Consider the following 57,671-nt stretch of genomic DNA (forward strand, 5'->3'; position numbering starts at 1 on the left):
GAGCCATGATCAAACTCTTCAATTTAAAGTTTGATTTGCTGCAACAAGTGCAGCGATGCTCATCTGTAAAACGTCATAATGAATTTCATTATGTGTTCACTCGTGAGACTTGATATTTTTTACGTCCGGAGACGTTGATATCAATCCTGCGAGTGCCCACACAGATTGTCTGATAAATTGTTAAAGAGCGGTGCAATCAGCGCCTTAAGCTGCTGTTGCGAGGTGGCGTATATTACGCTTTCCTCTTTCAGAGTCAAACACTTTTTTCAGCGTTTTTCTCCGGCGGGATGAATTTCTTCACTCCCTGCTGAGCCGCCTGCGTTGCCGCTTTGCCGTCTCAGTGGTGGCGCATTATAGGGAGTTATTCGGGGCTGACAAGGGTTTATTGCAAAAAATTGACTGGGCGCTACTTTTTTAACCGAACAGGCTAAAAACAGACATTTCTCGATCAATAATCAGTCAAAAGCGCCCGTTTGGCGGCACAAATCAGCGTCACGCGTATAAGCACCAATGCTATTCTGTTAGTCCAACGCCGTTTTCTTTGTTGCAGACTGAACAATTATTAAAGAAGGACTTTCAATGATTCGCTCCGCGCGCAGTATGGCCGGCTTGCCCTGGATCGCCGCAATGGCGTTTTTCATGCAAGCCCTCGATGCCACCATCCTCAATACTGCGCTTCCTGCTATCGCCACCAGTCTCGACCGATCCCCTCTTGCCATGCAATCTGCTGTGATCAGCTATACGCTCACTGTCGCCATGCTGATCCCGGTCAGCGGCTGGCTGGCCGATCGCTTCGGCACGCGCAAGGTCTTTATCGTGGCCGTTTCACTGTTTACGTTAGGGTCTTTAGCATGTGCACTCTCGGGCTCGCTGAGCATGCTGGTTATCTCACGCATTATCCAGGGTGTTGGTGGCGCGATGATGATGCCGGTCGCGCGCCTGGCATTGTTGCGTGCTTATCCACGCAGTGAATTGCTGCCGGTACTTAACTTTGTGACCATGCCGGGATTAGTCGGACCGATTCTGGGGCCGATGCTCGGTGGCTTGCTGGTCACCTACGCCAGCTGGCACTGGATATTCCTGATCAACATTCCCATCGGCATCGCGGGCATCTTCTATGCACGTAAATATATGCCGGATTTCACCACGCCTAAGCGCCGCTTTGATTTTGGCGGCTTCATTCTGTTTGGCTTAGGTCTGGTGCTGATATCCGTCGGTATCGAACTTTTCGGAGAGCGTATCGTGTCGCCGTGGCAGGCGGTGCTGGTGCTGTTAGCCGGTGTCGCGCTATTGCTTCTATATATAGTGCATGCACGCCGCCATCCTGCACCGCTGATCAATTTACCTATGTTTAAGACCCGAACCTTCTCGGTTGGCATCATTGGTAATATCGCGGCACGTCTGGGCACGGGTTGTATTCCCTTCCTGATGCCATTGATGTTACAGGTGGGCTTTGGTTATCCCGCACTGATAGCGGGTTGCATGATGGGGCCAACAGCGATTGGCTCGCTGCTGGCCAAATCCACCGTGACACAAGTGCTACGTCGCTTCGGCTATCGTAAAACGCTGGTCGGTATCACCATCATCATCGGCATTCTTGTCGCCAGCTTCTCACTGCAAACACCGGGTGAAAGTGTATTAATGCTGTTAGCCGCGCTGTTTGTATTAGGTATGGCGATGTCGACACAATTCACCGCGATGAACACCATCACACTGGCCGATTTGAATGATGAGAATGCCAGCGGTGGTAACAGCGTGCTGGCAGTAACGCAGCAGGTATCGATCAGCTTTGGCGTGGCCGTCAGTGCGGCGGTACTGCGTTTCTATCAGGATTTCGAGAGCACAACTGTGCAGCAATTCCACGCCACCTTCCTGACGATGGGCGTGATCACCGTGCTGTCCGCGTTTGCTTTCCTGATGCTGCGTCCCGGCGATGGCCGCAATCTGATCGCTAATCGCGAGAAAAAGAAGAAAACCGCTTAAACCGAACCGCGTTCCACCAGCTCCGGCGTCAATACCAGCGTTTGCTGGCTGGCGTCGGGATCGCTCATACGATGAATCAGCGTATCAATCGCCAGTTCGCCCAGTTCATCCTTGGGCTGATGGATGGTACTAAGCGGTGGTGTGAGATAACGTGCCAGTTCGATATTGTCATAACCCATCACCGCGATATCTTGCGGCACGCGTAATCCCGCCTGGAATAGCGCGTGATATACGCCCACTGCCATCGCATCGTTACTGGTGAAAACCGCTTCGGGTAGCAACTCAAGGGTCAGTAGCTGGTTCATCGCATTAAACCCACCCTGAAATTCGAAATCACCGTCGACCACATAGCCGGGCAACACCGGTAATCCACTGTTGGTCATCGCTTTATGGAAACCTTCCAGACGCAAACGCGCCGGGGTTTTATCCTGAGGGCCGGCAATACAGGCAATACGCGTGTATCCGCGATCGATCAGATGCTGTGTTGCCAGTTCACCGCCCAGCAGCGCATTATCCTGAATGATGTCGCCACGCCCTTCAAACGGCGCCCAGTCCATCATCACCATGGGTACGGACGGATAACGATTGAGGATCTCCGCAGAGGGAAGGTGCGTCTCGGTGCACATCATTAATAAGCCATCGACACGCTTTTGCATCAGCGTTTCGAGGCTGCGATTCATGCGCTCTTCATCGCCTTCGGTATTGCACAGAATCAGGCTGTAGCCGCGCTCGTAGCAGCTATTTTCTACGCCGCGTACCACTTCTGAATAAAACGGGTTACTGCTGGCCGTCAGTAACATGCCAATAGTGCGGGTTTGGTTGATTTTCAGGCTGCGTGCCAGCGCGGAGGGCGCGTAATTCAGCTCACGGATTGCCTGATCCACTTTTTCCCGCACCTGTTCGCTCACAAAACGATTGTTATTGATGACGTGGGAAACAGTGGAAGTGGAGACGCCCGCCAGGCGGGCGACATCTTTCATGGTCGCCAAAGGCTTAACCCTGTTGCTGCAGGAAGTTATCGATCTCAGTGCGCCACGGCACTGAGGGCTGCGCACCCGGACGCGTCACCGCAATTGCGGCGGCGGCATGGGCAAAACGCACGGCATCATGCATTGCAACACCTTCCAGACGCGCGGTAATAAAAGCACCGTTAAAAGTATCGCCCGCTGCGATGGTGTCGATAGCCTGCACGGTGAAGCCCGGAATACGCACGCCTGTGCCCTGCTCGCTCAACCACACACCACGACGACCTAAGGTAATCAAAACGGTAGAGATGCCTTTATCATGCAACGCCTGCGCCGCATGTGCTGCATCTTCATCACTTTTCACCGCGATGCCGGTCAGAATTTCGGCTTCGGTTTCGTTCGGTGTGATGATATCGATTAAGGCCAGCAGCTCATCAGACAAATGTGTGGCAGGCGCTGGATTCAGAATCACTTGCGTGGCATTGGCACGCGCAATCTTCGCTGCCGCCAACACGCTTTCCAGCGGCGATTCCAACTGCATCAGCAAGGCCTCAGCATCAGCAATCACTTGCTGATGGCGATCGACACAGGCTGGCGTCAGCGCCGCGTTAGCACCGGAATAGATGCCGATATTATTTTCACCTTCGCCATTCACGAAGATCATCGCCACGCCGGTGGCTTCGTCTGCCACGATTTCTACCGGAGCAGTATCAATACGGTCCTGCTGCAGCTGCTGGCGGATACGTTCGCCAATGTCATCTGCACCTACACAGGCAATAAAAGCGATATCCGCGCCAGCACGACCGGCCGCCACGGCCTGGTTAGCCCCTTTGCCACCAAAGGCAATCTGATACTGTTTGCCGATCACCGTTTCGCCCGGACGCGGAAAATGGGTGAGGTTCAGAATGTGGTCGGCATTGATGCTGCCAAGTACCGCCAGTTTTGCGCTTGTGTTCATAGGGAGTGATCCAGAAAGTTGCGCCACCAGGACGGTGGCGCGTTGCCATGCTTTTCTTTGTTTTTTATTTGGTGACCAGCTTCAGGTCAACTGGATTAACCGACTGTACTTTTTCGCCTTTCAGCACTTTATCTGCAGTGTCCACACCAATCACGCCAATTTTATCAGGCATCTGCGCCACTGTGGCGGTCAGTTTACCGGCTTCTACCGCTTTCACACCGTCAGCGGTACCGTCAAAGCCCACCACCAGTACATCGGTTTTACCGGCAGTCTGCAGCGCACGCAGTGCACCCAGCGCCATTTCGTCGTTCTGAGCAAATACAGCCTGTACATCCGGATGCGCCTGCAGCAGGTTCTGCATCACGTTCAGACCTTTAGTACGGTCGAAATCTGCTGGCTGGCTCGCCAGGATATTAAATTTGTGCGCATCAGCAGCCTGCTTGAAGCCTTCGCCACGCTCGCGCGCTGCGGAAGTCCCGGCAATACCCTGCAGCTCGATGATTTTTGCGCCATCGCCCAGTTTCTTCGCGATGAAGTCACCGGCCATTTTGCCGCCGAAGCGGTTGTCAGAAGCCACGTGGCTCACCACGGTGCCTTGTGCCGCCACGCGGTCCAGGGTGATCACCGGAATGTTGGCCTGGTTGGCCATCTTCACGGCGTTACCCACGGCATCAGAATCCGTTGGGTTAATCAGCATCAGCTTGGTGCCACGCACAGTCAGATCCTGTACGTTCGCCAGCTCTTTCGCCGGGTTATTCTGCGAATCCAGCACCACCAGGTTATAACCCAGTTTGTCGGCTTCTTTCTGTGCGCCATCTTTCAGAGACACAAAGAACGGATTATTCAGCGTTGATACAACCAGCGCAATGGTGTCCTTAGCCATCGCGCCAGCACTGAGGGTGGCGCCAAGGATGACGGCCAATGCAGTTAACTTTTTCATTTATAGAGTCCTGTGTGAAGGTCAGAGTTATTTGCTGCTTTTGTTATCCACCAGCACCGCCAGCAGAATGACAACGGCTTTAACAATCATTTGGTAGTAAGAAGATACGCCCATCAGATTCAGGCCGTTGTTCAGGAAACCCAGGATCAGCGCGCCAATCAGCGTGCCCATAATGCGACCTTTACCGCCCGCCAGGCTGGTTCCGCCTAAGACCACCGCCGCGATGGCATCCAGTTCATAACCGGTACCTGCCGTCGGTTGCGCAGAGGAAAGCCGCGCGACTTCGATGGTGCCCGCCAGCGCCGCCAACAGACCACACAGCGAATAGACGATGATTTTGACGCGGTTAACATTGATGCCTGACAGACGTGTCGCCGCTTCATTGCCGCCTAACGCATAGATGTAACGACCGAGGCGCGTGTGATGCAGCATGTACCACGCCAGCGCGAACACCACTGCCATCAGCCACACCGGCGTTGGGATACCCAGCGGACGGCCAATACCGAACCAGCCGAACAGATCGGCGTTATCACTGAAACCGGTGTTGATCGGGCTACCGTTGGTGTACACCATGGTGACGCCGCGCAGCAGCAGCATCATCACCAGCGTGGCGATAAACGCCTGTACCTTGCCGCGCGCCACAATCACGCCGGTAATACCACCAATCGCCGCACCCAGCGCCAGCGAAGCCGCTACTGCCACCAGCGCATTCACTTCCAAACCGACAATTGAGGCGGCGACTGCACCGGTGAGCGCCAGCAGCGATCCCACCGACAGATCAATACCCGAAGTCAGAATCACCAGCGTCATGCCGACGGCCATAATGGCGTTAACCGAGGTCTGCTGCAGGATGTTGAACATGTTGGCAACGGTGAAGAAGTTCGGGCTTTGGCTCGCCACCACGGCAATCAGCACGATCAGCGCAATCAGCGATTTCTGCTCCAGCAGCCAGGCTTTGCTAAACCAGCGACGGCTGGCGGGTAAGGTTTGGGTGCTCATACAACTAACTCCTCGCTGTGTTGCTTACCGACTGCCGCCGCCATCAGGGATTCCTGGGTAGCCTGCTCACGGGAAAATTCGCCACTCAGATGGCCTTCATGCATCACCAGGATGCGATCGCTCATGCCCAGCACTTCCGGCATTTCCGATGACACCAAAATGATGCTTAGCCCTTCGGCTTTAAACTGGTTAATTAACTGATAAATCTCTTTTTTCGCACCCACGTCCACGCCACGCGTCGGCTCATCCAGAATCAGTACGTTCGGGCGCGTCATTAATCCGCGCGCAATCGCCACTTTCTGCTGATTACCCCCCGACAGCAGGCCAATCGGCTGCTCCATTGACGGGGTTTTAACGTTGAACAAACGGATGAAGTCGCCTACTGCCAGTTGTTCTTCACTGTGTTTCAGATTACCGGTGGCATGGCTGAAATAGCGCAGCGCGGTCAATGACATGTTCTCTTTCACCGACATGCCGAGCACCAGGCCATCGCGCTTGCGGTCTTCTGAGATGTAGACGATGCCGTTGGCCAGGCCGTCCTGGGGTGATCGGGTAATAATTTCGCGACCGTTGAGCGTAACGGTGCCGTTGCTGCGAGGCAGTGCGCCGTACAGCACTTTCATCAGTTCCGTCCGTCCCGCGCCCATTAAACCGGAAATGCCAAGGATTTCCCCTTTGCGCAGGTTAAAACTGACGTTATCCACGCCCGGCCCGCTGAGATTTTTAACAGTTAAACGAATATCGCCCGGTGCCTGATCAATATGCGGATATTGATCTTCCAGCTTACGGCCCACCATCATCTCGATCAGACTCTCTTCGCTGAGATCGCTCACCGCGCGCTCGGCAATAAATTGCCCGTCACGAAACACGGTGACATCATCGCAAATCTCGAAGATCTCTTTCATACGGTGCGAGATATAAACAATGCCGCAGCCCTGCGCTTTCAGTTCATTGATGACGCGGAACAGCGACAGGGTTTCGGTATCGGTCAGCGCATCGGTCGGTTCATCCATAATGATGACCTTCGACTCGAAGCTAAGTACTTTGGCGATCTCAACCATCTGCTGATCGCCAATCGATAAATCGCCCACCAGCTTATGGCTGTTGAAGCGCAGGTTCAGACGATGTAATAAGGCATCCGCCTCGGCGTACATCCGGTTCCATTCGATGCGGCCAAAGCGGTTAACAAATTCGCGACCGAGGAAAATATTCTCTGCAACGGTCAATTGCGGAATCAGGTTGAGTTCCTGATGAATAATGCCAATGCCCGCTTCCTGCGACGCTTTCGGTCCAGAAAAAGCCACATCCTTGCCCAGCCACTGCAGAGAGCCCGCATCCATGCTGTAAATGCCGGTCAGCACTTTCATCATGGTGGATTTCCCCGCGCCGTTTTCACCCACCAGCGCCATCACGCGCCCCGGATAAACAGCCAGCGAAGCGCCATTCAGCGCTTTCACGCCGGGAAACGACTTTTCAATCCCTTTGAGTTGCAATAACGGTTGCATAACGACCTCAGAAGGTTACGCCAGCGCTCAGGATGACATTCGCATACGGAGAACACTCTCCGCTGCGAATGACGGCCTGACTACGCTGCGTTTCTTGTTTGAACTGTTCATGGCTGGTGTAACGGATGGTGATGACATTCCCCTGGTGCCGTTGCAAGGCATCGAGCACGGCGAGCAGTGCGCTGTGGAGTTGCGGATTGTGTTGCTTGATCTCCTCCGCCATCAGGGCGCTTTCGACTTGCATCTCCTGAGTGACAACATCAACCACCTGTAAAAATTCGGGCGTTCCCGGCGTCAACGCCAGGTCGATTCGCTGTGGTCCGGCCGGAATCGGCAAGCCCGCATCCGCAATCGTCAGCGTATCGGTGTGCCCCAGGCGGGCAATCACATGAGAGAGTTCAGCGTTTAACAAGCGACCTTTTTTCATTTCTTCCACTCCACAGCGAAACGTTTCGCTGAGCGGGAGTGTATTAAATGTGCGCGGCAACTCAATGACGTCATCACGGAAATGTGATCGTCATCGAAACGTTTCGCTTGTGCCGGGAATAATTTGAGTTTGGTGGGGGATGCGAGCCGCCTGAGCGGCTCTGAAGGGTGTTATGGCAGCTTGCGGACCTGCTTAACGTCCAGTTCAATGGAATTAAAGTCCTTATCCAGCTCGCCGGTCAGTTCAACCTGATCCTTCGGAGTGATGGTCTGTCCGTGCCAACGCTTATGGTCGATTTCCACTTTCATGTTGCCGCTACCGTCACGGAACAGATAATCCTCATCGCCGATTTGCTTATCCAGATAACCGCGCACGGTGATCCAGCTGTCATCTTTCATCTCTTCAGCCTGCTTCACTGTTACGACGCTGGTGTTATCGGCCTGGAAGCCGCCGGCGTGAACCTGAGCCTTTGGCGCACTGGGATCAACAAAGCCACCCTGCTGCGCGGCCAGAACCGGCGTCGATGCCAACATCACAATCGCAATTAACGCTGCACTCTTTTTCATTTTTCACCTCTGTTCCATGAATGTGTGGGATACGGAAGCCATTACAGCATAGGGTTCTTAACAGGATCTTAAGGGTAAAAAAAACACGAAAAATAGCCAAAATGCAGCGATTGACGCTGTACAAGCCGGTTTTGGCTTCGTATAACGACTCCTGCACTAAAGGAGAAACGCATGCGCATATTATTGATTGAGGACGACAAGCTTATTGGCGATGGCTTGAAAGTGGGGCTAACGAAACTCGGTTTCAGCGTTGACTGGTTCGTCTCAGGCGAAGCGGGATTCCAGGCCCTGCCAGCCGCGCCATGGGATGCCGTGGTACTGGATCTTTCGCTACCCGAGCGCGATGGACTGGAGATCCTGCGTCAATGGCGTGAGCAAGGCGCAGATGTGCCTGTATTGATCCTCACCGCACGCGATGCGCTCGATCAGCGCATACAAGGATTACAGTCAGGCGCTGACGACTATTTGTGTAAGCCCTTCGCGCTCGCTGAAGTCGCCGCGCGTTTACAGGCGCTGATTCGCCGCCGTCATGGACAACTACAGCCCGAGTTGAAACACGGCAAGGTGGTGATGTCGCCCAGCAGCCACAGCGTCTGGATTGACGGCGAAACCATCAGCCTGAAGAGCCGTGAACTGGCGCTGCTGGAGCTGTTTATGCGCAATCCAGGTCGCGTGCTAACCCGCAGCCAGCTGGAGGAAAAACTCTATAGCTGGGATGACGATGTCTCCAGCAACGCAGTAGAAGTGCATATTCATCATCTGCGCAAAAAGCTCGGCACAGCGTTTATTCGTACCGTTCACGGCGTGGGTTATACACTCGGTGCGGCAGAATGAGTCTATTTCTACGACTCGCCATCGGCTTTGTGCTGCTGATTACGCTGTGCGGTGGGATGGCCAGTTACAGCGCCTGGCATCAGACCCGCGACACCGTTAATGAGCTATTCGATACCCAGCAAATGCTGTTTGCCAAACGCCTGCTGTCACTCGATCCCACCAGCTTGCACGCCGCCTCACTGCCAAAAACCAAATCCATTTTGCGCCATCACCGCGGCGATCAGGATGATGATGCACTGGCGTTTGCCATTTTCCGTGCGGACGGCCAGCCGTTGCTTAACGATGGCGAGAACGGGCGCGATATGCAGTTTGATGATAAGCGTGACGGTTTTCGCGAAGGTCGTCTGCGCGGCGACGATGAGAGTTGGCGGCTGCTTTGGCTGACTTCTGCTGATAAACAATATCGCGTGGTAGTGGGCCAGGAGTGGGAATACCGCGACGATATGACGCGCGATCTGGCACTGGCGAGTTTGATGCCGTGGCTTTACGCCATGCCTTTTATGCTGCTGATGCTGCTGGCATTGGTGTGGTTCGAATTGCGCCCGCTAAAGCGCCTGACGGCATCACTCCAGTTGCGAGCACCCGATGACGCCACACCGCTCGACGAAGCACGCTTGCCCAAAGAGGTGCAGCCGTTGGTGGCGGCATTAAACGGGCTGTTTCACCGTATGGCGCAACTCGTGCAGCGCGAGCGCCGTTTTACCTCCGATGCGGCGCACGAACTGCGCAGTCCGTTAGCTGCACTGCGCGTGCAGAGTGAGGTGATTCAGCTGGCGGATGATGACGAAGCAATGCGCAAACGGGCATTGCAGCAGCTTGATAGCGGCATCCAGCGCGCCACACGGCTGGTGGATCAACTCTTGACGCTATCAAGAGTGGAAGCGGACGATCTGCGCAGCGAATTTCAGCCGGTGCCACTGGCACCGCTGCTGCAAAAGCTTCTGATAGAACATTTTCCACAGGCCGAGGCGCAGCAGATGGATCTGCAATTGCATGCACAGGCCGAACCAGTGATGAACGGTCATCCTCTGCTGTTGAATTTGCTGATGCGTAACCTGCTGGATAACGCGCTGCGCTATGCGCCGCCGGGCAGCCAGATTCAGTTCACGTTAAACGCGCGGGCGATAATTATTGAAGATAACGGGTCAGGCGTTAGCGATGAGCAGCTTGCGCGCCTTGGTGAGCGTTTCTGGCGACCGCCGGGGCAAACGCAAACGGGCAGCGGTTTAGGAATATCGATTGTGAAAAACATTGCGCAACTGCACGGTATTCGCATCACATTCAGCCATGTGCAGCCTCAAGGCTTGCGCGTCACCTTGAGCTGGTGACGCGCTTAATCCTTAAATCTCGACCTGCGTGCCCAGCTCGATCACGCGATTAGGCGGGATTTCAAACTGATCCGGCGCACGCAGCGCATTGCGTTGCAGCGCAAGGAACAGTTTGCCGCGCAGACGCAGATACCACGGGCGATCGCCGATAATCAGCGATTCATGGGACATGAAGAATGAGGTTTCCATCATGCGGCAGTTGAGACCTTCCAGCCCGCAGCGGTGGAAAATTTCTTCCACGTTCGGGGTCTCACGCCAGCCGTAGCTCGCCACCACGCGCCAGAAGGTGGGCGATAACTGTTCGATGGTAACGCGACGCACGTTATGCACGTAAGGCGCATCCTCAGTACGTAGCGTCAGCAGTACCACACGCTCATGCAGCACTTTGTTGTGCTTGAGATTATGCAGCATGGCAAAAGGGATCACATTCAGGGCACGCGACATATAGACTGCGGTGCCCGGCACGCGTACCGGCGGAGATTTCTCCAGCGAAGCGATCATCGCTTCAAGCGAATTGCCGTGCTCATGCATACGACGCAACAGGCGGAAGCGCTCGCTTTTCCAGGTGGTCATCACGATAAACATCATCAGTGCCAGGGTCAGCGGCAGCCAACCGCCGGAGAACACTTTGACCAGGTTTGCCGAGAACAAGGACACGTCAATACACAGCATGCCAATCAGAATCAGCACCACCAGATAACGGTTCCAGTGCCAGTTCTGAATTGCCACCGTGGAGCAGAGAATCGCAGTCAGCACCATGGTGCCGGTGACTGCGATGCCGTAAGCCGCCGCCAGGTTGCTGGAGTGTTCAAAGCCGACAATCACGATCACCACGGAGAAGTAGAGCAGCCAGTTGATCACCGGAATGTAAATCTGACCCGACTCTTCTTCCGAGGTGTGCACGATACGCATCGGCGGGAGATAGCCTAAACGTACCGCCTGACGTGTTAAGGAGAACACACCAGAGATCACCGCCTGCGAGGCGATAACCGTGGCCAGCGTCGCCAGAATCAGCATGGGAATCAGCATCCAGTCTGGCGCCAGCAGGAAGAAGGGGTTTTTGATCGCTTCGGGATGTTTAAGTAGCAGCGCGCCCTGACCAAAGTAGTTCAGCACCAGCGAGGGCAGCACCACGATAAACCAGGCAAGACGAATCGGGAATTTGCCGAAGTGACCCATATCCGCATACAGCGCTTCCACACCGGTAATGGCCAATACCACCGCGCCGAGCGCAAAGAACGACACCGTTTTGTACTGGATAAAGAAGTGCATCGCCCAATACGGGTTCATGGCATGCAGCACATCAGGGTTACTGATGATGCTACGCGCGCCCAGCACGGCCAGAATGATAAACCACACCAGCATCACCGGCGCAAACAGCTTACCCACGATGCCGGTACCGTGCTTCTGAATCACAAACAGCAGCGTCAGCACTGCAATCGCAAGCGGAACGATATATGCATCCAGACTCGGTGCCGCAATCTCCAGCCCTTCAATCGCCGACAACACCGAGACGGCGGGCGTGATCACCACTTCACCATAGAAGAAGCTGCCACCAATCAGCCCCATGATGACAAGAATCGCCGTTGCACGTGCGCCGGTATTGCGCCCGGCCAGTGACATCAAGGTCAGGATCCCACCTTCACCGGCGTTATCGGCACGCATCACGTAACTGATGTACTTCAGTGACACCACTAAAATCAGCAACCAGAAGATCAGCGAGAGAAAGCCAAATACCGCTTCGCGTTCTACGCCAAAGCCGAACTGACCGGAGAGACATTCACGCAAAGTATAGAGCGGGCTGGTACCGATATCGCCATACACCACGCCAATCGCGGCGAGTGTGACTGCGCCAAGGGACTGCTTCTTATCCGAGCTCATAAGTTGTCTTTTGTTGGAGCCGATGAGGCACTTGCCTACCGCTCAGGCCATCAAAAAGCGCACAGTATGCACATATTCCCAAAAAAACCTACTCTTACAACATGTCATCATGACGTCAGCGAGGCGGTTTTTCGCCGAAATTAGGCGCCAAAAACCGTCTGAAGCAGCGAGTTCTCCCGCCTCAACCTTCTGAAACAAAAAAGCTGACGGCTATCAACGCAATCAAGCATGATAACCAGTAGAGTATTGCGCTCGCCAGAATATGACGGCTCCAGGATCAGAAGGACAATGATGTGATTATGGCTCAACCCCATCTTTTGGCAGAAAGAATTTCTCGCCTGAGTAACGCCCTGGAGAAAGGGCTGTATGAACGGCATCATGCGATCCGCCTGTGCTTATTAGCTGCACTCAGTGGCGAGAGCGTATTTTTGCTGGGGCCGCCCGGCATTGCCAAGAGCTTGATTGCTCGCCGCCTGAAATACGCCTTCCAACACGCCCGCGCCTTTGAATACCTGATGACCCGTTTTTCTACCCCTGAAGAAGTGTTTGGCCCGCTGTCGATTCAGGCGTTAAAAGATGAAGGTCGTTATCAGCGATTAACCAAAGGCTATCTGCCGGATGCCGAAATCGTCTTCCTTGATGAAATCTGGAAAGCCGGTCCGGCGATATTGAACACCTTACTCACCGCCATCAACGAACGCCGCTTTCGCAATGGCGACAGCGAAGAAAAGATTCCGATGCGCCTGCTGGTGACCGCTTCCAACGAATTGCCGGAGGCCGATAGCGGGCTGGAAGCCTTGTATGATCGCATGTTGATTCGCCTATGGCTGGATAACGTGCATGAGAAACAGAACTTCCGCAGCATGCTCACCCACCAGCAGGACGAAAATGATAATCCGGTGACGGAAGCGCTGCGCATCAGTGATGAAGAGTATAACCAGTGGCAGAAAGGCATCAGCCAGGTCTCCTTACCTGATCATGTGTTTGAGCTGATTTACCAACTGCGTCAGCAACTGGAGAATTTGCCCAGCGCACCTTACATTTCCGATCGCCGCTGGAAAAAAGCGATTCATCTGCTGCAGGCCAGTGCGTTTTACAGTGGCCGCGTGACCATTGCGCCGATCGATCTGATTCTGCTCAAGGATTGCCTGTGGCATGACGTCGCATCGATGCAGCTATTGGATCGCGAAATTGATGCTTTGATGACCCAGCACGCCTGGCAACAGCAGGCGTTGCTGCACAAACTGCAGCAGATCAAAGCACGTCGTCTCGCCTTGCAACAGCAGCAAAGCGTGGCACAAGCGCTGACGCTGGAGAAACACAGCGGTATGTTTAGCCGCAAACCCCATTACGAATTGCCTGCTGCCATCAGCGATGAACAACTGACGCTCATGCTGCAGCAGCCGTTAACGCTGCACGACATGCAAGTGACGCATGTGCTGATTGCCCGTGAAGCCTTAACCCAGTGGCTGATTAAAGGCGGTGAAATTCGCGGCAAACTGAATGGCATTGGTTTTGGCCAGACGCTGGATCTGCTGGTGGATGCGCATCACTGCCTGACGCTACGCGATGTCAGCCTGCAATCCACACGCTTAACGTTGCCCGGAGCCAGCAACAGTAGCGACATGCCGCAGGAAATCCAGGATGAATACGAAGCGCTGGATACCCAGCTCCGCGCACAGCGCACGCTGTTTAGCCAGCACCAGCGCTGCTTGTTTATCAGCGATGACTGGCTGGCACGTATTGAAACCAGCCTGCAGGATGTGGCAGAACAGCTGAAACAGGCGCGTAAATGATCTCACTGGAGACGCTGAGCACGCTGTTATCGATTGGCGAAACGGAGTTAATCGAAGAGTTGATTCTGGCCCTGCTTGCGTCGCCACAGCTGGCGCTGTTCTTTGAAAAATTTCCGCGCATGAAACAAGCCTTAATGCGCGATTTACCCCGCTGGCGCACTGAAATCGCGGAACAGATGAAAACCACGCCGGTGCCGGAAGCGCTGGCGCAGGAGTTTCAGCTGTTTCAGCAAATGCAATTGATCAGCACGCAGGATTTCAGCCACCAGCTTCCCCACATTATGTCGCAGCTAAAAAACCTGCCGTCGCCATTTCTCGAAGAAGCCAGCAAACTGCTGCTGCACAACGAAGCTGAACAACTGAGCAATGCTCAGCACACGCTGTTTTTGCAACGCTGGCGACTCAGCCTGACGCTGCAAACGCTCACGCTCAACGAAACCCTTCTTGAGGAGCAGCGCGAACGTCTGATGGCCGAGCTGCAGCAACGGATGGCAATCAGTGGCCAGCTGGCGCCAATCCTTACCGACGATGATGAAGCCGCAGCCGGACGTTTGTGGGATATGAGCAAAGCGTCACTTCAGCACGGTGATTATGAGCTGATTGTGCAATATGGTGATTTCCTCGCACAGCAGCCGGAATTAATGAAACTGGCGCAGCAGTTGGGCCGCAGCCGCGAAGCCAAATCGGTGCCGTCGCAGGATGCACCGCTGGAAGAATTTCACCAACTGGTGCGCGAGCCCGATCATGTGCCGGAAGAGGTCAGCGGCATTCATCAGAGCGACGATGTGTTGCGCTTGCTGCCGCCCGAACTGGCTGCCTTGAGTATTAGCGAGCTGGAGCTGGAATTTTATCGTCGCCTGGTGGAAAAACGCCTGCTGACTTACCAGTTACAAGGTGATGCCTGGCACGAGAAAGTCACACTGCGCCCGGTCAGCCACCAGCAACATGAAGCGCAGCCGCGCGGCCCTTTTATTGTTTGTGTCGATACATCAGGCTCGATGGGCGGATTTAACGAGCGCTGCGCCAAAGCCTTCTGCCTTGCGCTGTTAAAGGTGGCATTAGCCGATAAGCGCCGCTGCTACATCATGCTGTTCGCTCACGAAGTGATTGGCTACGAACTTACTGCCGATAGCGGCATTGAGCAGGCTATCCGTTTTCTTAGCCAACGTTTTCGTGGTGGCACCGATCTGGCGGCTTGCCTTGCTGCGGTGGTTAAACGTATGGAGGGCAGCGTCTGGGATGAGGCCGATGCGGTGATCGTGTCGGATTTTATCGCCCAGCGTTTACCGGATGACACCATCAACGCGATCAAGCAACGCCAGCGCCAGCATCAACAACGTTTCCACGCGGTGGCGATGTCGCTTCACGGTAAACCGGGCATTCTGCGTATCTTCGATCATATCTGGCGCTTCGATACCGGACTGAAAAGCCGCCTGCTGCGCCGCTGGAAACGCTAATTCATCTGGCAGAAATGCTTATTTGCTATAGTGAATAGTTCGCACACTGAGCATCTGGAGCATCTTGTGAACACCGCCCAACTTCCTGCACCGACCCGCACTTTGCAGCTCTCCGGCCAAAACGCCGAACAAAAACGGAGCGAGCTGCTGGCGTATTTCACCCAAACCTGGGAGCTGTACGAAAGCCTGTTTGATTGCCTTGCCGACGAACGCGCGTATTTCAACAAAGCGATCTCATTACGCCATCCGTTGATCTTCTACTTTGGCCACACCGCTACGTTCTATATGAATAAGCTGATGGCTGGTCGCTATCTGGACAACCGCGTAGACGATCGCATCGAAGCCATGATGGCAATCGGCGTGGACGAGATGAGCTGGGACGATCTCAACGACAGCCATTACGCCTGGCCGACGGTCAAAGAGGTGCGTGACTACCGTGGAAAAGTCAAAAACCTGGTGAGCGAGTTTATTCGCACCATGCCGCTGGAACTGCCGATCACCTGGGAAAGCCCGGCTTGGGTGGTATTGATGGGCATTGAACATGAGCGTATCCACCTGGAAACCTCCAGCGTGCTGATCCGCCAGCTACCGATAGAATGGGTAAAACCGCAGGCGCATTGGCCGGTTTGTCCGCAGGCGCGCCACGATCGCGCATCGGTTCCGGATAACTCGCTGATTGCGATGCCTGGCGGTCGCGTGCAACAAGGCAAAACGGATGACACTTACGGCTGGGATAACGAATACGGCAATCAGGTAACTGAACTCAAACCATTTAAGGCCAGTAAAATGCTGGTCAGCAACGCCGAGTTTTATCGCTTTATCGCCGCTAACGGCTATCAGGATCAGCGCTGGTGGGATGAGGAAGGCTGGGGCTGGCGTGAATTCTCTGGCGCGCAAATGCCCACATTCTGGGTCGGCGAGATTACGCAACCCGATCAACTGAAACTGCGCTTAATGACTGAAGAAGTCGCTCTGCCGTGGGACTGGCCAGCGGAAGTGAATCAGCTTGAAGCCGCCGCGTTTTGTCGCTGGCTGGCGGAAGAGACGGGTAAATCTATTCAACTCCCTTGTGAAGCCGAATGGATGCAGCTACGCGAACAGGTGAGCGGCGATCAGCCCGACTGGATCGAGGCGCCCGGCAATATCAATCTGGCCTATTGGGCTTCATCCAATCCTGTGGATCGCTTTGCGCAGGGCGAGTTTTTCGACATTGTTGGCAACGTCTGGCAGTGGACCACAACGCCAACTAACGGTTTCGAAGGTTTCAAAGTTCATCCGCTGTATGACGATTTCTCGACGCCGACCTTCGACGGCAAACACGCGCTGATCAAAGGTGGCAGTTGGATTTCCACCGGCAACGAGGCGTTAAAATCGGCTCGTTATGCCTTCCGTCGTCATTTCTTCCAGCACGCCGGTTTCCGCTATGTGGTCTCCTCACATAAAGAGACCATGGCACTCAATCCGTATGAAACGGACAGCATGGTGTCACAGTATCTCGATTTCCAGTACGGACCGGGCTACTACAACGTGCCGAATTACGCCGTGGCGCTGGTGGAAAAACTGCTGCCACACTGCAAACAACGTGGTGCGGCACTGGATCTCGGCTGCGCGACCGGCCGTGCCAGTTTTGAACTGGCACGCCATTTCGCGACGGTCACAGGCATGGATTATTCCGCGCGCTTTATTGATGTGGCGCTGCAGCTGACCTCCGGTGAGGACTTCCGCTATGTGGTGCCGGAAGAGGGCGAGCTGGTGGAATATCGCCAGGTGCGCCTGAAGGACTTCAATGTTAGTGACGAGCAAGCGGCACGCATTCAGTTTGTGCAGGGCGACGCCTGTAATCTTAAACCGCAGCCGGATCGTTACGATCTGGTATTGGCTTCAAACCTGATCGATCGTCTGCGTCAGCCAAAACGTTTCCTGCAGGACGTCATCCCGATGATCCGCTCTGGCGGGCTTTTGGTGCTTTCGTCGCCTTATACCTGGCTGGAGGAATTCACGCCGAAGGAGAACTGGCTGGGCGGCGTGCGTGAGAACGGTGAAGCTTTGACGACCTATCAGGCATTGCAGCGTTTGCTGCGTGATGCCTTTGAAGAAGTGGTGCCGCCGCAGGATGTGCCGTTTGTGATCCGCGAGACGGCGCGCAAGTATCAACATACCGAAGCGCAGCTCACAATCTGGCGTAAGCGATAAAAAAAGCGTGCAGACTGCGGCTACCACGCGGTCTGCACCTTGCCTGCACTGCTAATTTGCTGCACATTCTCCACTGTTCATAGAAGAAGAACTTAATGAGGATGGATGATGGCAGAACAACTGCAACTGGATAACCTTGATCGCGGCATTCTCAATGCGCTGTTGGAAAACGCGCGCACCGCATATGCCGAGCTGGCCAAACAGTTCAATGTCAGCCCCGGCACCATTCACGTACGCGTAGAAAAAATGCGCCAGGCAGGCATTATCCTGGGCACTCGTGTTGAAATCGATCCTCGTCAGTTAGGTTTTGATGTCTGCTGCTTTATCGGCATCATTCTGAAAAGCGCCCGCGATTATCCCGCAGCACTCAGCAAGCTGGAGGCGCTGGATGAAGTGGTAGAAGCCTGGTACACCACCGGCCACTACAGCATCTTTATTAAAGTGATGTGCCGATCCATCGATGCACTTCAGCAGGTGTTGATCAACAAGATCCAGACCATAGACGAAATCCAGTCCACCGAAACCCTGATCTCGTTGCAAAACCCGATCATGCGTACCATCAAGCCGTAATTCCCTCTCTTTCCTGTGCACAACCTTTTCCAAGGCGGATCACTTGTGTGATGCGCCTTGTCGGCTGATGCTTTCTATTATTAACCCTGTTTTCCACAGGTGGATCACGGCTTGATCACAGCGTACAATGCTCGCCTTTAGTGCGGGAGAAGATCATGGCCGATATTACCTTAATCAGTGGCAGTACCCTTGGCAGCGCCGAATACGTCGCCGAACATCTGGAAGCAAAACTGCAGGAAGCGGGCTTTTCAACCGAGGTGCTGCACGGGCCAGAGCTGGACGAGCTGCCACAGGAAGGGATCTGGCTGATTGTGACTTCCACGCACGGTGCGGGCGAACTGCCAGACAATCTGCTTCCTTTATATGAAGCCTTGCAGGAGACGCAGCCGGACCTTTCCGCGGTACGTTATGGCGCAGTGGGTATCGGCAACCATGAATATGACCTTTTCTGCGGTGCCATTAAACTGCTGGAAGATCAGCTCAACCAGTTAGGCGCCAAACGCATTGGCGATCGCCTGGAGATCGACGTTCTCGAACATGAGATTCCTGAGGATCCGGCTGAAGTGTGGGTTGAGACCTGGAAAACGCAGATTTAAGACGATCTTTGCCGGTTGGGGATCGGGAAAAGTGAACGATCCCCAGTTTATTTCGCTGTTTTATTGTTTTTTTTATGCCATTGTCTGTGGATAACACAGCATTAATCTTGCGTATAACCGGTAGTTATCCCAATAACAACCCGTGATGCTTTTTTCGGCTGTGTATAAGTCGCCATTTAGATCCCAGCTTATACGGATCAGGATCACCGACCATTCACAGCAAGCGATCCTCTCTAATCCTCTGTTAATGCTTTGCTTTTCGGGGTTATCAACAGACCCTGACGATCCTAATAAGAGATCTAACAGAGAGATCATATAAAAGAATAAAGATCCTTTCTTTTAAACCGCAGGATCCCGCGGCTTTCGCAGTCGACAGAATTTCAGTAGAATCCACCGCCCAGGGCAACGATCCCTGTCCGAACATTAACGAGGACCCACTTCATGTTTTATCCAGATCCTTTTGACGTCATCGTAATCGGTGGTGGTCATGCGGGCACAGAAGCCGCGATGGCAGCTGCCCGAATGGGTCAGCAAACGCTGTTACTCACCCATAACATTGATACGCTTGGACAAATGTCCTGCAACCCGGCGATTGGTGGCATTGGGAAAGGACACCTGGTGAAGGAAGTGGATGCCTTAGGCGGTTTGATGGCAACGGCAATTGACCAGGCCGGCATTCAGTTTAGGATACTAAACGCAAGCAAAGGCCCTGCTGTGCGGGCAACGCGTGCGCAAGCCGACCGCGTCCTGTATCGCCAGGCGGTACGCACTGCGTTGGAAAACCAGCCGAACCTGATGATCTTCCAGCAGGCCGTTGACGATCTGATTGTGGAGAACGATCGCGTCGTCGGTGCTGTCACGCAGATGGGCCTGAAATTCCGTGCCAAAAGTGTGGTGCTGACAGTCGGGACATTCCTCGACGGCAAAATTCATATTGGTCTGGATAACTACAGCGGTGGCCGTGCTGGCGATCCGCCATCCATTCCACTGGCGAAACGCCTGCGTGCTTTGCCGCTGCGTGTAAATCGTCTGAAAACCGGTACGCCGCCGCGTATTGATGCACGCACCATCGATTTTTCGGTGCTGACACCGCAGCATGGCGATACGCCAATGCCGGTGTTCTCGTTTATGGGCAATGTTTCTCAGCACCCGCAACAAGTACCGTGCTGGATCACTTACACCAACGAACAAACACACGATGTGATCCGCAATAACCTCGATCGCAGCCCGATGTATGCCGGGATCATCGAAGGGATCGGACCACGTTACTGCCCATCGATCGAAGACAAAGTGATGCGCTTTGCCGATCGTAATGCGCATCAGATCTTCCTTGAACCGGAAGGGCTGACCAGCAACGAGATCTACCCTAACGGTATCTCCACCAGCTTGCCGTTTGACGTGCAGATGCAGATCGTCCGTTCGATGAAAGGTCTGGAGAACGCAAAGATTGTGCGCCCAGGTTATGCCATCGAGTACGATTTCTTCGATCCGCGCGATCTGAAGCCGACGCTGGAAAGCAAATTTATCCACGGGCTGTTCTTTGCCGGTCAGATTAACGGCACCACCGGTTATGAAGAAGCCGCGGCGCAGGGCTTGCTGGCCGGTTTGAACGCTGCACGTGCCTCAGCAGACAAAGAGGGCTGGGCGCCGCGCCGCGACCAGGCTTATCTCGGTGTGCTGGTTGACGATCTCTGCACCCTCGGCACCAAAGAACCGTACCGTATGTTTACCTCGCGCGCGGAATATCGTTTGATGCTGCGCGAAGACAACGCCGATCTGCGTTTGACAGAAAAAGGTCGCGAGTTGGGTCTGGTCGATGATGCGCGTTGGGCGCGTTATAACCAGAAGCTGGAAGCGATTGAGCAGGAGCGCCAGCGCCTGCGCGATCTGTGGGTACATCCGAAATCAGACAATGTGGGCGAAGTGAATAGCGTCATCAGTGCGCCACTAACGAAAGAAGCCAGCGGTGAAGATCTGTTGCGTCGCCCGGAAATGACCTACGAGCTGCTGATGACGTTACCGAGTTATGGACCGGCATTATCTGACGAGCAATCTGCAGAGCAGGTTGAGATTCAGGTGAAGTATGAAGGGTACATTGCACGCCAGCAGGAAGAAATTGACCGCCAGCAACGCAACGAAAACACCTTGCTGCCTGGCGATCTCGACTATCGTCAGGTTAATGGCTTGTCGAATGAAGTGATCGCCAAACTCAACGATCACAAACCTACCTCCATTGGGCAGGCCTCGCGTATTTCAGGCATTACACCAGCAGCGATCTCCATTTTGCTGATTTACCTGAAAAAACAGGGCCTGCTGCGTAAAAGTGCCTGATCGACCCTGGGGCGAGGTCACTCGCCCCCGTTTATGGAACGTTCCTTGTGATTAACAAACTCTCCCAGCTGCTCGATGCGGCAAATATTTCACTTACCGATCAACAAAAACAGCAGCTCGTCGGCTATGTAGAATTGCTGCATAAGTGGAACAAGGCGTACAACCTGACATCGGTGCGCGATCCGCAGCAGATGCTGGTGCGCCATATTCTCGACAGCGTGGTCGTCGAACCGCATTTACAAGGCGAGCGCTTTATTGATGTGGGCACCGGGCCGGGTCTGCCAGGGATTCCGTTAGCCATTGTCCGTCCGCAGGCGCATTTTACGCTGCTGGATAGCCTGGGAAAACGCATCCGTTTCCTGCGTCAGGTACAACATGAGTTAGGGCTCACTAACATCACCCCGGTACAAAGTCGTGTGGAAGAGTTCCCCGCAGAACCACCGTTTGATGGCGTTATCAGCCGTGCCTTTGCTTCGCTGGAAGACATGCTGAACTGGTGCCATCATTTACCGGGCACCTCAGGCCGCTTCTACGCATTGAAGGGGGTGCGTCCGGATGATGAAATTTCAGCCTTGCCTGCGGGCTTTGTGGTGGAGAAGGTTGAATCACTGCATGTGCCAGAACTGGATGGTGAACGTCATTTAGTGGTGCTGTCTCGCCAATAGCCATAAAGAAGGTGCGGATTTAACACCAGCCGCACCTTTAGTCAGTGAAAACGTCCTGAATAAAAAAACAGCAGTTGAACACTTTTAGTCAAAAGCTTTTATTCGGCAGGGCAGGGTGAGACGGTTAACAAGCGCCACGGAAATTATCCGAAAAGCTCTGTTACATTTAACGAACATTTCACATTTCATTATCAGTTAGATCACTTTATTGGCTGTATTTACCTGCGCAAATAGTCACGTCAGAAAATATAACTCTGCAATAAATCGGCGTGCGTAATATCAGTTTTACGTTTTTATTGCGATGTACGATGTCAATAGAGTGTTTTTATCGAAAATCATGACCTGATACCGGATGGATAATTCTATCGTTATGATAAAAAACAGCTTTCATCACTTTTGAAATCTTAAAATTCATGCTTAAAACAAATTCATTCGCCAGCCTATTGCCTATAATGTGATCTGAAGCACGCTTTAAAAGCAAGCCAACAAGGCAATTTCAGCGATTTAGCTGAGTCATAGTGGAAGGTGATGTTTTGAAAAATAGCCCTCCAGAAAGAAATTTAAATAATTGTTCACCTTTTCGCTACTTACCGATTGAAATCGCAGGTGGCGCCCGTATAATTTGCACGGCTTTTGCTGCTTGACTCAAATGAGTAAAGGCAGTCTTATACGACACGCGACATACCCCGTTCGGGGCAGGAGAGTTCAACGCCATGTCAGTGTCTCTTTACAGTGTGAAATTAGCCCGGACCGTGCTGGTGATCCAGCTGGTGACGTTTGTCATCATCGGTGCACTCTTTACTCTGAAAGATGTTATCTGGGGCGCCTCCGCCATCGCGGGTGGAGCGGCAGCCTGGCTGCCGAATGTGTTGTTTATGTTTTTAGCCTGGCGCCTGCAGGATCAAACGCCTGCCAAAGGTCGTGTGGCCTGGAGCTTCGCCCTCGGTGAAGTGTTGAAGGTCTTCACGACAGTCATTCTTCTCATGGTGGCGTTAGGTGTGTTTGGAGCGGTCTTCTGGCCTCTCGCAATCACTTGGTTATCGGTGCTGGTGGTGCAGATCGTCGCGCCGGCTGTAATTAACAACAAAGGGTAAGAGGCATCATGGCTGCTGGAGAAATCTCTACTCCGCAAGAATACATAGGTCACCACCTGAATAACCTTCAGCTGGACCTGCGTACTTTCGAGTTGGTGAATCCGCACGACGCTCCTGCGACGTTCTGGGTATTAAATATCGATTCCATGTTTTTCTCTGTGGTACTGGGACTGCTTTTCCTGGTGTTGTTCCGTAAAGTGGCAAAAAGCGCCACCAGCGGTGTGCCAGGGAAACTTCAAGCGGCTATCGAACTGGTTGTCGGTTTCGTTGATAACAACGTTCGCGACATGTACCACGGTAAAAGCAAACTTATCGCCCCGCTGGCGCTGACAATTTTTGTCTTGGTCTTCCTGATGAACTTCATGGATCTGCTGCCTATCGATTTGCTGCCGTTTATCGGTGAGCACTATCTTGGCCTGCCAGCGCTGCGCGTTGTGCCGTCTGCAGATGTGAACATCACGCTGTCTATGGCGTTGGGCGTCTTTATTTTGATTCTGTTCTACAGCATCAAAATGAAAGGCATTGGCGGCTTCACCAAAGAACTGACGCTGCAGCCTTTTAATCACCCGATCTTCATCCCAATCAACCTGATTCTTGAAGGTGTTAGCCTGCTGTCTAAACCGGTTTCACTCGGTCTGCGACTGTTCGGCAACATGTATGCGGGTGAACTGATCTTTATCCTGATTGCCGGCTTGCTGCCGTGGTGGTCGCAGTGGGTGTTGAATGTGCCATGGGCCATTTTCCACATCCTGATCATTTCGCTGCAGGCTTTCATTTTCATGGTCCTCACGATCGTCTATCTGTCGATGGCATCTGAAGAACATTGATTTTTTTATCTCAACACTAAGCTTTTAACTGAAACAAACTGGAGACTGTCATGGAAAACCTGAATATGGATCTGCTGTACATGGCTGCCGCTGTGATGATGGGCCTGGCGGCAATCGGTGCTGCGATCGGTATCGGCATCCTCGGAGGCAAATTCCTGGAAGGCGCTGCGCGTCAACCGGATCTGATTCCTCTGCTGCGTACGCAGTTCTTTGTTGTAATGGGTCTGGTGGATGCAATCCCAATGATCGCTGTAGGTCTGGGTCTCTACGTGATGTTTGCGGTCGCCTAAACCTGGTAGCCTTGTTCACTCATGGCACCCGGTGTGATGAGGAACGGATTCTGCCGTTTATCGCTGATAGCGGCAGAGCAAGTTAACTTAATAAGAGGCATTGTGCTGTGAACATTAATGCAACAATCCTCGGCCAGGCCATCGCGTTCATTCTGTTTGTCGCGTTCTGCATGAAGTACGTATGGCCGCCGATCATGGCTGCCATCGAGAAGCGTCAGAAAGAAATTGCTGATGGCCTTGCTTCTGCTGAGCGCGCGAAGAAAGATTTAGATCTCGCGCAGGCCAATGCGACCGACCAGCTGAAAAAAGCGAAAGAAGACGCTCAGGTCATTATCGAGCAGGCGAACAAACGCCGTGCACAGATTCTGGACGAAGCGAAAACCGAAGCTGAGACTGAACGTAACCGCATCGTGGCACAAGCGCAGGCAGAAATCGAAGCCGAGCGTTCACGTGCCCGTGAAGAGCTGCGTAAGCAAGTCGCGTTGCTGGCATTAGCTGGCGCCGAGAAAATCATCGAACGTTCCGTGGATGAAGCTGCTAACAGCGACATCGTTGATAAACTGGTCGCTGAACTGTAAGGAGGGAGGGGCTGATGTCTGATCTGATTACTGTAGCTCGCCCCTACGCCAAAGCAGCTTTTGACTTTGCTGTTGAGCATCAAAGTATCGATCGTTGGCAGACCATGCTGGCGTTTGCCGCTGAAGTGGCTCGCAACGAACAGATGGCAGATCTTCTTTCCGGTGCGCTCGCGCCGGAAGCTTTGTCTGCTTCTTTCAACGCGGTATGTGGCGATCAACTTGATGAACCCGCTCAGAACCTGATTAAGGTAATGGCGGAAAACGGACGTTTGACAGCACTTCCAGCGGTACTGGAACAGTACATCCAACTGCGTGACGCTTATGAAGCGACCGCCGAAGTGGATGTGATTTCTGCCAGTACCCTGAGTGACAGCCAGCTGAGTAAAATCAGCGCCGCGATGGAAAAACGTCTGTCACGCAAAGTTAAGCTGAATTGCAAAATTGACAAGTCTGTAATGGCAGGTGTGGTTATCCGTGCGGGTGACCTGGTCATTGATGGTAGCGTACGCGGCCGTCTTGATCGTCTGGCAGACGTCTTGCAGTCTTAAGGGGACTGGAGCATATGCAACTGAATTCCACCGAAATCAGCGAACTGATCAAGCAGCGCATTGCTCAGTTCAATGTGGTGAGCGAAGCTCACAACGAAGGTACTATTGTTTCTGTAAGTGACGGTATCATCCGCGTACACGGCCTGGCCGATGTGATGCAGGGTGAGATGATTGCCCTGCCGGGCAACCGTTACGCTATCGCACTGAACCTCGAGCGTGACTCGGTTGGTGCAGTAGTGATGGGCCCGTACGCTGACCTCGCCGAAGGCATGAAGGTTAAATGTACTGGCCGTATTCTTGAAGTTCCAGTTGGCCGTGGCCTGCTGGGCCGTGTGGTGAACACCCTGGGTGCACCGATCGACGGTAAAGGCGCAATCGACAACGACGGCTTCTCGCCGGTTGAAGTGATTGCACCGGGCGTTATCGACCGTCAGTCAGTAGACCAGCCTGTTCAGACCGGTTACAAATCTGTCGATGCGATGATTCCAATCGGCCGTGGCCAGCGTGAGCTGATCATCGGTGACCGTCAGACCGGTAAAACCGCAATGGCAATCGACGCCATCATCAACCAGCGCGATTCAGGCATCAAGTGTGTCTACGTTGCGATTGGCCAGAAAGCGTCAACCATTTCTAACGTGGTACGTAAGCTGGAAGAACACGGCGCGTTGGCTAACACCATCGTCGTTGTGGCTTCTGCTTCTGAATCCGCTGCACTGCAATACCTGGCGCCATACGCCGGTTGCGCGATGGGTGAGTACTTCCGTGACCGCGGTGAAGATGCCCTGATCGTATACGATGACCTGTCTAAGCAGGCTGTTGCTTACCGTCAGATTTCTCTGCTGCTGCGCCGTCCACCAGGTCGTGAAGCATTCCCAGGCGACGTGTTCTATCTCCACTCTCGTCTGCTGGAGCGTGCATCACGCGTAAGCGCTGACTACGTTGAGCGTTTCACTAACGGTGCTGTGAAAGGCCAGACCGGTTCTCTGACCGCGCTGCCAATCATCGAAACTCAGGCGGGTGACGTTTCTGCGTTCGTTCCGACCAACGTAATCTCGATTACTGATGGTCAGATCTTCCTGGAATCGAACCTGTTCAACTCCGGTATTCGTCCAGCCGTTAACCCGGGTATCTCTGTATCCCGTGTTGGTGGTGCTGCACAGACCAAGATCATCAAGAAACTGTCCGGTGGTATCCGTACCGCTCTGGCACAGTATCGTGAACTGGCTGCGTTCTCTCAGTTCGCATCCGATCTGGACGATGCAACGCGTAAACAGCTGAGCCACGGTCAGAAAGTGACCGAGCTGCTGAAACAGAAACAGTATGCGCCGATGTCTGTCGCGCAACAGGGTCTGGTGCTGTTTGCTGCTGAGCGCGGCTTCCTGAACGACGTTGAACTGGCGAAAATCGGCAGCTTCGAAGCCGCTCTGCTGGCGTTCGCAGACCGCGATCACGCTGAGCTGATGGCTGAAATCAACCAAGCGGGCAACTTTAATAACGAAATCGAAGAGAAGCTGAAAGGCCTCCTCGAAACGTTTAAAGCAACCCAGTCCTGGTAATGTCTGGCGGCTTGTCTGAAAAGGCAGGCCGCAAGGCTTTGAGGAGAAGCTAATGGCCGGTGCAAAAGAAATACGTACCAAGATTGGAAGCGTAAAAAATACGCAGAAGATCACCAAAGCGATGGAAATGGTCGCCGCCTCCAAAATGCGTAAAACGCAGGAACGCATGGCGGCCAGCCGTCCGTATGCAGATACCATGCGCAAAGTGATTGGTCACCTTGCTCTCGGTAATCTGGAATACAAGCACCCTTACCTGGATGAGCGTGACGTTAAGCGCGTCGGCTACCTGGTCGTTTCGACTGACCGCGGGCTTTGTGGTGGTTTGAACATTAACCTGTTCAAAAAATTGCTGGCAGATATGAAGGGCTGGGCTGATAAAGGTGTACAGAGCGATCTGGCCGTTATCGGTTCTAAAGGCAATTCATTCTTCGGCTCTGTCGGTGGCAACATCGTGGCACAGGTCACTGGTATGGGCGACAAGCCTGCACTGTCTGATCTTATCGGCCCAGTAAAAGTGATGTTGCAGGCCTATGATGAAGGCCGCATCGACAAGCTGTATATCGTCAGCAACAAGTTTAATAACACCATGTCTCAGACTCCGACCATTACCCAACTGCTGCCGTTACCGCCAGCGGAAGGTGAAGAAGAGATGAAGGCGAAGACCTGGGATTACCTGTACGAACCCGATCCGAAAGCGCTGCTGGATACCCTGCTGCGCCGTTATGTCGAATCGCAGGTTTATCAGGGTGTGGTGGAAAACCTGGCCAGTGAGCAGGCTGCACGTATGGTGGCAATGAAAGCTGCAACCGATAACGGCGGAAACCTGATCAAAGAGCTGCAGTTGGTTTACAACAAAGCTCGTCAGGCCAGCATCACCCAGGAACTTACCGAGATCGTCTCGGGAGCCTCCGCGGTTTAACCAGGCATATATCCTGTCGCGCGAGCGCGGCCGGATATTCTCGTATTAGGTAGAGGATTCAAGATGGCAGCTGGAAAGATTGTCCAGATTATCGGCGCCGTAGTTGACGTCGAATTCCCTCAGGACGCGGTACCGCAGGTATATAGCGCGCTTGAGGTTCAAAATGGTGACGCTCGTCTGGTGCTGGAAGTTCAGCAGCAGCTGGGTGGTGGCGTGGTGCGTACCATCGCCATGGGTACTTCTGACGGCCTGAAGCGCGGTCTGCAAGTTACCGACCTGAAAAAACCGATCCAGGTACCGGTTGGTAAAGCAACCCTCGGCCGTATCATGAACGTATTGGGCGAACCAATCGACATGAAAGGCGACCTGCAGAATGACGACGGCACCACTGTAGAGGTTTCCTCTATTCACCGTGCTGCGCCTTCTTATGAAGATCAGTCTAACTCGCAAGAGCTGCTGGAAACCGGCATCAAGGTTATCGACCTGATGTGTCCGTTCGCTAAGGGCGGTAAAGTCGGTCTGTTCGGTGGTGCGGGTGTAGGTAAAACCGTAAACATGATGGAGCTGATCCGTAACATCGCGGCTGAGCACTCAGGTTACTCGGTATTTGCTGGTGTGGGTGAACGTACTCGTGAGGGTAACGACTTCTACCACGAAATGACTGACTCCAACGTTATCGATAAAGTAGCGCTGGTGTATGGCCAGATGAACGAGCCGCCGGGTAACCGTCTGCGCGTAGCACTGACCGGTCTGACCATGGCGGAGAAATTCCGTGATGAAGGCCGTGACGTTCTGCTGTTCATCGACAACATCTACCGTTACACCCTGGCCGGTACTGAAGTATCAGCACTGCTGGGTCGTATGCCATCTGCGGTAGGCTACCAGCCAACGCTGGCAGAAGAGATGGGTGTGTTGCAGGAGCGTATTACCTCCACCAAGACCGGTTCAATCACCTCTGTTCAGGCCGTTTACGTTCCTGCGGATGACTTGACTGACCCGTCACCAGCAACCACCTTTGCTCACTTAGACTCAACCGTTACGCTGAGCCGTCAGATCGCCTCTCTGGGTATCTACCCAGCCGTTGACCCGCTGGATTCAACCAGCCGTCAGCTGGATCCACTGATCGTGGGTCAGGAGCACTACGACGTTGCGCGTGGCGTGCAGTCTCTGCTGCAGCGTTACCAGGAACTGAAAGACATCATCGCCATCCTGGGTATGGACGAGCTGTCTGAAGAAGACAAACTGTTGGTGGCACGTGCGCGTAAGATTCAGCGCTTCCTGTCTCAGCCGTTCTTCGTTGCTGAAGTCTTCACCGGTTCTCCAGGTAAGTACGTGACCCTGAAAGACACGATTCGTGGCTTCAAAGGCATCATGGAAGGCGAATTCGACCACCTGCCAGAGCAGGCGTTCTACATGGTCGGCGCTATCGAAGAAGCTGTAGAAAAAGCGAAGAAACTGTAATAACGGTTTCCCAGGAGGAATAGTATGGCTATGACTTATCATCTGGACGTTGTCAGCGCGGAGCAACAAATGTTCTCCGGTCTGGTTGAGCGCATCCAGGTGTCAGGTAGCGAAGGTGAGCTGGGTATTTACCCAGGCCACGCCCCGCTGCTGACAGCCATCAAGCCTGGTATGATTCGCATCGTGAAACAGCACGGCGAAGAGGAGTATATCTACCTCTCTGGCGGCGTGCTGGAAGTACAGCCGGGCAGCACGACCGTTCTGGCCGACACCGCGATTCGCGGTGAAGACCTCGACGAAGCGCGCGCGCTGGAAGCGAAACGTAAAGCAGAAGAGCACATGAACAGCAGCCACGGTGATGTGGACTATGCTCAGGCCTCTGCGGAACTGGCGAAAGCTATCGCGAAACTGCGTGTAATCGAGCTGACCAAGAAAGCGATGTAATCAGGCTTTATGCGTCACGAAATGCCAGCCCATTGGGTTGGCATTTTTTTTTGCGCGCGATAAATAATCCTGCTTTGGGGGAGGACGATGTTGTCTTGCTCTGCCCGATTCTATCGGCAAAATGCATCGCGTGATGCCCAGGCCGGCACTGGTTTTATCTCCAATCAGCCTTTCATCTTTATCCGCTAATTTCGGTCCGAGAAAAATGTAGTAATCTCAGAGGTAAACCTTACACTTTCGAAAGTTAAATTGAGTCTGGATAGTTATGTCTACAAGCGCGATGAGTGTGGTGATCCTGGCCGCTGGCAAAGGCACCCGAATGTATTCCGATCTGCCAAAAGTTCTGCATAGCCTGGCAGGAAAACCGATGGTTCAGCATGTGATCGATGCCGCGACCGGTCTGGGTGCCCAGCAGGTGCATCTGGTGTACGGTCACGGCGGCGATTTACTGCAAGAGAAACTGGCCCACAACACCCTGAACTGGGTATTGCAGGCTGAACAGCTGGGTACCGGCCATGCGATGCAGCAGGCGGCACCTTTCTTTGCTGATAACGAAGACATCCTGATGCTGTACGGCGACGTACCGCTGATCTCGCAAGCCACTTTACAGCGTTTGCGTGAAGCGAAACCTGAAGGTGGAATCGGTTTGCTCACCGTGGTGTTAGACAACCCTACCGGCTATGGTCGCATCGTGCGTGAAAACGGCACGGTGACCGGCATCATTGAGCAGAAAGATGCCTCAGCAGAACAGCTTAAGATTCAGGAAATTAACACCGGCATCCTGATTGCAAACGGCGGCGACCTCAAACGCTGGCTGGCGCAGCTCAACAATAACAATGCTCAAGGCGAGTTTTATATCACCGATATCATCGCCATGGCGCATCACGAAGGTCGCGTGATCAACGCGGTACATCCTGCGCGTATCAGTGAGACCGATGGTGTGAATAACCGCCTGCAACTGGCCACGCTGGAGCGTGCCTATCAGAGCGAGCAGGCAGAACAATTGCTGCTGGCGGGCGTCATGCTGCGCGATCCTGCGCGTTTCGACCTGCGCGGTTCGCTGCAACATGGGCGTGATGTCGAGATCGATACCAACGTTATCATTGAAGGCACCGTGACATTGGGCGACCGCGTCAAAATTGGCGCTGGGTGCATCATCAAAAACAGCGTGATTGGTGATGATTGTGAAATCAGCCCTTATTCAGTCCTCGAAGATGCCACCTTAGCCGCTGCCTGCACCGTTGGGCCATTCGCGCGTCTGCGTCCTGGCAGCGAGTTGGCGGAAGAGGCACATGTCGGCAATTTCGTTGAGATGAAAAAGGCCATCTTGGGCAAAGGTTCCAAAGCGGGTCATCTTTCCTATCTTGGCGACGCAGAAATTGGCGCGGGCGTAAACATCGGGGCTGGCACCATTACCTGTAACTACGATGGCGCGAATAAATCGAAAACCATTATCGGCGACAACGTGTTTGTCGGCTCCGATACCCAGTTGGTGGCCCCGGTCACCGTCGCGGCTGGCGCGACCATCGCGGCAGGTACCACGGTAATGAAAGATGTCACCGCCGCCGATTTGGTCTACAACCGCAAAGAACAGAATCAGAAGTCTGGCTGGCAGCGGCCGGTTAAGAAAAATAAATTTTAAGGGTCGGCAAAGATCGGCCCATGAAAAAAACTACCCGAAATCATTCGAGTTTCTGAAAGGCGGCAAGCGCGAGTCCTCAGGAGCTGACTGAAGTCAGTGACTGAGGTGAATGCGCGTAGCCAACGCACCTGAAATTTGATGTATGAAGGGTAGATCCCCCACTCTCTACAAGGCTCGGGGAATAATCAGGTCAGAAGACAACGCAATGGCCGAAAGCCATGAAGTCAGGAAACTATTATGTGTGGAATTGTTGGTGCAGTAGCGCAGCGTGACATCGCAGAAATTCTGCTGGAAGGTCTGCGTCGTCTTGAGTATCGCGGTTATGACTCAGCGGGTCTGGCCGTTGTCGATCGCCAGGGACATATGACGCGTCTGCGTCGTCTTGGCAAAGTGGCTAATCTGGCCGAAGCCGCAGAGCAGCAGCCACTGATTGGTGGCACTGGTATTGCTCATACGCGTTGGGCAACCCACGGTGAGCCATCAGAAGCCAATGCGCATCCGCATGTCTCTGAGCACATCATCATTGTGCATAACGGCATCATTGAGAACCATGAGCCATTGCGTGCGCAGATGATCGAACGCGGTTACCAGTTTGCCTCAGAAACGGACACCGAAGTGGTGGCGCATCTGGTGCACTGGGAGCAGAAGCAGGGCGGCACATTGCGTGAAGTGGTACTGCGCGTGATCCCGCAACTGCGCGGTGCTTATGGCATGGTGATCATGGACAGCCGCGATCCATCCGTGCTGGTGGCTGCGCGTTCAGGTAGCCCGCTGGTGATTGGCCGTGGCGTGGGTGAAAACTTCATTGCTTCTGACCAACTGGCGCTGCTGCCGGTGACCCGCCGCTTTATGTACCTGGAAGAGGGCGATATCGCCGAGATTACGCGCCGTGAAGTCACCATCATCGATCGTGATGGCAAGCCAGCCAAACGCGCGGAAATCGAATCCACGGCGCAGTACGATGCTGGTGATAAAGGTGCCTATCGTCACTACATGCAGAAAGAGATCTATGAGCAGCCGAACGCGATTAAAAACACCATCACTGGTCGTTTTAATCATGGGCAGATCGATCTCAGCGAACTGGGTGCCAATGCCGAAACCTTGCTGAGCAAGGTTGAGCACATCCAGATTATCGCCTGCGGTACCTCGTATAACTCCGGGATGGTGTCGCGCTACTGGTTTGAGTCGCTGGCCAACATTCCTTGCGATGTGGAAATCGCCTCCGAATTCCGCTATCGCAAATCCGCTGTGCGTAAAAACAGTCTGCTGATCACCCTGTCGCAATCGGGTGAAACCGCCGATACGCTGGCCGCGCTTCGCTTGTCTAAAGAGCTGGGTTATCTCGGTTCGCTGGCCATCTGTAACGTTGCCGGCTCTTCGCTGGTGCGTGAATCCGATCTGGCGCTGATGACCAAAGCCGGCACCGAAATTGGTGTGGCCTCAACGAAAGCCTTCACCACGCAGTTGGTAGTGTTGCTGATGCTGGTGGCAAAACTGGGTCGTCTGCGTGGCATGAAGCCAGAAACCGAGCACGAAATTGTGCATGCGCTGCAGGCATTGCCAAGCCGCATTGAGCAGATGTTGGCGCAGGATAAAGTGATTGAAAGCCTGGCTGAAGGTTTCTCTGACAAGCATCATGCGTTGTTCCTGGGCCGTGGCGATCAGTATCCGATCGCGATGGAAGGCGCGCTGAAGCTGAAAGAGATCTCCTATATTCACGCAGAAGCCTACGCCGCCGGAGAGCTGAAACACGGCCCGCTGGCGCTGATTGATGCCGATATGCCGGTGATCGTCGTTGCGCCGAATAACGAGCTGCTGGAGAAGCTGAAATCGAACATTGAAGAGGTGCGCGCGCGCGGCGGTTTGCTGTATGTATTTGCCGATCAGGATGCGGGTTTCACCGACAGCGAGGGCATGAAAATCATCTCACTGCCACACGTCGAAGAGGTGATAGCACCGATCTTCTATACCGTGCCGTTGCAGCTGCTTTCGTATCATGTTGCGCTGATTAAAGGCACCGACGTTGACCAGCCCCGTAACCTGGCAAAATCGGTTACTGTTGAATAATCTATAAAAAGGGCGGGCCTGCAACGGGTCCGCTTGCTTTTTAAACGGTGTCATATAACTGTCATATTTCGTACATTTCACTGTCATCAAACTGTCCTATTTTCCCTCCAGCAGCAATCACTGACTCCAACTAAAATGGCATTGAGCCTGATTTTTTTAAATCCCCTGGAGGGAACATGACACTGATGCGTACATCCGTAGCCCGAATCCTCGCCGCCACCTTCGCAGTAAGCGCGGTATCTGCTTTTGCAGCCACCGACCTGACTGGCGCTGGCGGTACATTCCCGGCACCGGTTTATGCCAAGTGGGCAGCAGAGTATCAGCAAGCCACCGGTAGCAAAATCAACTATCAGGGTATTGGTTCTTCAGGCGGCGTTAAGCAAATCATCGCTAAAACCGTCGATTTCGGTGCGTCTGATGCGCCGTTAAGTGATGCCGATTTGGAAAAAAATGGTCTGTTCCAGTTCCCTACCGTTATCGGTGGCGTGGTACTGGCCGTTAACATCCCAGGCGTGAAATCAGGTGAACTGACGCTGGACGGCAAAACCGTTGGCGATATCTACCTGGGTAACATCAAAAAGTGGAACGACCCGGCGATCACTAAACTGAACCCAGGCGTGAAACTGCCAGACACCAACATCAACGTGGTTCGCCGCGCAGATGGTTCAGGTACCTCTTTCGTGTTCACCAGCTACCTTTCTAAAGTGAACGCAGACTGGAACAGCAAAATTGGTAAAGGCAACACCGTTAACTGGCCAACCGGTCTGGGCGGTAAAGGTAACGACGGCGTTGCAGCCTTCGTACAGCGTCTGCCTGGTTCAATCGGCTACGTTGAGTATGCTTACGCTAAGCAGAACAACCTGACCTACACCAAACTAATGGATGCAGATGGCAAGCCAGTTGCGCCAAGCGAAACCAGCTTCTCAAACTCTGCTAAAGGCGCAGACTGGAGCAAATCTTTCGCTCAGGACCTGACCTTCCAGAAAGGTGCAGATGCATGGCCAATCTCTTCTACCACCTTCATCCTGATCTACAAAGAGCAGGCTGATGCGGCTAAAGGTGCTGAAGTGATGAAGTTCTTCGACTGGGCTTACAAAGGCGGCAGCAAAACTGCAACCGCACTGGATTACGCTGCGCTGCCAGAAAGCGTTGCTAACCAGATTCGTACTGCCTGGAAAGCGAACATCAAAGACAGCTCAGGCAAAGCGATTTACAAGTAAGCGAATGACCCGGTCAGTCTCCCCTGACTGACCAACCCGATGGGCGGCATGGTATGCCGCCCTGAACTTCCTCTGAGAACCGAGAAACTTATGGCTGCCACTAAGCCGACGTTCAAAGCCCCAGGTAAACAAGGTGACATGATTTTCGGCGCGCTGGTGAAACTTTCCGCGCTTATCGTGTTGTTGTTGATGGGTGGCATTATCGTCTCCCTGATTTTCTCCTCCTGGCCAAGCATCCAAAAATTTGGTTTTTCCTTCTTATGGACCAAAACCTGGGATGCGCCAAACGAACAATTTGGTGCGCTGGTACCGATCTACGGCACCCTCGTCACCTCCATCATTGCCTTAATCATCGCTGTGCCGGTGAGCTTTGGCATTGCGCTATTCCTGACGGAACTGGCACCTAACTGGTTGCGTCGCCCGCTGGGTACCGCAATTGAGTTGCTGGCCGCGATCCCGAGTATCGTTTACGGCATGTGGGGCCTGTTTATCTTCGCCCCGCTGTTCGCTGAGTACTTCCAGACACCGGTCGGCAACATCATGTCGAACATTCCCATTGTGGGTGCCCTGTTCTCAGGCCCGGCATTCGGTATCGGTATTCTGGCCGCTGGCGTGATCCTCGCCATCATGATCATTCCGTACATTGCATCGGTCATGCGTGATGTGTTTGAGCAGACGCCAGTGATGATGAAAGAGTCCGCCTACGGTATTGGTTGCACCACGTGGGAAGTGATCTGGCGCATCGTGCTGCCGTTCACCAAAAACGGTGTAATCGGTGGTGTGATGCTGGGCCTGGGTCGTGCACTGGGTGAAACCATGGCGGTGACCTTCATCATCGGTAACACCTACCAGCTCGACAGCGCCTCGCTGTTTATGCCGGGCAACAGTATCACCTCCGCGCTGGCGAACGAATTCGCTGAAGCTGAATCCGGTGTGCATGTCGCGGCATTGATGGAACTGGGTCTGATTCTGTTCGTGATTACCTTTATCGTACTGGCCATCTCCAAACTGATGATCCTGCGCCTGGCGAAGAGTGAAGGAGCCCGTTCATGACCGCTATCGAAATGCATGCTCGTGCTGAGCTGGAAGCCTCGCGCCGTAAAATGCAGGCACGTCGCAGCGCTAAAAATAAAGTGGCACTGACGCTGTCGATGCTGACCATGGCCTTTGGCCTGTTCTGGCTGGTGTGGATTCTGTTCACTACCGTCACCAAAGGCATTGATGGTCTGAGCTGGTCACTGTTCACTGAATCGACCCCGCCACCGAACACCGCAGGCGGTGGTTTAGCCAACGCCCTGGCGGGCAGTGGGTTACTCATTCTGTGGTCAACGGTGTTCGGTACACCGCTGGGCATCATGGCCGGTATTTATCTTGCCGAATATGGCCGTAAGCACTGGCTGGCGGAAGTGATTCGCTTCATCAACGACATCCTGTTGTCAGCACCGTCGATTGTGGTGGGCCTGTTCGTCTATACCATCGTGGTGGCACAGATGCAGCACTTCTCTGGCTGGGCGGGTGTGGTGGCGCTGGCGCTGTTGCAGATTCCTATCGTGATTCGTACCTCAGAAAACATGCTGCGTCTGGTACCAGACAGCATGCGTGAAGCGGCTTATGCACTGGGTACGCCGAAGTGGAAGATGATTTCGGCCATTACGCTGAAAGCTTCAGTCTCCGGCATTATTACCGGTGTCCTGCTGGCCGTGGCACGTATCGCGGGCGAAACCGCACCGCTGCTGTTTACTGCGCTGTCGAACCAGTTCTGGAGTACCGACATGATGCAGCCGATCGCGAACCTGCCGGTGACGATTTTCAAATTCGCCATGAGCCCATTTGCCGAGTGGCAAAGCCTGGCATGGGCGGGTGTGTTGATCATTACCCTGTGCGTGCTGCTGCTGAACATTGTCGCGCGAGTGGTTTTCGCCAAGGGCAAACATTAATTTCCCGGCGCGGCTTCGGCGGCGCTGCACATGAGAGATGAGCAATGAGTATGGCAACGACTTCTGCCGGTAAAATTCAGGTTCGCAATCTGAACTTCTATTACGGAAAGTTTCACGCTCTGAAGAACATTAACCTGGATATCGCGAAGAACCAGGTCACCGCCTTCATCGGACCATCAGGTTGTGGTAAATCCACCCTGCTGCGCACCTTCAACAAAATGTACTCGCTCTACCCTGAGCAGCGTGCTGAAGGTGACATTCTGCTGGATGGCGACAATATTCTGGCTTCCCATCAGGATATCGCCCTGCTGCGCGCACGCGTTGGCATGGTGTTCCAGAAGCCAACGCCGTTCCCGATGTCGATTTATGACAACATCGCGTTTGGCGTGCGTCTGTTTGAAAAGCTGTCACGTGCCGATATGGACGAGCGTGTGCAGTGGGCGCTGACCAAAGCCGCGCTGTGGAATGAAACCAAAGACAAGCTGCATCAGAGCGGTTACAGTCTCTCCGGCGGTCAGCAGCAGCGTCTGTGCATCGCACGCGGTATCGCGATTCGCCCGGAAGTGCTGTTGCTGGATGAGCCATGCTCAGCCCTCGACCCGATCTCTACCGGTCGTATTGAAGAGCTGATCACCGAGCTGAAGCAGGATTACACCGTGGTGATCGTGACGCACAACATGCAGCAGGCCGCGCGTTGTTCTGACCATACCGCTTTCATGTATCTGGGCGAGCTGATCGAATTCAGCGACACCGATACACTGTTTACCAAGCCCGCGCAGAAGCAGACCGAAGATTACATCACCGGTCGTTACGGCTGATTCAGGAGACGCACATGGACAATTTGAATCTGAACAAACACATCTCCGGTCAGTTCAACGCGGAGCTGGAACACATTCGCACCCAGGTGATGATCATGGGTGGCATGGTTGAGCAGCAGCTTACCGATGCCATTACCGCGATGCACAACCAGGATGGCGAGCTGGCACGTCGCGTGATCGACGGTGATCAGAAGGTCAACATGATGGAAGTGGAGATTGATGAAGCCTGCGTGCGCATCATCGCCAAACGTCAACCTACCGCCAGCGACTTGCGTCTGGTGATGGCAATCATCAAGACCATCTCTGAGCTGGAACGTATCGGTGACGTCGCTGAGAAAATCAGCCGCACGGCGCTGGAGAAGTTCAGCCAGCAGCACCTGCCTCTGCTGGTGAGTCTGGAGTCTCTGGGTCGCCACACCGTGCAGATGCTGCATGACGTGCTGGATGCCTTCGCGCGTATGGATCTGAATGAAGCCATTAAGATCTATCGTGAAGATAAGAAGGTCGACAAAGAGTACGAAGGCATTGTGCGTCAGCTGATGACCTACATGATGGAAGATCCCCGCACCATCCCAAGTGTACTGACGGCGCTGTTCTGTGCCCGCGCCATCGAGCGTATCGGTGACCGTTGCCAGAACATCTGCGAAATTATCTTCTATTTCGTTAAAGGTCAGGATTTCCGTCACGTTGGCGGCGACAAGCTGGATGAACTGCTGTCAGGTGACGACGGCAGCAATAAACCCTCTTAATTGCCGTTTCGGCTGCCTGTTGCCACTGTGGCAAACAGGCAGCCATCTTCATTTCTGATTGGTCTCCGCGATTCCCTCTCTTTATACTTGGCGCACTTTTTTCTGCCAGGTGCTGTTAAATGTCTTCCCCAATAACGAAAAAAAACGCCGTGACGCCGGCAAAAGCGATGGTTGCTGCCATTAGTGGCTATGCGATGGACGGCTTCGATCTGTTAATTCTGGGCTTTATGTTACCGGCGATCAGCGTCTCGCTGGCGCTCGATCCCTCTCAGGCCGGTTCGCTGGTCACCTGGACGCTGATCGGCGCGGTGATCGGTGGCATTGTGTTTGGTCATCTCAGCGATCGCTATGGTCGTATCCGTATTCTTACCGTGACGATCCTGATGTTCTCAATCTTCACCGGGCTGTGCGCGGTGGCGCAGGGCTACTGGGATCTGTTGGCCTATCGCACGCTGGCGGGCGTGGGCTTAGGCGGTGAGTTTGGTATTGGCATGGCGCTGATTGCGGAAGCCTGGCCGAAGGAGAAGCGTAATCGCGCCTCGGCATGGGTCGGCATCGGCTGGCAGCTCGGTGTGCTGCTGGCGGCGTTTATTACTCCGCCGCTACTGAGTGTGATCGGCTGGCGCGGCATGTTCCTGGTGGGCCTGTTGCCTGCACTGGTGTCGTTTGTGATTCGCCGTAGCATGGGCGAGCCGGAAGGCTTCACGCGTCACGTTGAGAAGACGCCGCAGCTGTCATTCGCCGCGCGCATCAAATTGCTGTTCGCCGACCGCGCCACCAGTAAAGCCAGTCTCGGGATTTTCATCCTCTGCTCAGTGCAGAACTTCGGTTATTACGGTCTGATGATCTGGATGCCAAGTTATCTCTCATCCAGCTTTGGTTTTAGCCTGACCAAATCCGGCTTGTGGACGGCGGTGACCGTGGTCGGCATGACCTTTGGTATCTGGCTGTTTGGCGTATTGGCCGATCGCTTCGCGCGCTGGAAGATTTTCCTGCTGTACCAGTTTGGCGCGGTGGTGATGGTGGTGGTGTATGCGCAGCTGCGCGATCCTACTGTGATGTTGTTCACTGGTGCGATCATGGGGATGTTTGTGAATGGCATGATTGGCGGCTACGGTGCGCTGATCTCGGACACCTTCCCACCGCAGGCGCGCGCCACTGCGCAGAACGTGTTGTTCAACCTTGGACGCGGTGTCGGCGGTTTTGGTCCGCTGGTGATTGGCCTGCTGGCGGCGCAAATCTCGTTTACCGCGGCGATCACGCTGCTGGCGCTGATTTACCTGCTGGATATTGTTGCCACCCTGTTCCTGCTGCCGAAGAAGCAGAGCAACGAGGATTCACTGGGCGCGATTGGCTAAGGCGTTTAGGTTACCTGGTGCGCATAAATGCGCACCCTATTAGATCTGCGAACAGATCAAAATCGCACATCGGCCTCTGTAGAGGCAGCACCAGGTTCCACCGGGCACAGAGGTAACAGATCAGACCGACCACAGAGGTAACACTTTTGGGGTCAGTCGATTTGCATCCTGCATTGCCCGGACATCGTGCGCCGGTTTCTGCAGGGGCGACATTCATGACGCCCTGGGTTTACACCAAATCCCAACCCCGTGCGCGCCACAGTGCGGGCAGTTGCGTCATATCATCAAAGCGCGTCACCAGCGGATGATCCAACTCCGGATTGTGCGCATCAGCGCAGTAGTAAAATACCGGAATGCCCGCCGCGATCCCCGCACGCGCACCGGCTTCTGAATCATCCACCAGAATGCACTTCTCAATCGGCACCTGCATTTGCTCCGCCGCGTGATACATCAACTCGGGATCGGGCTTCCAGTGGTTAATGTCATAACCGCTGTACAGCCGACCTTCGAGGTATGGCAGCATGCCGGTTAAACCCAGCGAGTGCTGCATCTTCTTCACTGTCCCGTTCGAGACCACGCACATCGGCACTTTCACGCTTTCCACCAGCGCTTTGGCACCGGCAATCGGCTTCAGGTCGAGGTCAAACAGGCGGGCCACATCCGCGCGATACGCCGTTTCGAACTCGTCTAACGGCACCTCTTTCTGATGCTGCGCCAGTACATCCCGCACGATGTCATAGAGCTTTACCCCTTTGTACTGCTCAAACATCTGCTGCAAAGAGAGCTCAATACCGTATTGGGCAAAGGTGTTGACGTAGGATTGCGTACAGATCACTTCACTGTCGACCAGCGTACCGTCGCAATCGAAAAACACACATTCAACTGACATCGCACATCATCCTTTTATTAAACAGCCAGCTGACACTCTAGCGCACTGAGCGTAGAAAGCGACCCCGGCAACCGTTTGCGAATAATCAGTGTTTTGCTGCGCTAAAATCTATAGGATACGCGGCGATAAATTTTTTTCCGGGACAGTTGAATGAACAATCAGGGCTTGTTGCAGCGCATCTTTAAGCTGCAGGAACACGGCACAACCGCGCGCACCGAAGTGATCGCCGGTTTCACGACTTTCCTGACGATGGTGTATATCGTCTTTGTAAACCCGCAAATTCTGGGCGCCGCAGGCATGGATACTCAGGCGGTGTTTGTCACCACCTGTTTGATAGCGGCCTTTGGTAGCATCCTGATGGGGCTGGTGGCGAACTTGCCGGTCGCGCTGGCACCGGCGATGGGGCTGAACGCCTTCTTCGCGTTTGTGGTGGTCGGCGCGATGGGTTATTCATGGCAGGTTGGTATGGGCGCGATCTTCTGGGGCGCACTGGGTCTGCTGATCCTCACGCTGCTGCGTGTGCGCTACTGGATGATTGCTAATATCCCGATGAGTCTGCGCGTCGGCATCACCGCCGGTATCGGCCTGTTTATCGCCATGATGGGCCTGAAAAACGCCGGTATCATCGTGCCGAATGCCGACACCATTGTGACGGTCGGGAACCTGACCTCGCATAGCGTACTGCTGGGGGCGCTGGGCTTCTTCATTATCGCGATTCTGGCCTCACGCAATATCCACGCGGCGGTGCTGGTATCGATTGTGGTCACCACGGCGATTGGCTTAGCCATTGGCGATGTGAAATTCAGCGGTGTGTTTGCCGCGCCGCCGGCAGTGACATCGGTGGTGGGTCAGGTCGATATTAAAGGGGCGTTCAACATCGGCATGGCGGGAGTGATCTTCTCCTTTATGCTGGTCAACCTGTTCGACTCTTCCGGCACGCTGATCGGTGTCACCGATAAGGCCGGATTGACCGATGAAAAGGGCACTTTCCCGCGTATGAAGCAGGCGCTGTATGTTGATAGCATCAGCTCGGTGACCGGTTCGCTCATCGGCACCTCTTCAGTGACGGCGTATATCGAAAGCTCTTCCGGCGTGGCGATTGGTGGCCGTACCGGCTTGATGGCGGTCATCACCGGGATTCTGTTCCTGCTGGTGATGTTCCTGTCACCGCTGGCCGCGATGGTGCCTTCTTATGCGGCAGCAGGTGCGCTGATCTATGTGGGAGTCTTGATGACGGCGTCACTGTCACGCGTGCGCTGGGACGATCTCACCGAAGCGGTCCCGGCGTTTGTCACGGCGGCGATGATGCCATTCAGCTTCTCGATCACCGAAGGTATCGCGCTGGGCTTCATCTCGTACTGTGTGATGAAGCTTGGCACAGGACGCTGGCGTGAAATCAGCCCGTGCGTGGTGATTGTTGCCCTGCTGTTTGTGCTAAAAATCGCGTTTATCGACGCGCACTAAAAACAACAGGCCGCGATTGCGGCCTGTTTTGTTAGAGATGTCCGATTTCCTGGGGGGTGGGAGTGAGGCTGGTCAGACGCAGCGAGCGCGGGCCAATATTCGGTTTGCTCATTTCAACGTCGCGCAATGGCTGCCATTGCTGTTGTGCATCAATCTCCCACAGGCATAAGCGCTCAGTGCCCGGAGATAGCGCGCACGACCACACTAGCATCGGCTCAGCATCACAGACCGCCTGAATATCCGGAAACACGCTGGAGCGCAGACGGCCGGCAGCAGGGTGCAACTGCAGCGAACCGGCACCGTTCTCACTTTCACCGGTTAATTTGAGGATGCTCTGGCGCAGCGTCCAGATTTGCGTCACCGCTTCCATAAAATCCTGCTGCGCGTTGATCCACGCTTTCTCACCCGATGAGAGATCCTGCGTGAGCGTGTCCTGCGTCTGACGGCTGTGGGCGCGGACAATCTCCATATCCAACCCCGCACGTCCGCCTTCTTCCGCCAGCAGCACACCGACCATATTACCGGCGTACGCAATGCTGAAGTCAGGGAGGTTGGGATCGGCAAAGCAAGGGCGTCCGCTGCTGGTGGTGATGAGCGGCGGCAGTTCACGAATGCCATAGACGCGCAGCATCAGCTGAGCCAGCAATTCGCGTGCGGCGAGAAAACGGCTACGGCGCTTGTCAGGGAAGCGCTCGGCGCTGTTAATCACATCCTGTGGAACCCGAAACAGCTCTGAAGAGAGCGGCGAGTTACCCATCCAACGTACAAAATGACTAGCCATCTGTCGCTCCGTGAAAATGGTCAGATAATCATCAGCGCTATTGTAGGAATTTTCTCAGAGGTTTGCATCCGGCATAACATGGAATGACCAAAAATCAGATAAGACCGAAGCGGCGGCTAATCCCAACAGTTGAATTTGCATATAACGCTTTTGCTGATTTTGCGCGGATAGGGTGCCGTAAAGTCTGAGGTAGTGTAGGATTTGGGCAACCAAAAGCACATCTAAGTGCGTGAACAATCCACCTCAAGATAATCGTGCCCATCGCAGCAGCATGCACGTCGGAGTTTTTTTATGTCAGTAACTTCACTTACTCGCCAGGAATCAATCTCACTTGATGAATTTCGTCATGGTATGCGCCGCCTGACCGCAGGCGTTTCTTTAGTGACCACTGAGTTTCAGGGCGAAAAGCTGGGTCTGATTGCGACCTCCGTTAGCTCACTGGCTGCCGAGCCGCCAAGCTTGCTGGTGTGTGTTAACCGTAGTGCATCCAGCCACGACGCATTTGTGAATGCTGGCCATTTCGCTGTAAACGTCTTGCGAGAACAGCATGACGATTTATGCGCGCAGTTCAGTCAGTCTGCACGTCGCGCAGAACGCTTCCAGAGCGGTGAGTGGCAAACGCTGAACACCGGTGCACCGGTGCTGGCTGATGCATTGGTGAGTTTTGACTGCCAGCTGGAGAAAGTGGTGGAGTGGAATACGCACAGCGTGCTGCTGGCGCGCATCGTTGGCATTTCACTGCCAGGTGAAGCGGCGGAGCCGATGGTCTATTTCAACAGCGGTTTTCACTCGCTGGGTTAATGTGAGTGACAGGCGTCGCGCAATGCCCGACGCCTGGAATCAATCAGGCAAATTTGCAGGCTTCATCAAAGCCGAGACGCGGTAAACGCGCATGCAGTTTGCTGGCTTCGCCATAGCCCAGATTAATCAGTAAATTCACCTGCCATTTGCTTTCGCTAAAGAAGGCTTCATTGACTTTTGACGGGTCAAAACCGGACATCGGGCCGGCATCCAGCCCCAGCGAACGCGCCGCCAGAATTAAATATCCTGCCTGCAGGCTGCTATTGCGGAAAGCCGTCTCTTTAGCCAAATCCGGGCTGCTGGTGAACCAGCTACGCGCATCACCGTGCGGGAAGAGTTTGGGCAGCGCTTCATAGAACTCAGGATCCCACGCCACGATCACCGTTGCCGGTGCTGCCATGGTTTTGTCCACGTTGCCGGAGGAGAGCGCAGGTTTCAGCTTCTCTTTGCCTTCCTGCGAAGTGACAAACACGAACCGTCCTGGTGAACAGTTGGCTGAAGTCGGGCCGAGCGCGGTCAGGCTATAGAGTTGCTGCAGCACTTCGTGAGAAATCGGTTTGTCCTGCCAGTAGCTGTGGGTGCGAGCGTCATTGAACAGCGCGTTCAGCGCCACGCTGTCGAGCGGTGTACTCATGTTTCTCTCCTGTTCAGGCAGCAACTTGCGCCTAATGTTTAGCACGAATCGTGGGTGAGGCCGATACGCTTTAGCACGGGCCAGCGATCGTTATACTGCAAAGGAGAGGGGGTGCCAAATAACAAAGACGCATGTTTCCCCCAACCAAACAATGATGGGGGAAACAGGGTAAAGATTACTTACCAATACAGAAGCTGGAGAAAATCCTGCCGAGCAGGTCGTCGGAGGTGAACTCACCGGTGATCTCGCTCAGTGCTTGCTGCGCCAGACGCAACTCTTCCGCCAGCAGTTCACCGGCCCATGCACCCAGCAGCTGGTCTTTGCCCTGCTGTAAGTGAGTGGCAGCTAACTCCAGCGCCTGCAGATGGCGTCGGCGTGCCAGGAAGCCACCTTCCATATTGCCAGAGAAGCCCATGCTCTGTTTCAGATGGTCGCGCAGTGCATCCACGCCTTCCCCCGTCCGCGCAGAGAGACGAATCAGTGAGTGATCATTCACTTCTGTCAGACCCAGCACTTCCCCGGTCATATCGGCTTTGTTACGCACCACAGTAATCGGCAGTTGTGCCGGTAAACGTGCCACGAAATCGGGCCAGATTGCGGCCGCTTCGGTGGCGTCGGTGGTGGTGCCATCCACCATAAACAGCACGCGATCGGCTTGCTCGATTTCCTGCCAGGCGCGTTCAATTCCAATTCGCTCAACTTCATCACTGGCTTCACGCAGCCCCGCAGTATCGATGATGTGCAGCGGCATGCCGTCGATATGAATATGCTCACGCAGCACGTCACGCGTGGTGCCAGCGATATCGGTAACAATCGCGGCTTCACGACCGGCGAGGGCATTCAGCAAGCTGGATTTACCGGCATTAGGACGACCAGCAATCACCACTTTCATTCCTTCGCGCAGCAGGCTGCCCTGACGCGCTTCGGCGCGCACGTTATCAAGATCGCCGATCACCGCATTAAGCTGACCTTCGATTTTGCCGTCAGACAGAAAGTCGATCTCCTCATCCGGGAAGTCGATAGCGGCCTCCACGTAGATGCGCAGGTGAGTGAGTGCTTCCACGAGTGTATTGATGCGCAGGGAAAATGCGCCTTGCAGCGAATTCACGGCGGAACGCGCGGCCTGCTCTGAACTGGCGTCGATCAGGTCGGCGATCGCTTCCGCCTGCGCCAGATCGAGTTTGTCGTTGAGGAACGCACGTTCGGAGAATTCACCCGGCTGAGCGATGCGTACACCCGACAGCGCCACGATGCGTTTCAGCAGCAGATCCAGAATCACCGGGCCGCCGTGACCCTGAAGCTCCAGCACATCTTCGCCGGTGAAAGAGTGGGGGCCTGGAAACCACAGCGCAATCCCCTGATCCAGCACGCTGCCATCCGCATCGCTAAATGGCAAGTAGTCGGCATAACGCGGTTTCGGCAATTTGCCGAGCACGGCTTGCGCGACGTCAGCGGCTTTGGCGCCGGAAATACGCAGAATGCCGACGCCGCCACGGCCGGGAGGTGTCGCCTGGGCAACGATAGTATCGCTGTGGCTCATGATTCTCTCTCTTACCCGTCATACTTCAAGCTGCAGCGGCGTTGGCTGCGCTCGAATTATTCAGGGTACAAATTTTGAAAAAAAACAGGGCGACATAAATGCCGCCCCTTGAGTATACGCTGCTGCTGTTGCAGTCAGACGTTACGCTTTCTTCTTGTCGCGGCTGTGCAGACCACGTTTTTCCAGCCCGCGATAAATCAGCTGCTGCTGGAGGATGGTCACCAGGTTACTGACGATGTAGTACAGCACCAGACCCGCAGGGAACCACAGGAAGAACACGGTAAAGATAACCGGCATGTAGGTCATGATCTTCTGCTGCATCGGATCGGTCACGGTGGTCGGTGACATCTTCTGGATGAAGAACATGGTGATACCCATGATAACCGGCAGAATGTAGTACGGATCCTGCGCGGAAAGGTCATGAATCCACAGAATGAACGGTGCATGACGCAGTTCAATCGAACCTGACAGCATGTAGTACAAGGCCAGGAAGATAGGCATCTGGATAACCAGCGGCAAGCAGCCACCCAGCGGGTTCACTTTCTCTGCTTTGTACAGCGCCATCATTTCCTGGCTCTGCTTCTGCTTGTCATCGCCCAGACGCTCACGCATTGCCTGAATCTTCGGCTGCAGCATGCGCATCTTCGCCATGGAGGTGTACTGCGCTTTGGTCAGCGGGTACATGATGCCACGAACGATGAAGGTGATAACGATAATCGAGAAGCCCCAGTTACCGATAAAGCTGTGCAGGAACTTCAGCAGCTTAAACAGTGGCTGAGAGATGAACCACAACCAACCGTAATCTACAGTCAGATCCAGGTGAGGCGCGATAGCGGCCATCTTGTCCTGGATTTCTGGCCCCAACCACAGGGTCGCGCCCAGGTCTTGCTGTGCGCCTGCTGCCACGGTCACCGGTGAAGATTTATAACCGATTGCCGCAACGCCGTTACCGAGGTTGCTGGTGTAAAGGGTGTTGTTACCCTGAGTACGTGGCACCCAGGCGGTAGCGAAGTACTGCTGCAGCATCGCCACCCAACCATTGCTGGTGGTGGCGTTCAGGTTCTCGTTATCCGCGATGGTATCGAATTTGTATTTTTCGTATTTCGCTTCGCTGGTCGAGTACGCTGCGCCACGGAAGGTGTGCAGGGCAAAGTTGTTGCTGCCGGTATCACGATGCTTCGGCAGATCAATGGTCTGCTTCAACTGACCGAACATCGACACTTCCAGCGGCTGCTGCGAGGCGTTATTGATGTTGTAGTCAACGTTAACCGCGAAGTCGCCACGCTTGAACACGAAGGTTTTGGTATAAACCACACCTTTTTCATCGGTCCAGGTCAGTGGTACACGCAGCTCGGTCTGGCCATCGGCCATCTCGAAGTGATCCTGAGTGGTGGTGAACAGCGGACGAGCGCCATTGTTCGGGTTATCCGGGCCATTACGACCGGTTAAGCCACTTTGCGCCTGATAAACGAAGGCGGGGGTGGTTTCCAGCAACTGGAACGGTGCGTCTGAACCCAGTTTGTCCGGGTAAGTCAGCAGCTGTGCCTGCTCAATATCGCCACCGCGAGTATTGATGCTGAGTGACAGGACATCAGTCTTAACGGTGATCGTTTGGCCCTGACCGCTAGCCGGCACGCCGGAAGAGGCGGCATCACCCGCTGCGCTGCTTGTGTTCTGCGTGGTCTGAGTCTGCTGTGGCTGCGGAGCGTGGTCCGTCTGCCAGGCTTGCCAGATCATAAAAGACACGAACAGAAAAGCGATGAGAAAGAGATTGCGTTGCGAATCCATCGTTAATGTTCTCTGGTATCAAAGGTTTTTGGCGGCACAGGATCGTCACCACCCGGGTTCAAAGGGTGGCATTTTAATACGCGTTTTATCGTCAACCAACTACCTTTTACGACGCCGAAACGGCGTAATGCCTCAATCCCATACTGCGAGCAGGTGGGATGGAACCGACAATGAGGTCCAAGTAGTGGGCTGATGGCGCGTTGATAAACGCGTATCAGGGCGATCAGGAGCCGCGAGCCAGGCGACAGTGACGACGCCATAATTTCTCCAACGCTTCCGTTAACGCACGGTTATCGAGGTCAGCAATCCCCTTTTTCGCCACGATGACAAAATCCATCGCAGGCAGCTCATGTTGGCGCAGACGAAAGCTTTCGCGGGTCAATCGCTTGATCCGGTTGCGTTCATGGGCGCGTTTCACATGCTTTTTGGCGACGGTAAGACCGATGCGGGGATGCCCCAGCGAGTTAAGGCGGCCGAGGATGGTGATTTGCGGCGTACCGGCTCTTTGTGGCTGCTGGAAGACGAAAGTGAAATGAGTGGGAGTTAACAAACGTAACTCCCTGGGAAATGCGAGCTTAACCACGAGGGTTAGCTTTATTACTTAGAAACGGTCAAACGAGCACGGCCTTTAGCACGACGACGTGCCAGAACCTGACGACCATTTTTTGTTGCCATACGAGCACGGAAACCGTGTGAACGGTTGCGCTTCAGTACGGACGGTTGAAAAGTGCGTTTCATGGCGATTTCTACCTAAACTTGAAAATTTTCACTGGGTGACGCGTTTTCGGGCCAGTAAATCGACCTACGCCTCAATGTGTCTTTAATAAAGAGGCGGGATTGTAATAATTGTACAGTCCAGAGTCAATTTACTTCGCAGTTCGCGGCACCTGGAAACCAGATACAGCCCGCTGATTCCGGGCATCAAGGCTTCACGCAATAATGCCGGGTGGGGAATTATACGGGCTATAGGGTAAAGCGCAAGGATCGCGCAGGATCTTCTTGCGATCAATTTGCAGATTTATTGCGCGGAAACGAGAGGCGACCAGAAAAATTGCCTCTTTCAGCAAGATCACCGCTCGCTTTTTCCACAGAAAGCGTAAACTCATTAGCGCTTCACTAGCCTGTGGATAAATTGGATCAAAACTGTGTAGAAAGGGAAGATCTCTGTGCCGCTTTGCGCTATGATCCGCCCTTCCGCTGACGATCCTCACTGCGATCGTTAGGGATGACTACCGCGGATAGCGGTCGCAGGCGCTTTCTGATCGCCTGTGTCAAAAAAGACAGTTTCTATTATTAGCGCCTGAAATTCTTATCGATTTTGTACGAGTGGAGTCCGCCGTGTCACTTACGCTTTGGCAACAGTGTCTTGCCCGTTTGCAGGATGAGCTTCCTGCCACCGAATTCAGCATGTGGATTCGTCCGCTGCAAGCTGAATTAAACGACAATACGCTGACCTTGTATGCACCAAATCGGTTTGTACTCGACTGGGTTCGGGATAAATATCTCAATAGTATTAATGGGCTGCTGAATGAATTCTGCGGTCCGAATGTGCCTTTGCTGCGTTTTGAAGTGGGCACGCGCCCGGCTGCGCAGGTTGCAACCAGCCAGCCAGCCATGGCGGCTTACAGCACCCCTGCTCCTGTTGAAAACCGTCCTGCTCCGGCGCAAATCTTGCGTCCAAGCTGGGACTCAGTGCCCGCCCCGGCGGATGTCACCTACCGCTCAAATGTGAATAACCGCCATAACTTCGATAACTTCGTTGAAGGTAAATCTAACCAACTGGCGCGCGCGGCGGCACGTCAGGTGGCGGATAACCCTGGTGGCGCTTACAACCCGCTCTTCCTTTATGGCGGAACCGGTTTAGGTAAAACTCACCTGTTACATGCAGTGGGAAATGGCATTATTGCGCGCAAGCCGAATGCCAAAGTGGTTTACATGCACTCAGAACGTTTTGTGCAGGACATGGTAAAAGCGCTGCAGAACAACGCCATTGAAGAATTTAAGCGTTATTACCGCTCCGTCGATGCACTGTTGATCGATGACATTCAGTTCTTTGCCAATAAAGAGCGCTCGCAGGAAGAGTTTTTCCATACCTTTAACGCCCTGCTGGAAGGCAATCAGCAGATCATTTTGACCTCGGATCGCTATCCTAAAGAGATCAATGGTGTTGAAGATCGCCTGAAGTCGCGCTTTGGCTGGGGATTAACCGTCGCGATCGAGCCGCCTGAGCTGGAAACGCGTGTGGCGATCCTGATGAAGAAAGCGGATGAAAACGATATCCGCCTGCCGGGAGAAGTCGCCTTCTTTATTGCCAAGCGTCTGCGCTCCAATGTGCGTGAGTTGGAAGGTGCGCTGAACCGCGTCATCGCCAATGCCAACTTTACCGGCCGCGCGATCACCATCGATTTCGTGCGCGAAGCGCTGCGGGATTTGCTGGCGCTGCAGGAAAAGCTGGTCACCATCGATAACATCCAGAAAACGGTGGCCGAATACTACAAGATCAAAGTCGCGGATTTACTGTCGAAGCGCCGTTCGCGCTCGGTGGCACGTCCGCGTCAGATGGCAATGGCAATGGCGAAAGAGTTGACCAACCATAGCCTGCCGGAAATTGGCGATGCGTTTGGTGGCCGCGATCATACCACCGTGCTCCATGCCTGCCGTAAAATTGAGCAGTTGCGTGAAGAGAGCCACGACATCAAAGAAGATTTCTCTAACCTCATTCGAACATTATCTTCCTGACGCATATGAAATTTATTGTAGAACGTGAGCAGTTGCTGAAACCACTGCAACAGGTTAGCGGCCCGCTTGGTGGACGCCCGACCTTACCGATCCTCGGAAATTTACTGTTGCAGGTGAGTGAAGGCGTACTGCGTCTGACCGGCACCGATTTGGAAATGGAGATGGTGGCCCGCGTTGCATTAACGCAGCCCCACGAGCCCGGTGCGACCACCGTGCCCGCGCGTAAATTCCTCGATATCTGTCGCGGTTTGCCAGAGGGGGCGGAAATTAGCCTGACGCTGGAAGGTGACAGAATGCTGGTGCGTTCTGGCCGTAGCCGTTTTTCCTTATCGACGCTGCCCGCCACTGACTTCCCTAATCTGGATGACTGGCAGAGCGAGGTGGAATTCACCTTGCCGCAGGCCACGCTGAAACGTCTGATCGAAGCGACCCAGTTCTCAATGGCGCATCAGGATGTGCGTTACTACCTCAACGGCATGCTGTTTGAGACTGAAGGTGAAGAGTTACGCACCGTCGCTACTGATGGTCACCGTCTGGCAGTCTGCTCCATGCCGATTGGCCAGGCGTTGCCTAACCATTCGGTGATCGTGCCACGTAAAGGCGTGATTGAATTAGTCCGTCTGCTGGATGGCGGCGAGACTCCGCTGCAGGTGCAGATCGGCAGCAGCAACATTCGCGCGCACGTTGGTGACTTCATCTTCACCTCTAAGCTTGTTGATGGACGTTTCCCTGATTATCGCCGCGTATTGCCGAAGAACCCGGATAAAGCGCTGGAGGCCGGTTGCGATCTGCTGAAGCAGGCGTTTGCCCGTGCAGCGATTCTCTCGAATGAGAAGTTCCGCGGTGTTCGTATCTATATCACCGAAAATCAGCTCAAGATCACCGCCAATAACCCTGAACAGGAAGAAGCGGAAGAGATGCTGGATGTGTCGTATAGCGGCACTGAACTGGAGATCGGCTTTAACGTGAGTTACGTGTTAGATGTGCTGAATGCGCTGAAATGCGAAAACGTGCGTTTGCTGCTGACCGATTCGGTTTCGAGTGTGCAAATTGAAGACGTTGCCAGCCCAGCGGCGGCATACGTCGTCATGCCAATGCGCTTGTGATTTTATAGCGGGCTAACTTACTCGCTATTTTGCCCCCGGGCAGTGCTCGTCCCTGGTCACATACTTCAGTATGCTCCCAGGGACTGCGCGCTGGCCGTGAGCAAACGAGCTTCGCCGTTAACGCCCTCGATGGCAGGGTTAGGTGAAAACCACTTCTTAATGCGCAGCTGGATTCGTTCATGGCTTTAACCCGCCTCCTGATTAAAGATTTCCGCAACATCGAGCAGGCCGATCTCACGCTGGCACCAGGCTTTAATTTCCTCGTGGGTGCTAACGGCAGCGGTAAAACCAGCGTGCTGGAGGCTATCTACACCCTCGGACATGGCCGCGCATTTCGCAGTTTGCAGGCTGGACGCGTCATTCGTCACGATCAGGATGCGTTTGTCCTGCACGGACGAATTGAAGGCAGTGAGCGCGAATTGGCCGTGGGGCTGACCAAAAATCGCGCCGGTGATAGCAAAGTGCGCATCGACGGCAGTGACGGTCATAAAGTGGCGGAGCTGGCGCAATTGCTGCCGATGCAGTTGATCACGCCGGAAGGGTTTACTTTGCTCAACGGCGGCCCCAAATACCGTAGAGCCTATATTGATTGGGGATGCTTTCACTCCGCACCCGGTTTCTTCAATGCCTGGAATAATCTACGGCGTCTGATGAAACAGCGTAACGCCGCGCTGAGACAAGTTTCGCGTTACAGCCAAATTCGCCCGTGGGATCAGGAACTGGTGCCGCTGGCCGAACAGATTAGCCAGTGGCGAGCCGAGTACAGTGCGGCGATCTCGAAAGAGATCATCGCTACCTGCAGTCAATTTTTACCAGAGTTTGAGTTGTCGTTTTCGTTTCAGCGCGGCTGGGATAAAGAGAGCGACTTTGCCGAACTGCTGGAACGTAATTTCGAGCGCGATCGCGCGCTCACCTATACCGCCAGCGGCCCGCACAAAGCGGATTTTCGCATCCGTGCGGAAGGCACGCCGGTGGAAGATTTACTCTCACGCGGTCAATTAAAGCTGCTGATGTGTGCTCTGCGTTTAGCGCAGGGCGAGTATCTGACTCGCAGCAGCGGACGTCGCTGTTTGTACCTGATTGATGACTTTGCCTCGGAGCTGGACGATTCGCGTCGTCGGTTGCTGGCCGAGCGCCTGAAAGCCACGCAGGCTCAGGTATTTGTCAGCGCCATTGGTGTCGAACATGTAATCGACATGAGTGACGAAAAGGGCAAGATGTTCCGCGTGGAACAGGGTAAAATAGCGGTTCAACCTGAAGATTAAATGAGCGAGAAACGTTGATGTCGAATTCTTATGACTCCTCAAGTATCAAAGTCCTTAAAGGGCTTGATGCGGTACGCAAACGCCCGGGTATGTATATCGGTGATACCGATGACGGCACCGGTCTGCATCACATGGTATTCGAGGTCGTGGATAACGCAATCGACGAAGCGCTCGCGGGTCACTGTAGTGACATCGTCGTCACCATCCATGCGGACAATTCTGTGTCTGTTCAGGATGATGGCCGTGGTATTCCGACCGGCATTCACCCGGAAGAGGGTGTGTCTGCGGCAGAAGTGATCATGACCGTGCTGCACGCCGGCGGCAAATTCGACGATAACTCGTATAAAGTGTCCGGTGGTCTGCACGGCGTGGGCGTGTCAGTGGTTAACGCCCTTTCGCAGAAGCTGGAACTGACCATTCGCCGCGAAGGTAAAGTGCATCAGCAGATTTACCAGCACGGTGTGCCGCAGGCACCGCTGGCGGTATCTGGTGATACTGAAACCACCGGTACACGCGTCCGTTTCTGGCCGAGCTACGAAACCTTCACCAATGTAGTGGAGTTCGAGTATGACATTTTGGCGAAACGCCTGCGTGAACTCTCCTTCCTGAACTCGGGTGTTTCTATCCGTCTGGAAGACAAGCGTGACGGCAAGAGCGACCACTTCCACTACGAAGGCGGCATCAAGGCGTTTGTTGAGTACCTCAACAAGAATAAAACCCCGATTCACCCAACCGTGTTCTATTTCTCTAACGAGAAAGACGGTATTGGTGTGGAAGTCGCGCTGCAGTGGAACGATGGTTTCCAGGAAAACATCTACTGCTTCACCAACAACATTCCACAGCGCGATGGCGGTACGCACCTTGCGGGCTTCCGTGCGGCAATGACGCGTACGCTGAACGCTTATATGGACAAAGAAGGCTACAGCAAAAAAGCCAAAGTCAGCGCCACCGGTGATGATGCGCGTGAAGGCCTGATTGCTGTGGTCTCGGTGAAAGTGCCGGATCCAAAGTTCTCCTCACAGACCAAAGACAAACTGGTCTCTTCTGAGGTGAAATCCGCGGTTGAGCAGCAGATGAACGAACTGCTGAGCGAATACCTGCTGGAAAACCCGTCAGACGCGAAAATCGTGGTTGGCAAAATTATCGATGCCGCGCGTGCACGTGAAGCGGCGCGCCGCGCCCGTGAAATGACCCGTCGTAAAGGCGCGCTGGACTTGGCTGGTCTGCCGGGCAAGCTGGCTGATTGCCAGGAACGTGACCCAGCGCTGTCTGAAATCTACTTAGTGGAAGGGGACTCAGCGGGCGGCTCTGCCAAGCAGGGACGTAACCGTAAGAACCAGGCGATCCTGCCGCTGAAAGGTAAAATCCTCAACGTGGAGAAAGCGCGTTTCGACAAGATGCTCTCCTCTCAGGAAGTGGCGACGCTGATCACCGCACTCGGCTGTGGTATTGGTCGCGACGAATACAACCCGGACAAACTGCGTTATCACAGCATCATCATCATGACCGATGCCGACGTCGATGGCTCGCACATCCGTACGCTGCTGTTGACCTTCTTCTATCGTCAGATGCCGGAAATTGTCGAGCGTGGTCATGTGTATATTGCTCAGCCGCCACTGTACAAAGTGAAGAAAGGCAAGCAGGAACAATACATTAAAGATGACGAAGCGATGGATCAGTACCAGATCGCTATCGCACTGGATGGCGCAACACTGCACACCAACGCCAGCGCACCGGCGCTCGGCGGCCAGCCGCTGGAAAATCTGGTGGGTGATTTCAACAGCACCCAGCGCATGATCAAGCGTATGGAACGTCGCTTCCCAACGGCAATGCTGCGTGGCCTGATCTACCATCCAACCCTCAGCGATCTCAGCAATGAAGCCGCAGTTAAAGGCTGGATTGAAGGTTTAGTCGCATACCTGAGCGAGCGCGAAGCGCACGGCAGCAGCTATATGGCGCACGTACGCACCAACAGCGAACTGAACGTGTTCGAGCCGGTATTGCGTGTGCGTACGCACGGCGTTGATACCGACTATCCGATGGACAGCGAGTTCATTGATGGACCGGAATACCGCAAAATCTGTGGTCTGGGCGAGCAGCTGCGCGGCCTGATCGAAGAAGATGCGTTTATCGAACGTGGCGATCGCCGTCAGCCAGTGACCAGCTTCGAGCAGGCAATTGAGTGGCTGGTGAAAGAGTCGCGCCGTGGTCTGTCAGTCCAGCGCTATAAAGGTCTGGGCGAGATGAACCCAGAGCAGCTGTGGGAAACTACCATGGATCCAGACAGCCGCCGCATGCTGCGCGTCACCATCAAAGACGCCATCGCGGCTGACCAGCTGTTCACCACGCTGATGGGCGATGCGGTTGAACCGCGCCGCGCCTTCATCGAAGAGAACGCGCTGAAAGCCGCTAACATCGATATCTGATGTGAACAAAAAAACCCTTCCATATCTGGAAGGGTTTTTTTAGCTGTTTAAACCCGAATTGTTCTGCCTACGGATCCATCCGGCATTTCAATCAACAAGCTGAGTTTTCCACCCATCGCCTCAATATAACGTTTAATGGTAATCAGGCGTTGATCGGCTCCCGCTTGTTCAATCTGTGTAATACGAGGTTGCTTCACCCCCATCGCTTCAGCTACCGTTTTTTGTGACAGCTCTAACTCCTCGCGCAATAACTGCAATCCGGTTTCCAGGATCAGCTCATCAGCCATTTGCTGAATATCTGCACGTTCAGACGCAGAAAAAGCATCATTCAAAAAGTCTTTAAGGTCAGTCATTTGCTTTACCCTCCAGGGCCGCCAAATGGCAGGCAAAAATCTCATCGGCAAATACAATCATGTGCTGATAAAAATGCTTATCACCCGTTTTATCTCCTGCACATAACACGATAGCTTTACGCTGAATATCGAACGCATAGAACGCGCGTATAGGGCGACCCGCATATTGCACCCTAAGCTCTTTCATATTGTGAAAGCGCGACCCGCTCACCGTGTCCGCGTAGGGACGGGGCAGCATTGGGCCATAATGCTGAAGGTTTAATAACGCTGCAGCGACACGTTTTCTTAAGCCACTATCTTGCTGGAGCAACCATTCCTTAAACGGTTCAGTTAATTGGACCTGCCACATAACGCAATCTCCATATAAGTGATTGCTTATATGAATTTATAAGCAATAGCTTATATAGTCAAGTCGCATCCCGATTGTAAAAGGTCAAGTCGTTAACGTGGAAGCGGCAACACAAACTAACCATGCCGTCCGTTGCCGATTAACTGGTCAATGTGAGCTGAATCGCGCTAGCATTAAACAAACTCTGACTTAACCGAGGATGTTATGGCGATAAAATTGATTGCGATCGATATGGACGGCACGCTGCTCAACCCGCAGCACGAAGTGACGGCGGCGGTGAAATCGGCGATTGGTCGTGCGCGTGATAAAGGCGTATCCATTGTGCTGGCGACCGGTCGTCCGTTGGTGGGCATTGAGCGCTATCTGATGGAACTCGATATGCAGCAGCCCGGCCAGTATTGCATCAGTAACAACGGTGCGCTGGTGCACAGCGCGGATAGCGGCGATGTGGTGGCAGAAAAAACGCTGAGCTTTGATGACTATCTTTATCTGGAACAGCTGGCGCGCGACCTCGGCGTGCATTTCCAGGCATTCGACAAATCTTTCCTCTACACGCCAAATAAAGACATCAGCGAATATACCATCCATGAAGCCAGCCTGACCGGCATTCCGGTTCGCTACCGCGCGGTAGAAGAGATGGACCCGGCCACTCGCTTCCCGAAACTGATGATGATCGACAAGCCACATTTGCTGGATAAAGCGATTGCTGGCCTGCCTGCGCGTGCCCGTGACAGCTACACCATCCTGAAAAGTGCGCCGTACTACCTCGAAATTCTCAATCCACTGGTCAACAAAGGCTACGGCGTGAAAATGCTGGCGGACAAACTCGGCCTGCAGCAGTCGGAAGTGATGGCGATTGGCGATCAGGAAAACGACCTGGCGATGATTGAGTACGCGGGAACCGGCGTGGCGATGGGTAATGCCATTGATTCAGTCAAAAACATTGCGCAGTTCGTGACCAAAACCAATATGGAAGATGGCGTCGCGCATGCCATTGAAGAGCTGGTGCTGTAATCCTTTCTTTTGCGGGCAGCGTGCTGCTGTCCGCCTCTCTGAATTCATTCTGCAAATGTCCATCGGTCGCCATCAATGCCGACACGACGAATGATCGTTACGGTTTCCGTGAAGCAGCTATTCATACTTCATAAATGATGAACCCGCGAACGATCAGTCTCGTTTCCACCCGGTGCGCATTGCTTCACCATGAATGATCACCCAACGAGCGAGCTTCTAAGTTTCTGCCTGGGGCACACTGATCCGTCATAATTGATGCCCCAACTCACACTCAGCTTGATTTAATCGGGTACACATTTATGCGTCGATGAATTGTCTATTATGTGATCCAGATTGTAGTACAACTTGTTTGGTTAGTACTACAATCTGCGTCGTGACGTGAGGTGTCTGTTAGTTTTCACGCGTCGAAAGCAGTAATCTGATGGGCTACCGTCTTTCACTGAATGGAACATCATGACGCAAGAACAATTAAGCAAAACTGAGCGCATCATCCTGACGCTGGGTGAAGAAATTGTAGCAGGGAAGTATGTGCCGGGCGCCGCGTTGCCAGCCGAAGCCGAGTTGTGTGAACGGTTTGGCACCTCGCGAAACATCATCCGCGAAGTATTTCGCTCGCTGATGGCAAAGCGATTGATGGAAATGAAGCGTTACCGTGGCGCCTTTGTCACCCCGCGCAATCAGTGGAATTACCTCGACAGCGATGTCCTGCAATGGGCACTGGCGCACGATCAAGATCCCAGGCTGATTGCCGCCATGAGTGAAGTGCGCGTGCTGGTGGAGCCGCAGATTGCGCGCTGGTCGGCGGAACGCGCGACCTCCAACGATTTGGCGGCGATTGAGCAGGCTTATAACGACATGGTTGCCCATCATCTCGATCGGGAAGCATTCAATGAGGCGGATATCCGCTACCACGAAGCGGTGCTGGCTTCGGTGCACAATCCGGTATTGCAGCAGCTTAATGTGGCGATCAGCCAGTTACAGAAAGCGGTGTTTGCGAAAACCTACATGGCGGATTCCGGC

The 57,671-nt window shown here is 54.0% G+C and carries 54 protein-coding genes (1 of these 54 running past the window's edge); 35 read left to right on the plus strand and 19 right to left on the minus strand.

The window, feature by feature from the left end; translation table 11 throughout:
- Window positions 1–579: 579 nt before the first annotated feature.
- A complete protein-coding gene (gene mdtD / locus FD737_RS08700) occupies window positions 580–1,983 on the plus strand; it encodes a multidrug transporter subunit MdtD (RefSeq protein WP_034830079.1) in 1,404 nt (467 codons plus the stop codon).
- Here mdtD and rbsR read toward each other — a convergent pair.
- The 7 genes from rbsR to FD737_RS08735 all read right to left on the minus strand — a co-directional run bounded on the left by rbsR (window position 1,980) and on the right by FD737_RS08735 (window position 8,343).
- The gene (gene rbsR / locus FD737_RS08705; protein WP_097118537.1) at window positions 1,980–2,963 is read right to left on the minus strand and encodes a ribose operon transcriptional repressor RbsR; all 984 of its coding nucleotides are present in this window, start codon (window positions 2,961–2,963) and stop codon (window positions 1,980–1,982) included. The genes mdtD and rbsR overlap by 4 nt on opposite strands.
- Before the next feature lie 13 nt (window positions 2,964–2,976).
- Complete coding sequence (gene rbsK / locus FD737_RS08710; RefSeq protein ID WP_160833297.1) at window positions 2,977–3,906, minus strand: ribokinase; 930 nt, start codon at window positions 3,904–3,906, stop codon at window positions 2,977–2,979.
- A 64-nt stretch (window positions 3,907–3,970) separates the two neighbouring features.
- On the minus strand, window positions 3,971–4,846 hold the full coding sequence (gene rbsB / locus FD737_RS08715; protein ID WP_034830075.1) for a ribose ABC transporter substrate-binding protein RbsB: 876 nt from the start codon (window positions 4,844–4,846) through the stop codon (window positions 3,971–3,973).
- Window positions 4,847–4,873: 27 nt separating this feature from the next.
- Window positions 4,874–5,845, minus strand: coding sequence for a ribose ABC transporter permease (gene rbsC, locus FD737_RS08720; RefSeq protein ID WP_034830072.1), 972 nt, complete (start codon window positions 5,843–5,845; stop codon window positions 4,874–4,876).
- Complete coding sequence (gene rbsA / locus FD737_RS08725; RefSeq protein WP_034830070.1) at window positions 5,842–7,350, minus strand: ribose ABC transporter ATP-binding protein RbsA; 1,509 nt, start codon at window positions 7,348–7,350, stop codon at window positions 5,842–5,844. The genes rbsC and rbsA overlap by 4 nt, the downstream gene beginning before the upstream one ends.
- A 7-nt stretch (window positions 7,351–7,357) precedes the next feature.
- On the minus strand, window positions 7,358–7,777 hold the full coding sequence (rbsD, locus tag FD737_RS08730; RefSeq protein WP_038643989.1) for a D-ribose pyranase: 420 nt from the start codon (window positions 7,775–7,777) through the stop codon (window positions 7,358–7,360).
- Window positions 7,778–7,947: 170 nt separating this feature from the next.
- The gene (locus FD737_RS08735; protein WP_160833298.1) at window positions 7,948–8,343 is read right to left on the minus strand and encodes a YgiW/YdeI family stress tolerance OB fold protein; all 396 of its coding nucleotides are present in this window, start codon (window positions 8,341–8,343) and stop codon (window positions 7,948–7,950) included.
- Between the two features lie 171 nt (window positions 8,344–8,514).
- Between FD737_RS08735 and qseB the strand changes: the two genes are divergently transcribed.
- Together qseB and qseC are read left to right on the plus strand one after the other, a co-directional pair.
- Complete coding sequence (qseB, locus tag FD737_RS08740) at window positions 8,515–9,177, plus strand: quorum sensing response regulator transcription factor QseB (RefSeq protein WP_097118414.1); 663 nt, start codon at window positions 8,515–8,517, stop codon at window positions 9,175–9,177.
- Window positions 9,174–10,505 (plus strand): quorum sensing histidine kinase QseC, encoded by a 1,332-nt coding sequence (gene qseC / locus FD737_RS08745; RefSeq protein WP_160833299.1) that lies wholly within the window; start codon window positions 9,174–9,176, stop codon window positions 10,503–10,505. The genes qseB and qseC overlap by 4 nt, the downstream gene beginning before the upstream one ends.
- A gap of 12 nt (window positions 10,506–10,517) precedes the next feature.
- Here qseC and kup read toward each other — a convergent pair whose 3' ends face one another.
- Window positions 10,518–12,386, minus strand: a complete 1,869-nt coding sequence (gene kup, locus FD737_RS08750) for a low affinity potassium transporter Kup (protein ID WP_034830061.1) — start codon at window positions 12,384–12,386, stop codon at window positions 10,518–10,520.
- A gap of 299 nt (window positions 12,387–12,685) precedes the next feature.
- Here kup and ravA point away from each other — a divergent pair, with 299 nt between their 5' ends.
- The 24 genes from ravA to FD737_RS08870 all read left to right on the plus strand — a co-directional run bounded on the left by ravA (window position 12,686) and on the right by FD737_RS08870 (window position 39,502).
- Window positions 12,686–14,182 (plus strand): ATPase RavA, encoded by a 1,497-nt coding sequence (gene ravA / locus FD737_RS08755; RefSeq protein ID WP_160833300.1) that lies wholly within the window; start codon window positions 12,686–12,688, stop codon window positions 14,180–14,182.
- Window positions 14,179–15,639 carry an ATPase RavA stimulator ViaA gene (gene viaA / locus FD737_RS08760; protein WP_034830057.1) on the plus strand — a complete coding sequence of 487 codons (1,461 nt, stop codon included), beginning with the start codon at window positions 14,179–14,181 and terminating at the stop codon, window positions 15,637–15,639. The genes ravA and viaA overlap by 4 nt, the downstream gene beginning before the upstream one ends.
- Before the next feature lie 66 nt (window positions 15,640–15,705).
- Window positions 15,706–17,832, plus strand: coding sequence for a 5-histidylcysteine sulfoxide synthase (gene ovoA / locus FD737_RS08765; RefSeq protein ID WP_160833301.1), 2,127 nt, complete (start codon window positions 15,706–15,708; stop codon window positions 17,830–17,832).
- 108 nt (window positions 17,833–17,940) lie between these two features.
- Window positions 17,941–18,402, plus strand: a complete 462-nt coding sequence (gene asnC, locus FD737_RS08770) for a transcriptional regulator AsnC (protein ID WP_034830053.1) — start codon at window positions 17,941–17,943, stop codon at window positions 18,400–18,402.
- 155 nt (window positions 18,403–18,557) lie between these two features.
- Window positions 18,558–18,998, plus strand: a complete 441-nt coding sequence (mioC, locus tag FD737_RS08775; RefSeq protein WP_034830052.1) for an FMN-binding protein MioC — start codon at window positions 18,558–18,560, stop codon at window positions 18,996–18,998.
- Between the two features lie 441 nt (window positions 18,999–19,439).
- Window positions 19,440–21,329 (plus strand): tRNA uridine-5-carboxymethylaminomethyl(34) synthesis enzyme MnmG, encoded by a 1,890-nt coding sequence (gene mnmG, locus FD737_RS08780; RefSeq protein WP_097118419.1) that lies wholly within the window; start codon window positions 19,440–19,442, stop codon window positions 21,327–21,329.
- A gap of 47 nt (window positions 21,330–21,376) precedes the next feature.
- Window positions 21,377–21,994, plus strand: coding sequence for a 16S rRNA (guanine(527)-N(7))-methyltransferase RsmG (rsmG, locus tag FD737_RS08785; RefSeq protein WP_160833302.1), 618 nt, complete (start codon window positions 21,377–21,379; stop codon window positions 21,992–21,994).
- Window positions 21,995–22,707: 713 nt separating this feature from the next.
- Entirely contained in the window at window positions 22,708–23,088 is a 381-nt protein-coding gene (atpI, locus tag FD737_RS08790; protein WP_034830047.1) for a F0F1 ATP synthase subunit I, read from the plus strand.
- Window positions 23,089–23,096: 8 nt separating this feature from the next.
- The gene (gene atpB, locus FD737_RS08795; RefSeq protein WP_160833303.1) at window positions 23,097–23,915 is read left to right on the plus strand and encodes a F0F1 ATP synthase subunit A; all 819 of its coding nucleotides are present in this window, start codon (window positions 23,097–23,099) and stop codon (window positions 23,913–23,915) included.
- Window positions 23,916–23,965: 50 nt separating this feature from the next.
- Window positions 23,966–24,205, plus strand: coding sequence for a F0F1 ATP synthase subunit C (gene atpE / locus FD737_RS08800; RefSeq protein WP_003849523.1), 240 nt, complete (start codon window positions 23,966–23,968; stop codon window positions 24,203–24,205).
- Between the two features lie 107 nt (window positions 24,206–24,312).
- Window positions 24,313–24,783, plus strand: a complete 471-nt coding sequence (gene atpF, locus FD737_RS08805; RefSeq protein WP_034830044.1) for a F0F1 ATP synthase subunit B — start codon at window positions 24,313–24,315, stop codon at window positions 24,781–24,783.
- Between the two features lie 14 nt (window positions 24,784–24,797).
- Window positions 24,798–25,331 carry a F0F1 ATP synthase subunit delta gene (gene atpH / locus FD737_RS08810; protein WP_034830043.1) on the plus strand — a complete coding sequence of 178 codons (534 nt, stop codon included), beginning with the start codon at window positions 24,798–24,800 and terminating at the stop codon, window positions 25,329–25,331.
- A 14-nt stretch (window positions 25,332–25,345) separates the two neighbouring features.
- Window positions 25,346–26,887 carry a F0F1 ATP synthase subunit alpha gene (gene atpA / locus FD737_RS08815; RefSeq protein ID WP_058961695.1) on the plus strand — a complete coding sequence of 514 codons (1,542 nt, stop codon included), beginning with the start codon at window positions 25,346–25,348 and terminating at the stop codon, window positions 26,885–26,887.
- A 52-nt stretch (window positions 26,888–26,939) separates the two neighbouring features.
- Window positions 26,940–27,806 carry a F0F1 ATP synthase subunit gamma gene (gene atpG, locus FD737_RS08820; RefSeq protein WP_034830040.1) on the plus strand — a complete coding sequence of 289 codons (867 nt, stop codon included), beginning with the start codon at window positions 26,940–26,942 and terminating at the stop codon, window positions 27,804–27,806.
- Window positions 27,807–27,869: 63 nt separating this feature from the next.
- Entirely contained in the window at window positions 27,870–29,267 is a 1,398-nt protein-coding gene (gene atpD / locus FD737_RS08825; RefSeq protein ID WP_034830039.1) for a F0F1 ATP synthase subunit beta, read from the plus strand.
- Between the two features lie 24 nt (window positions 29,268–29,291).
- Window positions 29,292–29,711 (plus strand): F0F1 ATP synthase subunit epsilon, encoded by a 420-nt coding sequence (locus FD737_RS08830; RefSeq protein ID WP_034830038.1) that lies wholly within the window; start codon window positions 29,292–29,294, stop codon window positions 29,709–29,711.
- 265 nt (window positions 29,712–29,976) lie between these two features.
- Window positions 29,977–31,353: a bifunctional UDP-N-acetylglucosamine diphosphorylase/glucosamine-1-phosphate N-acetyltransferase GlmU gene (gene glmU / locus FD737_RS08835; protein ID WP_160833304.1), complete on the plus strand. Its 1,377-nt coding sequence runs from the start codon at window positions 29,977–29,979 to the stop codon at window positions 31,351–31,353.
- A 237-nt stretch (window positions 31,354–31,590) separates the two neighbouring features.
- Window positions 31,591–33,420 carry a glutamine--fructose-6-phosphate transaminase (isomerizing) gene (gene glmS, locus FD737_RS08840; protein WP_097118421.1) on the plus strand — a complete coding sequence of 610 codons (1,830 nt, stop codon included), beginning with the start codon at window positions 31,591–31,593 and terminating at the stop codon, window positions 33,418–33,420.
- A 176-nt stretch (window positions 33,421–33,596) separates the two neighbouring features.
- Window positions 33,597–34,640, plus strand: a complete 1,044-nt coding sequence (gene pstS / locus FD737_RS08845) for a phosphate ABC transporter substrate-binding protein PstS (protein WP_097118422.1) — start codon at window positions 33,597–33,599, stop codon at window positions 34,638–34,640.
- 90 nt (window positions 34,641–34,730) lie between these two features.
- Window positions 34,731–35,693: a phosphate ABC transporter permease PstC gene (pstC, locus tag FD737_RS08850; protein WP_034830032.1), complete on the plus strand. Its 963-nt coding sequence runs from the start codon at window positions 34,731–34,733 to the stop codon at window positions 35,691–35,693.
- Window positions 35,690–36,577: a phosphate ABC transporter permease PstA gene (gene pstA / locus FD737_RS08855; protein WP_034830030.1), complete on the plus strand. Its 888-nt coding sequence runs from the start codon at window positions 35,690–35,692 to the stop codon at window positions 36,575–36,577. The genes pstC and pstA overlap by 4 nt, the downstream gene beginning before the upstream one ends.
- 44 nt (window positions 36,578–36,621) lie before the next feature.
- Window positions 36,622–37,395 carry a phosphate ABC transporter ATP-binding protein PstB gene (gene pstB / locus FD737_RS08860; protein WP_034830029.1) on the plus strand — a complete coding sequence of 258 codons (774 nt, stop codon included), beginning with the start codon at window positions 36,622–36,624 and terminating at the stop codon, window positions 37,393–37,395.
- Window positions 37,396–37,409: 14 nt separating this feature from the next.
- Entirely contained in the window at window positions 37,410–38,144 is a 735-nt protein-coding gene (gene phoU, locus FD737_RS08865; RefSeq protein WP_038643963.1) for a phosphate signaling complex protein PhoU, read from the plus strand.
- A gap of 119 nt (window positions 38,145–38,263) precedes the next feature.
- Window positions 38,264–39,502: an MFS transporter gene (locus FD737_RS08870; protein ID WP_097118423.1), complete on the plus strand. Its 1,239-nt coding sequence runs from the start codon at window positions 38,264–38,266 to the stop codon at window positions 39,500–39,502.
- Window positions 39,503–39,731: 229 nt separating this feature from the next.
- On the opposite strand, the gene yieH is transcribed toward FD737_RS08870, so the two are convergent.
- Window positions 39,732–40,391, minus strand: a complete 660-nt coding sequence (gene yieH / locus FD737_RS08875) for a 6-phosphogluconate phosphatase (protein ID WP_160833305.1) — start codon at window positions 40,389–40,391, stop codon at window positions 39,732–39,734.
- A 150-nt stretch (window positions 40,392–40,541) separates the two neighbouring features.
- Between yieH and FD737_RS08880 the strand changes: the two genes are divergently transcribed.
- Window positions 40,542–41,855, plus strand: a complete 1,314-nt coding sequence (locus FD737_RS08880; RefSeq protein ID WP_034830020.1) for an NCS2 family permease — start codon at window positions 40,542–40,544, stop codon at window positions 41,853–41,855.
- Between the two features lie 31 nt (window positions 41,856–41,886).
- On the opposite strand, the gene FD737_RS08885 is transcribed toward FD737_RS08880, so the two are convergent.
- Complete coding sequence (locus tag FD737_RS08885) at window positions 41,887–42,636, minus strand: 4'-phosphopantetheinyl transferase superfamily protein (protein ID WP_097118425.1); 750 nt, start codon at window positions 42,634–42,636, stop codon at window positions 41,887–41,889.
- Between the two features lie 291 nt (window positions 42,637–42,927).
- On the opposite strand from FD737_RS08885, the gene FD737_RS08890 reads away from it, so the two are divergent.
- Window positions 42,928–43,437, plus strand: a complete 510-nt coding sequence (locus FD737_RS08890) for a flavin reductase family protein (RefSeq protein WP_034830017.1) — start codon at window positions 42,928–42,930, stop codon at window positions 43,435–43,437.
- Window positions 43,438–43,480: 43 nt separating this feature from the next.
- Here FD737_RS08890 and FD737_RS08895 read toward each other — a convergent pair whose 3' ends face one another.
- The 7 genes from FD737_RS08895 to FD737_RS23685 form a co-directional block, all read right to left on the minus strand.
- Window positions 43,481–44,071, minus strand: a complete 591-nt coding sequence (locus FD737_RS08895) for a malonic semialdehyde reductase (RefSeq protein WP_160833306.1) — start codon at window positions 44,069–44,071, stop codon at window positions 43,481–43,483.
- A 175-nt stretch (window positions 44,072–44,246) separates the two neighbouring features.
- Complete coding sequence (gene mnmE / locus FD737_RS08900; RefSeq protein ID WP_034830015.1) at window positions 44,247–45,611, minus strand: tRNA uridine-5-carboxymethylaminomethyl(34) synthesis GTPase MnmE; 1,365 nt, start codon at window positions 45,609–45,611, stop codon at window positions 44,247–44,249.
- Between the two features lie 141 nt (window positions 45,612–45,752).
- Window positions 45,753–47,399, minus strand: coding sequence for a membrane protein insertase YidC (yidC, locus tag FD737_RS08905; RefSeq protein ID WP_038643953.1), 1,647 nt, complete (start codon window positions 47,397–47,399; stop codon window positions 45,753–45,755).
- A gap of 2 nt (window positions 47,400–47,401) precedes the next feature.
- Window positions 47,402–47,659: a membrane protein insertion efficiency factor YidD gene (gene yidD / locus FD737_RS08910; protein WP_007893564.1), complete on the minus strand. Its 258-nt coding sequence runs from the start codon at window positions 47,657–47,659 to the stop codon at window positions 47,402–47,404.
- Window positions 47,623–47,982 carry a ribonuclease P protein component gene (gene rnpA, locus FD737_RS08915; protein WP_034830013.1) on the minus strand — a complete coding sequence of 120 codons (360 nt, stop codon included), beginning with the start codon at window positions 47,980–47,982 and terminating at the stop codon, window positions 47,623–47,625. Before rnpA ends, yidD begins: the two co-directional genes overlap by 37 nt.
- A 14-nt stretch (window positions 47,983–47,996) precedes the next feature.
- Window positions 47,997–48,137 (minus strand): 50S ribosomal protein L34, encoded by a 141-nt coding sequence (gene rpmH / locus FD737_RS08920; RefSeq protein ID WP_000831330.1) that lies wholly within the window; start codon window positions 48,135–48,137, stop codon window positions 47,997–47,999.
- A gap of 191 nt (window positions 48,138–48,328) precedes the next feature.
- Window positions 48,329–48,505 carry a hypothetical protein gene (locus FD737_RS23685; RefSeq protein ID WP_166933364.1) on the minus strand — a complete coding sequence of 59 codons (177 nt, stop codon included), beginning with the start codon at window positions 48,503–48,505 and terminating at the stop codon, window positions 48,329–48,331.
- Between the two features lie 232 nt (window positions 48,506–48,737).
- Between FD737_RS23685 and dnaA the strand changes: the two genes are divergently transcribed.
- The 4 genes from dnaA to gyrB all read left to right on the plus strand — a co-directional run bounded on the left by dnaA (window position 48,738) and on the right by gyrB (window position 54,935).
- Entirely contained in the window at window positions 48,738–50,138 is a 1,401-nt protein-coding gene (gene dnaA / locus FD737_RS08925) for a chromosomal replication initiator protein DnaA (RefSeq protein WP_097118427.1), read from the plus strand.
- Window positions 50,139–50,143: 5 nt separating this feature from the next.
- Window positions 50,144–51,244 carry a DNA polymerase III subunit beta gene (dnaN, locus tag FD737_RS08930; RefSeq protein WP_034830010.1) on the plus strand — a complete coding sequence of 367 codons (1,101 nt, stop codon included), beginning with the start codon at window positions 50,144–50,146 and terminating at the stop codon, window positions 51,242–51,244.
- A 179-nt stretch (window positions 51,245–51,423) separates the two neighbouring features.
- Complete coding sequence (gene recF / locus FD737_RS08935; protein WP_034830004.1) at window positions 51,424–52,509, plus strand: DNA replication/repair protein RecF; 1,086 nt, start codon at window positions 51,424–51,426, stop codon at window positions 52,507–52,509.
- Window positions 52,510–52,526: 17 nt separating this feature from the next.
- On the plus strand, window positions 52,527–54,935 hold the full coding sequence (gene gyrB, locus FD737_RS08940) for a DNA topoisomerase (ATP-hydrolyzing) subunit B (protein ID WP_034830003.1): 2,409 nt from the start codon (window positions 52,527–52,529) through the stop codon (window positions 54,933–54,935).
- A 47-nt stretch (window positions 54,936–54,982) separates the two neighbouring features.
- Here the strand turns inward: gyrB and FD737_RS08945 are convergent, their stop codons facing one another.
- On the minus strand, window positions 54,983–55,288 hold the full coding sequence (locus tag FD737_RS08945; protein WP_038643950.1) for a helix-turn-helix domain-containing protein: 306 nt from the start codon (window positions 55,286–55,288) through the stop codon (window positions 54,983–54,985).
- Entirely contained in the window at window positions 55,281–55,637 is a 357-nt protein-coding gene (locus FD737_RS08950; protein WP_097118428.1) for a type II toxin-antitoxin system RelE/ParE family toxin, read from the minus strand. Before FD737_RS08950 ends, FD737_RS08945 begins: the two co-directional genes overlap by 8 nt.
- Before the next feature lie 204 nt (window positions 55,638–55,841).
- Between FD737_RS08950 and yidA the strand changes: the two genes are divergently transcribed.
- Together yidA and FD737_RS08960 are read left to right on the plus strand one after the other, a co-directional pair.
- On the plus strand, window positions 55,842–56,651 hold the full coding sequence (gene yidA, locus FD737_RS08955; protein WP_034830000.1) for a sugar-phosphatase: 810 nt from the start codon (window positions 55,842–55,844) through the stop codon (window positions 56,649–56,651).
- A 453-nt stretch (window positions 56,652–57,104) separates the two neighbouring features.
- On the plus strand, window positions 57,105–57,671 hold the 5' portion of the coding sequence (locus tag FD737_RS08960) for a FadR/GntR family transcriptional regulator (protein ID WP_034829999.1). Its footprint extends 132 nt past the window's final position; the window shows 567 of its 699 coding nt (coding positions 1–567); the start codon lies at window positions 57,105–57,107; its stop codon lies off the right edge, out of view.

The sequence above is a fragment of the Pantoea sp. Seng genome, assembly GCF_009829935.1.
GTDB lineage: Bacteria > Pseudomonadota > Gammaproteobacteria > Enterobacterales > Enterobacteriaceae > Pantoea > Pantoea communis.

What these genes read in the sequence shown, in the direction of transcription:
- mdtD (WP_034830079.1), top strand. Translation starts at nt 580, where the DNA reads ATGATTCGCTCCGCGCGCAGTATGGCCGGCTTGCCCTGGATCGCCGCA.
- rbsR (WP_097118537.1), bottom strand. Translation starts at nt 2,963, where the DNA reads ATGAAAGATGTCGCCCGCCTGGCGGGCGTCTCCACTTCCACTGTTTCC.
- rbsK (WP_160833297.1), bottom strand. Translation starts at nt 3,906, where the DNA reads ATGAACACAAGCGCAAAACTGGCGGTACTTGGCAGCATCAATGCCGAC.
- rbsB (WP_034830075.1), bottom strand. Translation starts at nt 4,846, where the DNA reads ATGAAAAAGTTAACTGCATTGGCCGTCATCCTTGGCGCCACCCTCAGT.
- rbsC (WP_034830072.1), bottom strand. Translation starts at nt 5,845, where the DNA reads ATGAGCACCCAAACCTTACCCGCCAGCCGTCGCTGGTTTAGCAAAGCC.
- rbsA (WP_034830070.1), bottom strand. Translation starts at nt 7,350, where the DNA reads ATGCAACCGTTATTGCAACTCAAAGGGATTGAAAAGTCGTTTCCCGGC.
- rbsD (WP_038643989.1), bottom strand. Translation starts at nt 7,777, where the DNA reads ATGAAAAAAGGTCGCTTGTTAAACGCTGAACTCTCTCATGTGATTGCC.
- FD737_RS08735 (WP_160833298.1), bottom strand. Translation starts at nt 8,343, where the DNA reads ATGAAAAAGAGTGCAGCGTTAATTGCGATTGTGATGTTGGCATCGACG.
- qseB (WP_097118414.1), top strand. Translation starts at nt 8,515, where the DNA reads ATGCGCATATTATTGATTGAGGACGACAAGCTTATTGGCGATGGCTTG.
- qseC (WP_160833299.1), top strand. Translation starts at nt 9,174, where the DNA reads ATGAGTCTATTTCTACGACTCGCCATCGGCTTTGTGCTGCTGATTACG.
- kup (WP_034830061.1), bottom strand. Translation starts at nt 12,386, where the DNA reads ATGAGCTCGGATAAGAAGCAGTCCCTTGGCGCAGTCACACTCGCCGCG.
- ravA (WP_160833300.1), top strand. Translation starts at nt 12,686, where the DNA reads ATGGCTCAACCCCATCTTTTGGCAGAAAGAATTTCTCGCCTGAGTAAC.
- viaA (WP_034830057.1), top strand. Translation starts at nt 14,179, where the DNA reads ATGATCTCACTGGAGACGCTGAGCACGCTGTTATCGATTGGCGAAACG.
- asnC (WP_034830053.1), top strand. Translation starts at nt 17,941, where the DNA reads ATGGCAGAACAACTGCAACTGGATAACCTTGATCGCGGCATTCTCAAT.
- mioC (WP_034830052.1), top strand. Translation starts at nt 18,558, where the DNA reads ATGGCCGATATTACCTTAATCAGTGGCAGTACCCTTGGCAGCGCCGAA.
- mnmG (WP_097118419.1), top strand. Translation starts at nt 19,440, where the DNA reads ATGTTTTATCCAGATCCTTTTGACGTCATCGTAATCGGTGGTGGTCAT.
- atpI (WP_034830047.1), top strand. Translation starts at nt 22,708, where the DNA reads ATGTCAGTGTCTCTTTACAGTGTGAAATTAGCCCGGACCGTGCTGGTG.
- atpB (WP_160833303.1), top strand. Translation starts at nt 23,097, where the DNA reads ATGGCTGCTGGAGAAATCTCTACTCCGCAAGAATACATAGGTCACCAC.
- atpE (WP_003849523.1), top strand. Translation starts at nt 23,966, where the DNA reads ATGGAAAACCTGAATATGGATCTGCTGTACATGGCTGCCGCTGTGATG.
- atpH (WP_034830043.1), top strand. Translation starts at nt 24,798, where the DNA reads ATGTCTGATCTGATTACTGTAGCTCGCCCCTACGCCAAAGCAGCTTTT.
- atpA (WP_058961695.1), top strand. Translation starts at nt 25,346, where the DNA reads ATGCAACTGAATTCCACCGAAATCAGCGAACTGATCAAGCAGCGCATT.
- atpG (WP_034830040.1), top strand. Translation starts at nt 26,940, where the DNA reads ATGGCCGGTGCAAAAGAAATACGTACCAAGATTGGAAGCGTAAAAAAT.
- atpD (WP_034830039.1), top strand. Translation starts at nt 27,870, where the DNA reads ATGGCAGCTGGAAAGATTGTCCAGATTATCGGCGCCGTAGTTGACGTC.
- FD737_RS08830 (WP_034830038.1), top strand. Translation starts at nt 29,292, where the DNA reads ATGGCTATGACTTATCATCTGGACGTTGTCAGCGCGGAGCAACAAATG.
- glmU (WP_160833304.1), top strand. Translation starts at nt 29,977, where the DNA reads ATGTCTACAAGCGCGATGAGTGTGGTGATCCTGGCCGCTGGCAAAGGC.
- glmS (WP_097118421.1), top strand. Translation starts at nt 31,591, where the DNA reads ATGTGTGGAATTGTTGGTGCAGTAGCGCAGCGTGACATCGCAGAAATT.
- pstS (WP_097118422.1), top strand. Translation starts at nt 33,597, where the DNA reads ATGACACTGATGCGTACATCCGTAGCCCGAATCCTCGCCGCCACCTTC.
- pstC (WP_034830032.1), top strand. Translation starts at nt 34,731, where the DNA reads ATGGCTGCCACTAAGCCGACGTTCAAAGCCCCAGGTAAACAAGGTGAC.
- pstA (WP_034830030.1), top strand. Translation starts at nt 35,690, where the DNA reads ATGACCGCTATCGAAATGCATGCTCGTGCTGAGCTGGAAGCCTCGCGC.
- pstB (WP_034830029.1), top strand. Translation starts at nt 36,622, where the DNA reads ATGAGTATGGCAACGACTTCTGCCGGTAAAATTCAGGTTCGCAATCTG.
- phoU (WP_038643963.1), top strand. Translation starts at nt 37,410, where the DNA reads ATGGACAATTTGAATCTGAACAAACACATCTCCGGTCAGTTCAACGCG.
- FD737_RS08870 (WP_097118423.1), top strand. Translation starts at nt 38,264, where the DNA reads ATGTCTTCCCCAATAACGAAAAAAAACGCCGTGACGCCGGCAAAAGCG.
- yieH (WP_160833305.1), bottom strand. Translation starts at nt 40,391, where the DNA reads ATGTCAGTTGAATGTGTGTTTTTCGATTGCGACGGTACGCTGGTCGAC.
- FD737_RS08880 (WP_034830020.1), top strand. Translation starts at nt 40,542, where the DNA reads ATGAACAATCAGGGCTTGTTGCAGCGCATCTTTAAGCTGCAGGAACAC.
- FD737_RS08885 (WP_097118425.1), bottom strand. Translation starts at nt 42,636, where the DNA reads ATGGCTAGTCATTTTGTACGTTGGATGGGTAACTCGCCGCTCTCTTCA.
- FD737_RS08890 (WP_034830017.1), top strand. Translation starts at nt 42,928, where the DNA reads ATGTCAGTAACTTCACTTACTCGCCAGGAATCAATCTCACTTGATGAA.
- FD737_RS08895 (WP_160833306.1), bottom strand. Translation starts at nt 44,071, where the DNA reads ATGAGTACACCGCTCGACAGCGTGGCGCTGAACGCGCTGTTCAATGAC.
- mnmE (WP_034830015.1), bottom strand. Translation starts at nt 45,611, where the DNA reads ATGAGCCACAGCGATACTATCGTTGCCCAGGCGACACCTCCCGGCCGT.
- yidC (WP_038643953.1), bottom strand. Translation starts at nt 47,399, where the DNA reads ATGGATTCGCAACGCAATCTCTTTCTCATCGCTTTTCTGTTCGTGTCT.
- yidD (WP_007893564.1), bottom strand. Translation starts at nt 47,659, where the DNA reads ATGGCGTCGTCACTGTCGCCTGGCTCGCGGCTCCTGATCGCCCTGATA.
- rpmH (WP_000831330.1), bottom strand. Translation starts at nt 48,137, where the DNA reads ATGAAACGCACTTTTCAACCGTCCGTACTGAAGCGCAACCGTTCACAC.
- FD737_RS23685 (WP_166933364.1), bottom strand. Translation starts at nt 48,505, where the DNA reads ATGAGTTTACGCTTTCTGTGGAAAAAGCGAGCGGTGATCTTGCTGAAA.
- dnaN (WP_034830010.1), top strand. Translation starts at nt 50,144, where the DNA reads ATGAAATTTATTGTAGAACGTGAGCAGTTGCTGAAACCACTGCAACAG.
- recF (WP_034830004.1), top strand. Translation starts at nt 51,424, where the DNA reads ATGGCTTTAACCCGCCTCCTGATTAAAGATTTCCGCAACATCGAGCAG.
- gyrB (WP_034830003.1), top strand. Translation starts at nt 52,527, where the DNA reads ATGTCGAATTCTTATGACTCCTCAAGTATCAAAGTCCTTAAAGGGCTT.
- FD737_RS08945 (WP_038643950.1), bottom strand. Translation starts at nt 55,288, where the DNA reads ATGACTGACCTTAAAGACTTTTTGAATGATGCTTTTTCTGCGTCTGAA.
- FD737_RS08950 (WP_097118428.1), bottom strand. Translation starts at nt 55,637, where the DNA reads ATGTGGCAGGTCCAATTAACTGAACCGTTTAAGGAATGGTTGCTCCAG.
- yidA (WP_034830000.1), top strand. Translation starts at nt 55,842, where the DNA reads ATGGCGATAAAATTGATTGCGATCGATATGGACGGCACGCTGCTCAAC.